Source organism: Caulobacter sp. FV2ps19 (genome assembly GCF_058681035.1).
On sequence record NZ_CM178729.1, the window covers coordinates 3,205,327 to 3,262,997 of the forward strand.

A 57,671-nucleotide genomic window follows, 5' to 3' on the forward strand; every position below is an offset into this window, starting at 1 on the left:
GCCTCGAACGCTGCGGCGCCGGCTTCTTCGAGAAGTTCAAGAATGGTCCGGCGCTCAAGATCTTTCCGAGAAAAACCTGCGGCAACCGCAGCGGGCACAAAGTTGACGATGTGCGAGAACGGCTCGCCCTCAATCTTGCGCATCCGGGTGATGCGCTGCACGCCCTCGCCCGGCTTCAGTCTGAGCCGCTCGGCCACATAGGGCGTGGCCGGCAGGTCGGTGACGTCCAACAACTGGACCTCGGTCTCCAGACCCAGTTGCTTGAGCGACTCCAGAAGCGTGTCGAATGACCCGCGCACCACGCGGGTCGGCGGCCTGCCGGTGACGATTGTGCCGCGTCCGCGATGCCGGCTGACCAGGCGGTCTTCCGCCAGCTCGTTCAAGGCGCGCTTGACCGTGATCCGCGAGACATTGAGCAGCTTGGCCAGTTCCTGCTCGCCCGGCAGCATGCTGTCGGTTGGAAAGTCGCCCTTCAGGATGCGCTCGCGCAGGATCAGATAGATCTGGTGGTAGAGCGGCGTTGGCAAGTTGTCGTCGAGAAGCGCGGCGTCAAGCGGGGAAGCGCTAGTCATGGTTGTCGGTCTCGTTGATGCGGCGCCGGGATTTCATCGCGACTCTGAAGTTTGAGACGCCTGATTTGTATTCTGCACGTTGCACGGTCGCGCTCAGATTTCAAAGGCCGCCAGGCCGCTGGCCCAGGCCGAAACAGAGGGCGGGGTCAAAATCGGCGCCTGAGCGAGAGATCGCAGACGCTCCGGATCGGACAGCGGAGCCCTTTGCGGCGCGAAAACGGTCAAGCGATCGCCCAGCGCCAGAGCCTTCCCGACCAGATCAAAACTCAATCGCCAGAGGTTGAAGGGTTGCAGCGCTTGCGCGGCGCGAAGCAGGCGAACCGCGCGCTGATGGACATCCGATACCTCAAGCCCCGCCGACAAGGGCAGAGCGTGGGCATGATCACGCTGGAACCACGGATGGAACAGCCGCTCATGGCGGGCCATCCTGAACGCCCTGATCAGATGAGCGCCGTCCCATTCAGGCTCCAGGCGCGGCGCGGCATTGGACAGCATGGCGGCGATCTCGGTGGGCGAATAGACGGCCGCTCCAAGCGTCGCGACCGGACCGGCGACGCCCGACACGCCCAAGGCGACGGCCAACTGGCCTCCCATCTCCTCCCCGACGACGCAGGGCCGTTGGAGACCCAGGGCGGCCAACGCGCTCGCCAACGCCGTCACGGGAGATACCTGCAGAGGCGCTGAGGCGCCATGCCCCGGAAGATCAAGGGCTATGACCGGCCGACGCCGCGCGATGCGAGCCAGGATCGGATCAAAGCGGCGATGATCGTCGCCCCAGGGGTGCAGCAGAACCAGTGGCTGGCCCGGCCCGCCCAAGGCGCCGCGCCAGGCCAGACCCGCCGAGAAGCCGCGCTGCAAGCCTTGCCCGTCAGGCGCACTGACCTGGGCAGCGTCGGGCGCGGGATCGCCGGGGTTCGCGGCCAGGAACGCGGCCGCCGCATCATGCAGCTCAGCCGGCATGTCGCGCACCAGGGCCTGCGTCTCGGACACGCCCAGGCGCTCCAGATGGCTCAGCAGCACATCGCTGCGGGCCGCCATCAGGCGGTGGGGCGACGTGACCTGAGACAGCCAGTCGCGCGCCCGGAAGGTGAAGGCCGCGCGATACACAGCCCGATAGCTGTCGCCGGCCTCCAGCAGGTCCATGGCGTTGGCGTGCAGATGCGCCGGCGCGGAAACATCATAGTTCAGGCGAGCGGCGGGCGTGGGATCGCTCCAGGGAAAGAACAGCACCTGCTCCTCCATCCGCGCCCAGACCCAGGCCATGTGGGACCCGTCCCATTGCGGCGCAAAGGGCGGCAGGTAATTGGCGAGGAAGTCGGCGCGTTCCTGGTCGCTCCAGGCCGGCAGGCCTTCAAATGTCGCGGCGGCGACCCGGTCCGGCGCGATCGCGGCGACGGCGCAGGTTGTGCAGGCGCCGGTGTGAAAACCATAGAGGCCAAAGCGACCCAACCCCAGGGCGTCGGCGAAGCTCAAGAGCGCCAGGGCGTAGTCGCCGGACTCCGGCGCGGTGTGGGGCAGCGGCGTCGACAGACCCGCGCCCGGCGTGTCGGGCGCAATGACGCACAGACCCGCGCTGGCCAGGGCCCGGGCCACGGCGGTCACGGCGCGGGACGACTGCGGAGAGCCATGCACCGCCAGGACGACCGGCCCACGCCCCCAGCGGCGATAGTGGACGGTCCGCCCGTCAACGACGACAAAGTGCCGTTCTTCAGTACATAATTGGGTCATACGGAGCGATCCACCTAAGCGACATCCCTTAAGGACGAGGCTGACTTGTCGCTCGGAACTTTACGTGATCAATTGATATATACATAGACCATATCGAGCGAGAACCGCACCGCTCGCGCGCCATGTCCGGAGAATGAAGATGGATGGATCCAACCCGGCCAGAAACACCGGCCCGGCCCAGGAATACGACGGTCCGCCGGACTACCGCGTGGTAGGACGCCACCCCCTGCTGCCGCAAACCGATCACGACGAAATCGAGCGCCTGAACTATCTGGCGCAGATGAACCGGCACCTTTCCACGCGGGTCATGCCGTTCGTGAAAGTGGCCTATGACGCGCGCGTCGCCCCGACCCTCGCGCCCAAGACGCGTCATGACGTACGCAAGGCCCTGCTGAAGGATCCGGCGTTCCAGACCTGGTCGGCCTTGCGCCGCGCCACCATGGAGCAAAGGCAACAGGCCGGCCGCTGGACCGCCTTGCGTCAGGCCGAAACCCTGGCCGAGAAGGCGCAAACCCTGCTGGCCGGCGAGGACATGCTGGAGCTTGATCCCACCGTGAAACAGCCGCGCTATGTCTCGGCCGTGGATCACCACTGCATGCCCGGTTCGTATTACACCGAACGCTTCCCGGGCGATGTTTCGGCTGCCGCGAACTATGACGGCGCCCTGTTCGCCACCACGGGCGGCATGCTGGGGAGGTTCACCGACGGCGGCGGCGTTGCGGTGGCCGACTGGGTCAAGAAGAACCTTCCTGACTTCAAGCCCAAGCGGATCCTGGATATCGGCGCCACCCTGGGCCACAACACCGTGCCGCTGGCCCTGGCCTTCCCCGACGCCGAGGTCGTCGCGGTGGACCTGGGCGCGCCGATGCTCCGCTATGGCGCCGCCCGCGCCAAGGCGATGGGCGCCAAGAACATCCGTTTCGTGCAGGCCGATGCCTCGGACCTCAGCCGCTACGCCGACGGAAGCTTCGACTGGGTGCAGACCACCATGTTCCTGCACGAGCTGTCCTTTGGCTCGATGCGGGCGATCCTGGGTGAAACCCATCGCCTGCTCGCGCCCGGTGGCATCGTTCTGCACGTCGAACAACCACAATACGACCCCCGCATGCCGCTGTTCGAGCAGGCCATGCGCGACTGGGACGCCTTCTACAATAACGAGCCGTTCTGGAGCGCGCTGCACGAGATCGATCTGGACGCCTACATGGTCGCCGCCGGCTTCAAGGCCGAGGAATTGATCCATGGCGCCGTCACCGCCGTCGTGGATCGCGATGTCTTCCCCGACGCCGCCGATGATGACTCGGAAGACTACGGCCGCAAGGCCGCCTGGCACGTGATCGGAGCCCGTAAAGCACAATGAGCGTCACCGAAGCCCTCCTCGCCTCGTCCGCCAAGCCGGCAGGCAAACGTCCCTACTTCCTCAATCCCGAGGTCGAACGGGTGATGGCGATCACCCTGGCCGTCAGCCAGGAACTGGCGGTCGCCCGCCAACGGATCGACACCCTGGAGCGCCTGCTCGAAAGCAAGGGGGTGATCGACCGCGAAGCGATCAACACCTTCAAGCCCGACGCCGACGCCGCCGCCGAACGCGGCCTGTGGACCCAGGAATATCTCACCCGTGTCCTGCGCATCGTTCAGCAGGAAGGCGAGGCGGCCGCTGCCAAGGGCGACATCACCTCAGAGTCCGTGGCCGACGAACTGAACCAGCAATAGCCGTCGTCCAAGACCGGTCGTTCAAAAGGGCAAGCGTCTCGCGCGCTTGCCCTTACGCCGCTTTGTCCCTCGAAAACCGCCCCATCCCCCAAGCCCTACCGGACATCGCCGATGAACCTGCTTCGCGCCGCCACCCTGACGGTGGCCGACCTGGACGCCGCCGTTGGCGTCTATGCCCAGTGGCTGGACTATGAGTGCGTCGAGCGGGGCGTGATCGATCCGGACCTCGCCGCCAGTTGGGCCGCGCCCGGCTCGGCGGGCAAGCGCTTGGCCGTCATGCGTCCAGCCTCGGGCGCGGACGCCTATCTTCGCCTGCTCGAGGACGCCCCTGTCGCCGACTATCGGCCTCTGCGCAGCTATGGCTGGGCCGCGATCGAGATCTGCAACCAGGACGTCCTGGCAGTGAATGAGCGCATGCTGCGCTCGCCCTTCGAGATCGTCGGACCGCCCAAGACCATCGACGGCATCCCCACCATCCATCCGATGCAGGTGAAGGGGCCGGATCAGGAGATCGTCTATCTGACCGAGATCAAGCCCGAGGCCCAGGGCCTGGGCCTGCCGCGCCCACAGGCCTTCATCGACCGGCTGTTCATCCTAGTGATGGCCTGCTCGGACATGGAGGCTTCGGCCGCCTGGTTCACCGACCAGCTGAAACTGACCCTCGGAGCCTCGACCTCAATTATCTATACGATGATCAACGGCGCCTTCGATCTGCCGGCCGAAACCCAGCACGCCTTCCGCATGGGCGGCCATGACGGCGACGTGTTCATCGAGTTCGACCAATATCCCGCCCAGGCCCGACCGCGACCGCGTCACGAAGGCCATCTGCCACCCGGCGTCTCGCTCTGCACGCTCAAGCACCCGGCCTTCGACACGATCCAGGCGCCGTGGATCACCCCGCCGGTTCGGCGCGAAGGGGCGATCTATGGCGGCGGCCGTGTCGGGACAATCGCGGGACCGGACGGCACGCTGATCGAGGTGGTCGAGATCTGATCCCTCCCCCCGCCAAGACAAAAGGCCCGGCGAACGATCGCCGGGCCTTTTTCAGATCAAGTCTGGCGGCGGACCAGGGGAGGCCCACCGCCACGCTTGCAGGCGTTAGAAGTGGCGCGTCACGGTGAAGGTCACGCGACGCGGATCGCCGTAGTAGTAGCCGTTGAACACCGAGTGGATATAGACCTTGTCGGTGCAGTTCTTGCAGGCCAGGGCCGCAGACCAGTCGCCGTTGTCGCTGTTATAGGCCAGCGAGACATTGAGCAGCGTATAGGCCTCAGACAACGAGTTCAGCGCCGTTGGCGTCCTGGTCGACGGAGCGGAATTGGAGGCCGTCGTCCAGAACTTGCCCGTGTAGTTGGCCTCGATATTGCCGGTGAACGACCCCGCGACAGCCGAAACCGGCAGGGTATAGGTCGCGCCCATCGCAACCGTCTGCTTGGGGAAGCGCGACAGTTCGTCGGACGGATCGATCGCGTTCACATAGACGCCCGTCACCGCGTTGGTGAACGACTGCGCCCGCGGGTTCACATAGGTGTACTTGCCTTCCTGCAGACCAGCTGTGGCGTACAGATCCAGGCCGCGCATCGGGCGAGCAAACAGTTCCAGCTCAACGCCCTTGACCTCGATATCGCCCGCATTGTCCTGGGTCGACAGGGTCGTGCCGGCGACAGATCCCGGCGTGGTGTAGGACAGCTGCAGGCCCTTGGTGGTGGCCAGGAACGCCGTGGCGTTGAAGCGCAGGCGCTTGTCGAGCCACTCGCTCTTCAGACCGCCCTCATAAGACCAGGTATATTCCGGATTGAAGTCCTGGAACGCCTGCGGGGTGTAGGCGGTGCGGGTGTTCCAGCCGCCGCTCTTGTAGCCGCGCGTGGCGCTGACATAGAGCATCTTGTCGTCGTCGATCTTATAGTTCAGGCCGAACTTTGGCGTGACCACATTGGCCTTCAGCTTGGTGTCGACACCGGCCGTGACCAGATCGGCCGTCGTCATGCCGCCGTACTGGGTGGCGCGCAGATCGACCTTCTTGGTTTCGTTGGTGAACCGCACGCCGACAATGCCGGTCAGCTTGTCGGTGAACTGATACTCGCCTTGAGCGTAGGCGGCGTAGCTGGTCGTCGTATTGACGATGTCGCGGACGCTCGAAAAGCCCCTGGCGGTTCCGCAGGTCATGTTTCCAGCGCCGTTCAGCCCGGCGCTGCAGGAGACGCTGGAGCCCAGAACCTGGCCGGCCAGCGTGTCATTGTCCTCGGTGAACAGATAGACGCCGGTGACGTACTTGGCCTTGTCGCCAATCGTGCCGTTGACCTTAAATTCCTGACTGAAGGACTTATAGGACCCGTCATTGGTCAGATAGAACGGCGTCGGCGTTGTGGCGGAGCCCTTCACCGGCAAGGAGAAGTCGACGACGAAGGTCTGGGTCGACCAGCGATAGCCCGTCAGCGAGGTGAAGGTGATGTTGTCGCCGCGCCATTCAACATTGGCGACCGCTGCGTTGGATTCCGCCTTCGTATGCAGGCCGCGATTGGCCAGGGCGTCGGAAATCAGGTCGCCCGTGCCGCCATAGGTGACGCCGCGCATCGTGGTGTGATCGCGATCGCCGGTATAGGCGCGCAGCGCGCCGCCCTTGCCCATCATGTGCTCAAGCGACAGGTCGATGGTCATGTCGTCGCTGGGCAAGAGCCGTACCGCACCGCGAACGCCGGCGTTCTTGCTGCCGTTCAGGGTCTGGCCGGTGGCGTCGTTGTGCAGATAGCCCTCATCCTTGACGTAATAGCCATTGAGGCGCGTCTGGATCTTGTCGGTGACAGGCAGGTTGATCGCGCCGCGGAACTGCGCGCCGTCAAACGTGCTGACGCCGCCCTGGACGAAGCCGCCAAGTTCAGGGCCCGGCTTCTTGGTGACGATGCTGATCGCACCGCCGGTCGAGTTGCGGCCAAACGTGGTGCCTTGCGGGCCACGCAGGACTTCAATGCGCTCGATATCGAAGAAGCCGTAGTTGTTGACGTTCTGACGCGGCACAATGATGTCGTCGACATAGGTCTGCACCGGCGGGTCGATCGTTGCGATCTGTTCGGTCGATCCGAGGCCGCGAAGGTAGTAGGTGTTGGCGGAACTGAAGCCGGTGTTGTTGCTGCCAAACAGGTTCGGAACCATCCGAACCAGATCCAGCGCCTGAGACACTTGGCGCGCTTCGAGCTGCTTGGAACTGAAGGCGGAGACGGAAATCGGCACGTCCTGCAGGTTCTGCTCGCGCCGCTGGGCCGTCACCACGATCTGGTCAAGCTGAAATTCGTCGCTCTTTCCCGACTGGGCTTGGGCCATGCCCGGGCCCATCAACGCCGCGACCGCAGACGCAGCAATCAGACAATGCTTGCTGATCATCCTATCCTCCTCTTCGCCCTCATCCACGTGGTGAGCACTTGTTATATTCTTATGCCATTAAATGTCCGGACAATGAGAAGTCGTCAAGTGGCAAACGATCCGTTCAAAGCGCCCATCCCTTAGGCGCCGAAGCGCACTGTCGCGCGCGACACGACCAAAGTCAGCGCAGTCAAAACTCGAAAAACGCTTCTAGGTTGAGCCAGGAACCGTCACTCGGCCTCAAGGGATTGGGGCGATGAATCGCGGATCGCTGCATCTCACGGCAAGCCCGCCTGAGACGTTCGACGAGCCCCTGAGCCAAGGGCAGAGCCGGACGTCGACGAGCGCCGACGTCCAGATCCTGATCCCAGTATCAGGCGCGTGAGGCGATCCGCACCAGGGCCTTGCCCTGGTTCTGACCCCGCATCAAGCGCTCGAAATGCGCGGGCGCGGCCACAAGCCCGTCGACCGCGTCCTCGACGATGCGCAGGCGGCCATCCAGCACCCAAGGCATGGCCGTTTCGATCCACTCCGACCAGCGGGGATAGAAGTCATAGACAACAAGGCCGAAGACGCTGGCGCGTTTGCCGATCAAGGTTCCGACGGGAAGCGTGGCGACCGTTCCGCTCTGATAGTGCTCGGACAGGCCGCACAGTACGATACGACCGCCAATCCGAAGGCTCTGAAGCATCGGCGCCAGGATCGACGCGCCGACATTCTCGAAATGCACAGTCTGGCCCTCGGGAACGACCTGAGCGAAACGCTCACCCCAGCCCTCGGCCCGATAGTCGAAGCAGTCATCGAAGCCATAGACGTCGCGAACCATAGCGCATTTCTCCGCGCCGCCCGCGACACCATAGGCCTTGGCGCCGAGCAAGCGCGCCAACTGCCCCGCGACGCCCCCCACAGGGCCGGCCGCCGCATCGACGGTGAACACATCGCCCTGCCCTACCTTGGCCAGTTGGGTAACGCCCGCCCAGGCGGTGAGCCCCGGCATCCCCAGAACCCCAAGATGCGCCGAGGGCGACGGACGCGGATCAAGCTTGCGCGCCTTCTCGGCCGCCATCAGGCCATATTGGCTCCAGCCTACTTCACCGGCCACCAGATCCCCCGGCGCGAAGTCCGCGCTTCTGGACTCCAGCACCTGGGCGACGCACTCGCCCGGCAGGCTATCGCCCACCCCAGGAGCCGAACCGCCAAGGTGGCGACCGCGCAGGCGCGACCCGATATAGGGATCCAGAGAAATATCCAGCACCCGCACCAACAGTTGGCCGTCCTGCGGCGCGGCGATCGTCCGCTCGGCCAGCTGGAAGTCCTCGGCGACCGGCATTTGGGTGATGGTCCGGGCCAGCACCACTTCTAGGCTCTTCATCGGGCAGGGGTCCTTCCTGAGTGATCCTCAGACGCGAGGAAATCCAGATACTGGCGAGCGCGCGCCGATACGGCGCCCTCTCGCAACTTGAGATGCGCGGCGGCTGCGCGCGCCTCGGCGATAGCCCAGCTGCTCTGCCGAGGATCGCCGTCATCGCTAGGAACCAGGATCGAGGCCGCGACGGCGCCCAGCGCCTCGATCGCATCCACATCCAGAGCGGCGTTGAAGGCGTCGGCCCAGTGCTCGGGTTGCCTCATCACATCCAGCGTCATCAGGCGCAGCCGAGCACCGTCAATATCCGGCGTGCGGTGACGAATGGCGTCCACGTCGTCCGACCACCAGGGAAACTGCGCTTCCCGGTCGCGCAGCACGCGCCAGGCCCGCAGCCAGTGAGCGCCGGAGCGCTCGGGCGACAGAGAGAGTTGAGCCTCGATCTTGAACCGTTCGCGCGTCGGGGCATCGAGCAGCAGAACGCCGTCCAGCACCAGCGCGCGAACAAGGTCTGGCCGGCGCGCGGCGAGCGCCAGGGCCAGCGGCGTTGAGAAACCTTCCGCGATCAGGTCGACACCACCGCGCGCCAGAGCCTCGATCGCCTGCGCCAAAACCTCGACATAGCCCTCTGCGCTGGGTCGCGGCAGCGGATCTGATCCTCCGCATCCCGGCAGGTCCATCCCATAGACAGGCCGCTCGGCGCCCAAGGCCTGCAGCATCTCATGCTCGGCCGCGGAACCACCGGGAACATCGTGCAGGATCAGGATTGGCCGCCCCGCCCCCCCCTGTCGCCGAACCAGGAGCTGGCCGTGCGGAAGATCGATATAGCGGCGGCCGCAACCGGCGGCGTTCATGATCGGAGAAGAGGCCCGAACCTCGCGCGCATGATCGCCAAAGAGACCGCCAAGGGCCTGCTCCCAGAGGTCGAGATCAGGGGAAAGCCGCTGGACCGACACTGTCTCCGAAGCGTCTTTCGGCAGGCGGTCCAGATGGGCAAACAGCACGTCGTCGGACCGCGCCATCACGACCACCGACGCGGTTACGCGACGAATATTGTCGGTGGGATCATGCCGCATGGCCGCTTCATAGGCGCCGGAATAGCTGGGGCCTGACAGGAAAAAGTCGAACCCATAGGCCTGCAGCAGCTCGATCGACGGCGTGGCGATCGGCATCCGCGCCGTCTCTTCGGGACTGAACCAGGGAAACCAGCGCCAGGTGTCGAGCACCCTCGTCCACTCGCGCACCAGCCAAGCGCCGTGCTCGTCGACCGTAAAGGGGCGCATGTAGCGGCTGATGAAGGTGTCGTCGGGCTCACCCAGCGGGATTGACAGCCCATCCAGCACCGCAACCGCCACGCGCTCGGGCGCCCGGGTGGCGAAATCGAGCAGAATCTTCGAGCTAGTGTGAAAGCCGTAGAACGCGGCGCGCTCAATGCCCAAGGCGTCCAGGGTCTGGGCCAGCGCCTGGGAGAAATCCCGGATGTTGGGCGCTGTGTCCGGCAAGGGATCAGAATCGCCATAGCCGGGCGTATCTAGCGCGATCACCTCGAACCGATCGGCCAGTGCGGCGATCAAGGCTTCGTACAGCACCGATGACCTTGGCGAGTCGTGCAACAGCACCACGGTGGGCCCGGTCCCCGCAGTACGATAGTGCGTGTCACGGGCGCCGACGCGAACAAATCCCCTGCTAATGATCAAGATCGCCAACTCCGTCGGATTTTAACGCGCCCAGGCTTGCGCGCCATCCGATGCAGGATGTTATATGGATATATCATTAGCGCAATCACGAGACCCTGTGGACTCGTGCGGCGCCTCGAATTTGATCGGTGGAGATACCCATGGATGCGGCGCTCTTGGATGCTGAAGCCCTGACACCGGTGATCCAGGCGCTGCGCCAGATCGTCGGCGCCGACCAGGTCAGCACGGACGACGCCCGCCGTGCCCTGTTCAGCCAGGACATCTACAAGGTCTCAGACCACACGGTGGTGGCGGTCGTCTCGCCCGCCAACACCGAGCAACTGGCTCAGGCCGTCGCCCTGGCCGCCCGCTATGATCTGCAGGTGGCGCCGCGCGGCGCCGGCATGAGCTACACCATGGGCTATGTGCCGACCACCGGCCGCACCCTGTCGCTCGACACCACACGCATGGACAAGGTGCTCAGCGTCAACGCCGAAGACATGACGGTTACGGTTCAGGCCGGCTGCACCTGGAAGACCCTGCACGACACCCTGACGCCTTTGGGCCTGCGCACGCCCTTCTGGGGGCCGCTTTCGGGCCTAACCTCCACGATCGGCGGCGGACTCTCGCAGCTCAACGCCTTCTTCGGCGCGGGCCTCTACGGCACCACCAGCGAAAGCGTCGTGGCGGTCACCATCGTTACCGGAACCGGCGAGATCCTGCGCACCGGCGTGGTACGGCCTGACGGAGCGCCGCCGCACTGGCGTCACTACGGTCCCGACCTGACCGGCCTTTTCGCCGGCGACTGCGGCGCTCTGGGCGTCAAGGCCGAGATCACCCTGCGCCTGATCCAGACCCCAGCGCACGAGGCCTACGCCTCGTTCGCCTTTGAAACCGGCGCCCAGATGCTGGACGCCATGAACAGCATGGCCCGCGCGGGCCTCGCGTCCGAGCTCTGTGGCTTCGACCCCGGCCTGACCCGCGTGCGGATGAAACGCGCCTCTCTGGCGACCGACATGTCGGCCCTCAAGAATGTGGTCGCCAAGCAGAAGTCCCTGTTTTCCGGGATGAAGGAAGCCGCCAAGATCGCCATGGCCGGCCGGAGTTTCATCGAGGAAGACACCTATCCGCTGCATGTCATCTGTGAAGGCCGCTCGAAAGCCGCCGTTGACGCCGACATGGCCGAGGCGCGCGCCATCGTCGCTCGGTTTGGCGGGGCGGAAATCGAGAACACCATCCCCAAGGTCATCCGGGCGATGCCGTTCGCGCCGCTCAACAGCATTCTGGGTCCGGAGGGCGAGCGCTGGGCGCCGGTGCATGGTGTTTTGCCGCTGTCTCAGGCGAAGGCGGCCTTCGCCGGCATCCACCAGGTCTTCGCCGACATGGCGCCCGAGTTCGAGAAGCACGGCGTCTATACCGGCTTTCTGTTCACCACCGTCTCGACCAACGCCTGCACCGTGGAGCCAACCTTCTATTGGCCCGATGCGCGCCATCAGCTGCATGAAGCGACGATCGAGGCCCCGCACTTGGCCAAACTACCTGCCCTGCCCGCCAATGCCGAGGCCGCCGCCGTGGTCGCCGAGGCCCGCAAGCGGGTGATCGCCGTCTTCCAGAGCTGCGGCGCAGGCCACTTCCAGATCGGCCGTTCCTATCCCTACAAGGACAGCCGCGATCCGGCCGCCTGGAGCCTGCTTGAGACCATCAAGGCCAAGCTGGATCCCGATGGCCGCCTGAACCCCGGCGTGCTGGGCCTTGGCGCATGAGCCAGACTTATCGCGCGCTGCAACTGCAGACGTTCGCGCCCACGCTGAGGGAAGCCGCCAAGGTCGTCGATCTGCCGATGGTCGCGCCGGGGCTGGGCGAGATTTCGGTCGTCAATCGCTGGTGCGGGATCAATGGCCTGTTCGACGTGCAGATCGCGCGCAACGCGGTCGCCTATGTGAAGCTGACCCCGCCCCTGGTGATGGGCGTGGAGGCCTCGGGTGTCATCGATGCGGTGGGGCCGGGCGTCGAAAGCCTGAAGGTGGGCGACGCGGTGGCCAGCACACGGTTTGGCGGCGGCTACCGCGAGCGCAATGTCGGTCCGGCCGAAGCCTTTGTGCGCCTGCCCAACGCCAGCGCTGAAATGCTGACCCTCGCCTCCACCGGCGTCTCGGCCCACGTCGCCATGCATGTGATCGGCCAGATCCAGCCCGGCGAACTGGTGGCCATCTCGGCGGCCGCCGGCGGCATGGGCCATATCCTGGTGCAGTTGGCCAAGATCCGGGGCTGCAAGGTGATCGCCATCTGTGGCGGCGCGCGCAAGGCTGCCTTCGTCAAGGACCTGGGGGCGGACGTCGTCATCGACTACCGCTCGGAGTCGATCGCTGAAGTCCTCAAGCGCGACTATCCCGACGCCTTGAACCTGGCGATCGACACCGTGGGGGGCGAGGTGTTCGACGCCTTCGCCGAAAACCTCGCCCCCCATGGCCGCCTGGTGGTCGCGGGCGTCGCCCAGGATCTGGACGCCGGACCCGAACTGGTTCTGGCCCCGCGCATCGGCCACAGGCTCTACTACAAGTCCGCGTCCATCCGGGGCTTCATGAACGGTCGCCTCACAGAACACTGGCCGGCGGCGCGCGCCGACCTGCTGGCGCTCTATGACGCCGGCAAGCTGGTCGTGCGCACCGACGAAACCCTCTTTGACGGGGTCGATCGGATCTATGACGCCGTCGATTGGCTGACCTCGGGCAAGTCGATGGGCAAGGTCGTCGCCCGCCTCTCGCAGGACTAATCAGCGTCGAGAAAGGCGTTGATCGCAGCGGCGGGGTCGGCGCCCCAGGGATCGCCCCCGCCCTGCGACATGTCGGCATAGGTCGCCTGCGGCATGAGGTTGGCCGCCGCGCGCGTATGCGGCTTCAGCGGATCGCCGGCCCGCGCCAGGGCCAGGGCCGGCTGGGTCACAAGGGGCAGCCGCTCAGCGCCGACATAGCGAAACGCCGCGCCATAGGCCAAAGGATAGGTCTCGACCGCCTTGAGCAGTTCCACCAGCCAGGCGTGCAAGGCTGCGGGCGGCGGCAGGGTTCCGCCGTGCAGATGCGCGGCGGAGCGGCCATACCAGGGCCAATAGACCAGCTGGTCGCGCAGGAACATGAAGGCATTCTGAAGATAGGCGCCGGTCAGGTCGGGCGTGAAGGTCGGCGCATAGCGGTCGAGATACTCATCACGCTCAGACGGCGAGAACAGGCCAAAGCCGTCCAGCACGATACGGCGGACGCGCCCCGGCGCCAGGATCGCCGCCTCCGCCGCGATCGCCGCGCCGGTGTGCGAGCCATAGAGATCCACCGTCTCGAGCTCCAGCGCGTCCAGCAGCTCGATGAGCCCCCGCGCGTAGTCGGCGATCTCCGGCGCCGCCACGGCCAGGGCGGGACTGTCGCCATTGCCGGGCGTATCCGGTGCGATCACCCGCCGGCTCCCGGCCAACGATAGGGCCAACGGCGCCAGCTGGGCGGAGGATCCGGGCGAGGCGTGCAGCATCACCAACGGCGCGCCCGCCCCGCCCTCACGCAGATGAACCTGCCGACCAGGCAGATCGACAAAGGCGCGGCGAAGTGTTCCGCTAGCTTGGCTCATCTCAATCCTCGCTAAAGTACGCGCATGCGGAACTCGCCGCCGGCTGAGCGACGGCGCTGACCGCTGATAACATTCTCGGCCCACAGCTCGACGCGGACTACCGCGCCCTTGTCTTCCGCGCCGACGACGCTGGCCTTGAGCTCAACGATGTCGCCGCCGTCTATGGGTTCCTGAAAGCTGATCTGCTGCGACGACGCCATCATGACCGGCGCGCGCAGGGCGCGGGTCGAGGCGACAAACGCCGCCTTGCCCATCATCGCCAGGGCTTCGCCGCCAAACAGCGTGCCGTAGTGATTGGTGCGCCCCGGAAAGACCATCTCGACCATCGTCAGATCATCGTCTTCGGCCTCCGGCGCGGCCTCCTCCAGCGGCGGGATGGCCCGCAAGGGCGCATTTTCGGCCGGCACAGCCACCATGTTGAAGACGCCGCGCGTGCATTCGCGGCGCTCGCCGGTCAGCAGGTTTTCGGCCATCAGCACGGCCTCGACCCCCATCGAGCGACGGCCCACACGGATCACGCGGCCCTCGGCCTCGACGATCTCGCCCAGCCGGGCCGGCGCGCCAAAGTCGATGCGCTCGCACGAGGCGGTGACGAACGCCATCCGCGCGTGACGGGTCGCCGCCACGAAGGCCACCTTGTCCAGATGAGACAGCCCCGTTCCGCCAAACAGGGTGCCATGATGATTGGTGTCGTTTGGAAAAACGATATCGACCAAACGGCTTGCAGGTCCAATCATGCGGCGGCGGCGCTCGGCGTGGCCGGGATGAAGCCCAGCGGCAGACTCGCGTCCGGTGTGAAGCCATAGAGCGGCTCGCCCGGCAGGGCTTCTGCCAGGATGCCGCGCACCGCCAGCAGGGCAGGCAGATCAATGCCCGTCGACAGGCCCATGGCCTCGAGCATGAACACCAGATCCTCGGTGACGATATTGCCGCTGGCGCCGGGCGCGAACGGACAGCCGCCCAGGCCGCCCAGGGAACTGTCCAGCGTGGTCAGACCCGAATCCAGCGCCGCCAGGGCGTTGGCCAGGCCCAGGCCGCGCGTGTTGTGCAGATGGATCCCAGTCAGGGCCTCGTCGCCGAAGGCGCCGCGCACCATCCGGATCAGGCGCTTGACCTCGGCCGGATTGGCGTAGCCGGTCGTGTCCGACAGACCGACCTCATCGCAACCGGCCTGCATCAGACCCTCGCCCAGGCGCATGATCTGAGCATCGTCGATGCGGCCTTCCAGCGTGCAGCCGAACACGGTCGACAGGCTGCCCTCGAATTTCGGACGCGAGTCGAGCGGCTGGGCGGCGATCAGTTGGGCGATCGCGCGCGCCTCTTCCAGCATCTGGACATGGGTGCGGCGCACATTGCGCAGGCTGTGGGTTTCGCTGACCGACAAAGGCAGGGTGATCTTGTGCGCGCCCGCCTCGATGGCGGCCTGAGCCCCGCGCAGATTCGGCACGAGAACCGCTACGGTCAGATCGGGCAGCGTGCGGGCGAAGCTGACGACTTCGGCGGTATCGGCCAGCTGCGGCAGGACCTTGGCCGGCACGAACGAGCCGACCTCGATCTCGCGCACACCGGCGCGATATTCGGCTTCGATCCAGGCCTTTTTGGCTTCCAGCGGCATGATCGCGCTGATGCTCTGCAGTCCGTCGCGCGGACCGACTTCACTGATGAGAATGGCGGGCTGCAAGAGACTCCCCCTGATAGGACCAAAACGAAGATTGATATATTTATAGACCATATTGTAGGGTCACACCAACGCCTCCCGCACAGGGGACGATCAGGAGTTGCGAATGACCGCGAATGGCCCTCTTTCAGGTCTGAAGGTGGTGGAATTCACCCACATGGTCATGGGCCCGACCATGGGGCTGATCCTGGCCGACCTGGGCGCCGATGTGACTCGCGTCGAGCCGCTGGGCGGCGATCCCACCCGTCGCCTGATCGGCTCGGGTTCGGGCTATTTCCCGATGTACAACCGCAACAAGCGCGCGGTGTTCCTGGATCTGAAGTCCCCCGAGGACTTGGCCAAGGCCAAGGCCATGGCGCTTGAGGCTGACATCCTGCTCGAAAACTTCCGCCCCGGGGCGCTGGATCGCCTGGGCCTGTCCTATGACGCCCTGTCCCAGGAAAATCCGCGGCTGATCTACTGCTCGGCCAAGGGCTTCCTGGCTGGCCCCTACGAGAATCGCACCGCCCTGGACGAGGTGGCCCAGATGATGGGCGGCCTGGCCTATATGACCGGCCCGCCTGGCCGGCCGCTGCGCGCGGGCGCGTCGGTGATCGACGTGACCGGCGGGATGTTCGGCGTCATCGGCGTTTTGGCCGCCATGGCCGAGCGCGAAAAGACCGGCCGGGGTCAGATGGTCAAGTGCTCGTTGTTTGAGACCACGGTCTTCCTGGTCGGCCAGCACATGGCCCAGAAGGCCGTCACCGGCCAGGCCGCCAACCCCATGCCCGCCCGCATCTCGGCCTGGGCGATCTATGACGTGTTCGAAACCGGCGATGATCAACAGATCTTCGTCGGCGTGGTCAGCGACAGTCAATGGAAAGCCTTCACCCAGGCGTTCGATCTAGGCGAGATCGGCGACGACGCCAGCCTGGCCGCCAACAATGTCCGTGTCGCCCAGCGCGACCGCATCCTGCCGGTGGTGCGCGCGGCGTTCAAGGCCTTCTCCCTGGCCGATCTTGCCGAAAAGCTGGAAACCATCGCCCTGCCCTTCGCACCGATCACGCGCCCCGAAGACCTGTTCGAGGATCGCCACCTCCTGGCCGGCGGCGGTCTGGTCGAGGTGGAGCTGCCCAATGGCGCGCGCACCCTGCTGCCGGCCCTGCCGCTGGAGATGGGCGGCCGCCGCATGAGCGTCTATCTTGATCCCGCGCCCGTCGAAGCCGCCAGCGAGGGCGTCGCCTGATGGGCGGCAAGACCCTGCTCGACAAGATCTGGGACGCTCACGACATCGCCCCGCTTCCGGGCGGCGGCGCCCTGATCCTGATCGACCGCGTGCTGCTGCATGAACGCACCGGCGGCGTGGCGCTGAAAAGCCTCAAGGCCGCCGGCCGGGCCGTGCTCTCGCCCACCCAGGTGTTCTGCACCATGGACCATGTGGTCGACACCTTCCCGGGGCGCGGCGACAAGACCACCATGCCGACCGGCACGGCCTTCATCGTTGAAACCCGGGACGCGGCGCGCGAGGCCGGGATCACGGTTTTCGACATCGACGATGCGCGTCAGGGCATCGTCCATGTGATCTCGCCTGAACAGGCCCTGGTGCTGCCGGGCGCGACCCTGGTCTGTCCCGACAGCCACACCTGCACACAAGGGGCCATGGGCGCCCTGGCCTGGGGCATCGGCTCGACCGAGGCCGAGCACGCTCTGGCCACCGGCGCGCTGCGCATGAAGAAGCCCCGGGCCATGCGGATCACGGTCGATGGCCGCCTGTCTGAAAGCGTGACCGCCAAGGACCTGGCGCTACATGTTGTGGCCAAGATCTCCTCGTCCGGCGCCAAGGGCTGCATCGTCGAATATGCGGGATCGGCCATCTCGGCCCTGCCGCTCGAGGGGCGCCTGACGCTGTGTAACATGGCCACCGAACTGGCCGCGTTCAGCGCGATCATCGCCCCCGACCAGGTAGTGTTCGACTATCTGGACGGTCGCCCCTACGCGCCCAAGGGCGCGGAATGGGTCCATGCCCTGAAAAGCTGGCAGGATCTGAAGAGCGATCCCGACGCCCGCTTCGACGTCGAGGTTCACATCGACGCGGCGGACGTAGCCCCGATGATCACCTGGGGCGCCAGTCCCCAGCAGGGCGGACCGCTGGACGGCGCCGTCCCCAGCTTCGAAAGCGTCGCCCAGCGCGACAGCCGGGAAGCCTATGACCGCGCCCTGGATTATATGGACCTCGCGCCGGGCCAGCCGCTTCTGGGCCTGCCCATCCAGGGCGCCTTCATCGGCTCCTGCACCAACAGCCGCATCTCGGACCTGCGCCGCGCCGCCGCCCTGCTGGCCGGCCGCAAGGTCGCCCCAGGCGTTCGGGCCATCTGCGTGCCGGGCTCTACCCAGGTGAAAGCCCAGGCCGAGGCCGAGGGCCTGGACCAGATCTTCCTGGAGGCGGGCTTTGAATGGCGCGAATCCGGCTGCTCGATGTGCTTCTTCGCCGGCGGTGAGAGCTTTGGCGAGCGCGAGCGCGTCGTCACCTCGACCAACCGCAATTTCGAGAGCCGACAAGGCCCCAAGACCCGCTCGCACCTGGCTTCGCCCGAGACCGTGGCGGCCTCCGCCATCGCCGGGGCGATCGCTGACCCCCGCCTTCTGAGCCGGTGACATCATGCTGCCCCTGACCCGCCTCACCGGCGTCGCCGCCCCGCTCATCCGGGCCAATATCGACACCGACGCCATCATTCCCTCGCGCGAGATGAAGGGTGTCTCCAAGACTGGCCTTTCGGACGGCCTATTCGCCGGGTGGCGCTATACGACGGTGGGCGGACGCGACCTCGATCCGAAGTTCGTGCTCAACCAGCCGGCCTATGCCGGCGCCCAGTTTCTGCTCAGCGACGAGAATTTCGGCTGCGGCTCAAGCCGTGAGCACGCCGCCTGGGCCCTGGCCGAATATGGCTTTCGCGGCGTTCTGGCCCCGTCGTTCAACCCGATCTTTTTCAACAACTGCATTCGCAACGGCATCGCGCCGATCATCCTTTCCCCCGAAATGATCGCCACCTTTGCGGCGGATATCGCAGCGGATCCGCAAGGCCGTCCGCTGACCCTGGACATGGAAGGTTTGACGATGGCCGCGGCTTCGGGCCTTACGGCTTCGTTCGAATTGTCTCCTGAAGCCAAGACGATGTTGATGCTGGGCCTGGACGAGATCGACCTGACGCTTGGCGCCCGCGAAACGATCCTGGCGTTTCGCGACGCCGACAGGGCCCAGCGGCCCTGGATCTATCTGTAAGCTTGCCACGAGGAGGCCGTAGGGACCGACATGCACGCCACGCCCAATCTCTACGACTATTGGCCCTATCAGGACCGCCCCAAGATCACCTGGCCCGGCGACAAGAAGCTGGCTTTCTGGATCGCCCCCAATATCGAGTTCTACGAGTTCGATCCGCCGAAAAACCCCTCGCGCGGCGGCTGGCCCAAGCCCGCCCCCGATGTGGTCGGCTATTCGCAGCGGGACTGGGGCAACCGCGTCGGCCATTGGCGGCTGATGGAGTTGATGGATCGCTACGGCATGCGCGGCTCGATCTCGCTGTCGACCGCCCTGATCGACCACCATCCCGAGATCATCGAGGCCTGTGTGGCGCGCAACTGGGAGTTCTTCTCCCATGGCATCTATAACACCCGCTACTCCTACAACATGACCGAGGCCCAGGAGCGGGCGGTGATCGAGGACTCGATCCGCACCATCCAGAACGCCACCGGCCAGCGCATCCGCGGCTATCTGGCCCCGGCCCTGACCCATACCGAGCGCACCTTCGATCTGCTGGGCGAATATGACTTCTGGTACACCTGCGACCTCTTCCAGGACGACCAGCCCCAGCCGATCAAGACCCGCGAGGGCCGCATGGTCTCGATGCCTTATTCGCTCGAGGTCAATGACGTGATCACCTATGGCCAACAAGCCATGGATCCATGGCGTTACGCCGATATCCTCAAGCGCCACTTCGACCAGCTTCTGGTCGAGGCGGACGACAGCGGCACGGTGATGTGCATCCCGCTGCACGCCTATCTGGTCGGCCAGCCGCATCGGATCGGTCCATTCGAAGCCGCCCTGAAACATATCGCCGCCAACGCCGACGACGTCTGGATCACGACCGCTGCCGAGATCGCCGACCACTACCGTCAGACCTATTGGAACCAGACCCTGAGCGATGTCGCCCGTCGCGGGCTGGCTACCAGCGGGTTCGGCTTTGCTCCCTCGGAGGCGCAAGCATGAGCCTGCCCGAGGACTATCTCGTCTATCCACACCGCCGCTATGGCATGGACCAGACTCTCTACCCCTGGCGCCCAGCGGACGCGCGCGCTCCGATCGCCTGGCCGGGTCAAGAGCTCGTGGCCGCGATGGTGGTCGTGCCGATCGAGTTTCACATGCTCAATCCGGACGGCAAACCGTTCAAGCATCCTGGCGCCATGGTCACGCCCTATCCCGACCTTCGTCACTACACGACGCGCGACTATGGCAACCGGGTGGGCGTGTTCCGGATTCTCAAGGCGCTGAAGGCGGCCGGCGCCAAAGCGACCTTCCCGATCAACGCCGTGCTGCTCGACACGGTTCGTCCGCTGGTCGACGCCATCCTGGCCGACGGCCACGAGATCGCCGCCTATGGCCTGGACACCGACCACATTCACCATGGCGGGCTGGATCGCGAGACCGAGCAGGCCTGGATCGCTGAAGTGAAGGCGCGGTTCGCCAAGGCCGGCCTCTCACCGCGCGCCTGGATGAGCCCGGCGCGCCAGCAGTCGTTCAACACCCTGGAGCTCCTGGCCGAGGCCGGCTTTGAGATCTGCCTAGACTGGGAACAGGACAATGTTCCCGTGACGATGGCGACCGCCGCCGGCCATATCATCGCCGCGCCGCTGTCCAACGAACTCGACGACCGCCTTCTGCTGATTGATCGTCGGCAGGATGAAGACAGCTGGAGCCGTCAGATCCTGGAAGCCGTCTCCTGCCTGAAGGGCGAAGGTCCTCGCCATGGCGGCCAGATGCTGGGCTTCACCCTGACGCCCTATGTCAGCGGCCAGCCGTTCCGCACAGCGATCATGGCCGCGACCCTGAAGACCCTGGGCGAGGATCCGGCCGTCCGGACCGCGACCGTTTCCGAGATCGTCGACGCCTGGGCCCTGGCCCAGACCGCCGCCTGAACGCCGCGAGGAGCGCGATGACCCAAGACCTCAAGTTCGAACCCACCATGGTTCGCGAAGACAAGACCGCCCGGCAGCTCTATGAGGCAGTCAAGGCCAATCCGGCCCGCACCCGCTTCGGGTTCGGCGAGAAGCTGGCGATCATCAATATCGATTTCCAGCAGGCCTATACCCGGCCGGACCTGTTTCCCAAGTCGGCCTATGTGACCGATCCTAATCAGGTCGCCTATTCCAACCAGATCTCGCGCCTGGCGCGCGGGGCCGGCATGCCGGTGGTCTGGACACGGGTGGCCTACAAGGCCGACGGCGGCGACGCCGGTGTCTGGGGCACCCGCACCGACACGCCCGACAGCCTGCAGAACATCAAGTACGACAGCCCCCGCCACCAGTTCGATCCCCGGGTCGAGATCGATGAGGCGGTTGACCTCGTCTACACCAAGCGCATGCCCAGCGCGTTCTTCGAAAGCCAGCTACAGAGCTATCTGGTCTGGCACAAGGTCGACACCGTGGTGATCACCGGCGGATCCACTTCGGGCTGCGTGCGGGCCACGGCGGTGGAGTCGCTGTCACGCGGCTATCGGACGATCGTTCCCGAGGAATGCGTCGCCGACAAGCACGAGAGCTATCACTTCGCCAACCTGACCGACCTGCAGCTAAAATATGCCGACGTGGTCGAGGTGGCCGAGGTGATCGCCTGGCTGACGGCGCGCCAGAAAGGCTGATCGGCGCCCGCATTTCGCACAGTGTCTTCGAAGCGTCGCTTTGGGCCTTGCCTTTGGACGGTCGAGCGCCAAAGAATGATATAATAATATACCCTTTAAAGCGTGGAGCGCCCGATGGCCCAGTCCGCCCAGGACAATGAATTTTCGAAGGGCTGGCCCCTCGTCCTCTGCGCCCTGCTCGGGGTCGGGCTGGGTCTAGGTCCGGTGCCCTTCTACACGATCGGCATGGTCGCGCCGCAGCTGGCCAAGAGCTTTGGCTGGTCGTTCTCGGAGATCATGGGCGGCATTCCGCTGATGACCCTCGGCGCCTTGCTGGCCAGCCCGCTGGCCGGCCTGCTGGCCGACCGTTTCGGGGTGCGGAAGGTGACACTGGTCTCGCTGGTCGTCTTCAGCTTGGCTTTCATGTCGTTCGGCTTCTCGAACGGCTCGTTGGCCCTCTATTATCTGACATGGCTGGTCATGGCGTTTGGCGGTGTAGGCACCTTGCCGATCACCTGGACCCGGCCGATCAGCGCCCACTTCAACCGCCGTCGCGGCCTGGCCCTTGGCATCGGCCTGCTGGGCACCGGGCTGTTCGGCTTCCTGATCAAGCCGTTCGCGGCGTGGCTGATCGCCAGCTACGGCTGGCGCTCGGTGTACTTCGTCATCGGCGCCCTGCCGCTGCTGATCGCCTTGCCCGTGGCCTTGAAGTTCTTCCATGACAAGGACGCTCCGACCGCCGCAAAGACGGAGGACAAGCCGCCGGTCCCCGTGGACGGGCTGACCCTGAAGCAGGCTGTCCGCAAATGGTCGTTCTGGGCCATCTGGCTGGGCTTCCTGCCGATCGCCGCCGCGACCGGCGGGCCGATCCCGAACATGGAAAACCTGCTCAAGAGCCAGGGCTTCGGGCTGGAACAGGTCGTCACATTGGCCCCGCTGATCGGTCTTTCGGTGATCTTCGGGCGCCTGCTAGGCGGCTGGCTGATCGACCATTTCTGGGCGCCGGCCGTGGCCTTGGTCCTGCTGTCCACCTCGGCCCTGGGCTGCGTCGCCCTGGCCCTGCCCGGCGCGAACTATCTTCACGCCTTCCTGGCCATCTGCCTATTGGGCTTCTCGGCCGGCATGGAATACGACCTGCTGGCCTATCTGACCGCGCGCTATTTCGGAATGCGCGGTTACGCCTCGATCTATGGCGCGCTCTACGGCGCCTACGCCCTGGGCGCGGGCTTCGCCCCGGTCGCCTATGGCATGGCGTTCGACAAGACCGGAAACTACCAAATGGCGCTTTGGGTCTCGGCCGGCCTGTTCATCGGCGGCGCCCTGCTGTTGCTGACGGCGGGTCGATACCGAAAGAGCGAGACGCCGCCGGACTCCGTCGCCGACGATGTCGCAAGAAGCGCCGACCACGCACCGGCCGCCTGAACGCGCGAGGCGAAAAAAGGGCGGCGCCGACGGCGCCGCCCTTTTTTCGATACGACCGCAACTCGGATTATTTGAGGGTCTTCATATAGGCGATCAGGTCAGCGCGACGCTTGGGATCGGGAATGCCGGCGAAGGCCATCTTGGTGCCTTTCGCCATGGCGTTGGGGCGCACCAGCCAATGATCGAGGGATGCGTCATCCCACTTCACGTTCAAGCCCTTCAAGGCCGCTGAATAGGCATAGCCCGGCTTGGCGCCGGCCTTGGCGCCATAGACGCCCGCCAGGGTAGGCCCCATGCGCGAGGGCGCTTTGGCGTCGACCGTGTGACAGGCCTGGCATTGAATGAACGCCTTCTTGCCCAGGGCCGGATCGCCGGGAGGCGACGCAGCCAAGACAGGGAACGCCGCCGAGGCGAACCCTATGACCAGCAGCTTCTGGATAGACTTCATCACGTCCTCAACTCACCTTCTGAATGTATCATTCGTCGTCGTTCAAGGGGCCTGTGCAAGGCCGCTCATGACACAAAGCTATCGCCAAGCCGCCTCCACCACGCCACTGGCGCACAGAAACACTCGCCTGGCGGACACCGGGCTCAAGCCTCATCTGCCCAACTCTGTCGTGAGCTTGGCTGCACGATCCTATCGTTGATCCGCCCCGGCTCAAGCCTGCTTGCGAATTTAAAGATATAATCTTAGTTCTTTTGCACCTTCCAATGTGTGTAAGCCCGTGCGGTGACGCGAGTTTACGCGATCGCTCCGTGCAGAGCTCAATCCAGGACCAGTCATGACCCAGAGCTTCGCTGACGGCGCCCTTCTGCTGGATCTGCATGACGACCATGCGGTGCTCACGCTTTGGCAGCCCGGTAAGAAGAACGCCCTGAGCCGGGCGATGTGGCGCGCCCTGCCCGAAGCGATCGCCGCCGTCGCTACGGCGCCAGCCAAGGTTCTGATCGTAACCGGGGCCGATGAAGCCTTCTCGGCCGGCGCGGATATCTCGGAGTTCGAAACAGTCTGGGCCACGCCGGAATCGGCCAAGGCCTACGCCACGGAGATCGCCGCCGGCGTCTCGGCGCTTGATGATCTGGCCAAGCCCACCCTGGCGGCCATCCGAGGTCCCTGCGTCGGCGGCGGCATGGGCCTTGCCCTGGCCTGCGACCTGCGAATTGCCGAAGAGGGCTCAAGGTTCGGCATTACGCCCGGTAAGCTGGGCCTGATCTACTCCCTGGAAGACACCAAGCGGCTGATGGACGTGGTCGGCCCCGCCGCCGCCAAGGACATTCTGTTCACCGGCCGGCTGCTCGATTGCGAGGAAGCCTTGGGCCTGGGCCTGATCAACGCCGCCGCGCCGCCGCACGCGTTCGCCCAGGCCGTCGAAGCCAAGATGGCCCAGATCGCCTCGGCGTCGCAGTGGAGCGCGCGCGGCGCCAAGGCGATGGTAAAGCTGATCCTCTCGGGACAGGTGCGTGACGACGACATCACCAAGGCCTGGTTTCAGCAAGCCACGCAGGAACCCGACTTCCAGGAGGGCCGCGCCGCCTTTCTGGAAAAGCGCAAGCCCCAGTTCCCCTTCCGCTAGCCCCGCCGCTGCGCGGACTGACCCCACGAGGACGCCCCATGTCTCAAGCTCCCAGAACCTGGCCGGACGGCCACCGCCTTGCGCTGTCGCTGGTCGTCAATGTCGAGGAAGGCTCCGAACGCTCTATCGCCCGTGGCGACAAGGGTATGGAAGCCGTCGACGAGCTTGGCATGTTCGTCAAGGATCCGATCCGCAACTATCCCAACGAGAGCAACTATCAGTTCGGCCTGAAGGTCGGGGCGCGGCGCGTTCTGGACATCCTGGCCAAGCATGAGGCGCGTTCGACCTGGACCATCTGCGCCCAGTCGCTGGAGAACGAGCTGGATCTGGCCAAGGCGATTGTCGCCGCAGGCCACGAGCCTTGCAGCCACGGCTATCGCTGGCAGTTCCAGTACCGGATGGACGAGTCCGCAGAGCGCGCCTTCATCCGCAAGGCGGCCGACTCGATCCAGGCGACGACGGGCCAACGGCCCGTCGGCTGGCTCAGCCGTTACCTGACGACCGACAACACCCGGCGGCTGCTGAGCGAGGAAGGCTTCCTCTACAGCATGGACGACTTCTCGGACGAGTACCCCTTTTGGGACGCCAATGACGGCAAGCCGATCGTGGTCATCCCCTACCAGATCGACACCAACGACATGAAGATGTGGAGCGACCCGGCCTATACGGCGCGCGCCTGGCTGGACTATGCGATCGACAGCTTCGACACGCTGTACGCCGAGGGCGATACCCGCCCCGCCATGCTCTCGGTGGGTCTGCATCTGCGGATCATCGGCCGCCCTGGCCGCTCGTGGGCCCTGGATCAACTGCTGCAACACGCCCGCTCAAAGCCCGGCGTGTGGATCGCGACGCGCAGGGAGATTTGCCAGCACTTCATGGCGACCTGCCCCTTCGGCGGCTAAACCGCTCTCAACGCGAAAAAACGCCCGATCCGGATCGACCGGATCGGGCGTTTTCTGTCTGGCGCGGCCTTCAGACCGGGATCAGAACGGCTTGGTTGCGCCCAGGAAGCACACGCCGGCGATCGTGATCCAATAGACATAGGCCATGACGCGGGCGAGCACGATCTCGCGTTGCAGCGCGGCCTCCTCGGCCGGGTTTGGCCCCTCCGCCAGACGACGGAAGCGCACGGTCCAGGCCCGCATGACGAACCGCAGACCCAGGCCGATGCACAGGGTGAAACCATAGAGGGTCAGCTTGGCGGGATACCACAGCGTGCCGGGCCCCGCCGTCAGCGGACCATGGCCCAGCATCGACGAGATGCCGACGATGAAGATGGTCGGGATCAGGATGTAGCGCAGGGCTTCGTCGATCTTGGTCAGGCGGATGCCCAGGTCGCTCTCTCGAGCAAAGAAGGCGCTCCAGGTCAGCGACAGCCAAAGCGCAAAGCCGATCCACATGCCGATCAGCCAGCCGCCCCCAAGCGGCTGCAGGCCGTAGATATGTCCCATGTGCAGGCCCAGCGGCAGCAGAAGGATGATCCCGGTGCGCGCCAGAATGTCGATCCGATAAGCGGTCTCGAGGTGACGGCGACGCTCCTCGAGCGACAGGTTACGATTGACGATGTTGTAGGACGTCTGAAAAACACCCCATTCGCCGCCCAGCCAATAGACCATGCTGAGGATGTGCACCCAGCGCAGAACGTCCAGTTCGTTGAGGTTCACGACCCCTCCACCGTATTAATGATATACTATTAAGTGTTTTAGGGTGTCGATGGGCCAAGCCGCAACCTCGTAGAACTACGGAGCCCCCCCCCCCTGCTGGCGAAAGATCACCCCTATCGCTTGAGCAGGACCGTATCAGGCGTCTCGCCGACCTTGGCGTCCAGGCTGCGGCGCGCATCCCTTGCGCCCAGACCATAGGCGGCCAGGAACAGATTGGACACGGCGACCGCCTGCTCCATCCCCATGGTTTGGGCCGGAACGTCGCGCTCCGGGCGGCAGATGAGATGGCCGAAATAGTGATCGACCCCGGTCAGAACCAAGCCGTATTTGTCGCCGGCCGGGGCGTTGTCAAACGCCGCCAGATGGGCGCGCCATTCACCGCCTGGCGGATTGTCCAGCGTGCCGGTCTGAATCAGGGCCGGAACGGCCAGAGTGCCGAAGCCCTCGGCAGTGACCAGGCCGGGCATGACGCCCGGCGGCGAGAAGGCCACCACGGCCTTGACGCGCGCATCGGCCATCGGGCCATCGAAACCCGCCGGCCGCTCGGCCGAGACGCCGCCCTGGGTCAGCGACAGCAGCGCCCCGTACGAGTGACCGGCGGCGATGTACGGATCCTTGCCGGCAAAAGTGTCAGCCAGGACCCGCATGTCCAGCAGCCGCGCCTTCCAGCTGTCACCCATGCCATAGCGGGCGTGGTCGGGGTGATCGGTGGAATCGACGTGCAGCGGCGCGGCGATGTCGAAGCCAGCCGCCTGCCAGGGCGCGAGCAGGTTCTCGTACTTGCCCGGCGCAGAAAGCGCGCCGTGCGAGAACAGGATCAGCCCCTTGCGACGCCCTTGCGCCTTCCAGATGCTGACCTCGACCTGGCGGCCGTCGGCGGCGGTCAGGCTGCGGCTTTCGGCCGCCATGGCGGGGGCCGCGGCCAAGGCGGCAACCCCGGCGAGAACGGCGCGACGGGCGATCATGGTTAGGCCTTGTTCCAGAGCGGTTCGATCAGCGCCCCGGGATTGGCCAGCACCTCGGGGTGACGGGCCTTGGTCGCCTCGAGCCAGCTCGCCGGCAGGTCAACCATCTTGACGCCCCAAGCGCCCGAGCCGTTGCCCATAAGATGGCCCGGCGCGTCGCCCATTTTCAGCCATGGCCGCCAATTGACCACCGAACTGTAGGCGTTGCGACACGTGACGCGGGGCGTTTTGGTCGCGGCCAGCTCAGCGATGCTGGTTTGCAGGGTGACGATCTCGCTGTAGCGCAGCGGGGCGGCCATGCCGGGGATCTGAGCCTCGGTGAAGACCTCCTCGGTCCACCACAGGTCGGGACCGATGATCAGCGGCGGACGCGTCGTGTGGCGCACCTGCAGACCCAGGATCGGCGGCTCGACCTTGATCGCCAAATCATCGCCGATCACCACGCGCGAGGCCTTGGTGAAGGTGTGGGCCACGTCCACCGTCTCGCCAGTATAGGGGTTGGCCCAACGGTCCATGACCTTGCCGGTCTCGTTGTCCGTGAAATAGGCCACCTCGTAGGTGAAGCACTCGAAACGGCCGTCGGCCAGGTTGCGATAGCGGGCGAAGGTCGTGGCGGTGACGCCGTACAGCGGCCGCACCTCTGCTCCGACCACGCCGTAGTAGGAGCCGTTGATGCAGCCGGTGACCAACGACTGGTCCAGCGAACCCCGCAGGCGGATGAAGGCCTTCAGCCGCGCCTTGGGGTCGGAAAGGTCCAAGCGGGCGGCGGCGGCTTGTGCCGGCGCGGCGGCGACGGCGGCGCCCGCGGCGGTCAGTCCGGCGACGGCGATCAGGCCGCGGCGGGTGCTGTCGATCATGGACGGTTTCCTTGCGAAGATGCGACCGGCAGACCGCGAAGAACAGTGTTGGGCAGGATGCTGTTGTCCCACTCGGGCTTCTGCGGCGGGTTCTCGCCCAGACGCAGCACGACCAAGCGCTTGGACGGGACCACGTAAACCACTTGGTCGGAATTGCCGTCGAACAGGAAGAGATCCTTGGCCAGATAGGGCTCGCTATGCAGCACGCGCGGCCCCTGGAGGTCGAGCGCGCCAAAGCCGCGACGTTCCGCGTAGGGCTCGCCCAGATAGACGCCCATGCCGACGTGGGGATTCTGCGGCGTGGCCGTGCGCATGGCGGCGACATAGCCAGGCGGCAGCAGGCGCTTTCCCTTCCAAACCCCGTCGTCCATCAGCAGGATCGCCAGCCGCAGCCAAGTCTGGGCCGGCGTCATCATACAGCAGCCCGCGTGGGCCGTTCCATCCGGGCGATTCAGCCAGACGCTGACGTCCGGCGCACCGATCGGCTTGAGCAATTGCTTGGACAGGAAAGCCGAGAACCGCTGCCCGGTCGCCCGTTCAAGCACGATGGCGACCAGCTCGGCGTTGGCGTTGCTGTAGTCGAAGCGCTCGCCCGGCTCGGCGACCAGCGGATACTCCGCGATCAGCACCTTCTCGTGGTGCGGGCTCAGATAGGCGCGGTTGAGGATGTGGTCGGCGGTGGGGGCTGCCCCCTGCGGCATCAGGCCGGTCCGCATGTCCAGCAGGTGCCGGGTCAGGATCTTGGAGCGCTTGTCGCCCTTCCATTCCGGGATGAAGTCGGCGACGGGCTGATCCAGGGACTTGATGTAGCCCAGCTGGATGGCTCGCCCGACCAGGGCCGCGCCCAGCGGCTTGGACAGCGACTTCGACACCAGCGGCGTGTCGGCGTGGGTCAGGCCGAAATAGGTCTCGCGCTCCAGGGCGCCGTCGCGCCAGACGATGAAGGCCGTGGAGCGATTGTCGCGGGCATAGGCCTCAGCCGAGTCAAGCGCCGCCTTGCCGATCTTCGGGGCCTTGGTGACCGGCGGCGGCTTGGACCCCGGCGCACCGGCGGCGATCTCGGCCGGCGCATAGGTGGTCATGATACCGCCCTTGAGCTGGGCGAAGCGCGCCTCCAGCACAGCGCGGTCGGCATCGGAGTCTTGCGCCTGGACGGCGCCGGCCAGGCCCAGAACCGCCAGACTCATCCAGGCGCCGGCCCATCGGCAACCTCGCTGCCCGTGTGGCGCGCGCGACATCATGCGACCCGGCTGCTTCATGAGACTTGGCCCTTATACTGATGTTCCAGCCTAGGCCGGATTCGCGCGGCATTGGGCGCCTGAGCGGCGGGTTTGTCCGTAGCGCGGATAGGAAGCGCTCACGGCTTGCGCCGGCGCCGTCGGCCGTCCGATCGTAACGTGAGCATTTGAGGAGGCGCGCCGCATGGCGACCAAACTGACCCGACGTGAAGGACTTGGACTGGCCGGCCTGGCCGCCGCGGCGCTTTCTGCGTCCGCGACCGGCGCCCTGGCAAAGCCCAAGATCGACCTGGTGACCAAGGTGGACTTCAAGGATCCCAAGTGGAACCGCGACACCTACATCCGCATGGACGCCGACGTGGACCCCACCAAGGAGAAGGTGGGTTGGATCCGGGGCACGGCGTTCGGCGTGCGCCCCAACGAGCCGGTTCGCCCGCTGTTCGAGGTCGAGGGCTTCAGCGTCGTGCGCACCAAGCGCCTGGAAGACGGCAGCTGGCGGCGGATGCTGCGCGAGATCGTGTTCTATCGCGACACGAAGACCGGCGAGATCCTCAAGACCTGGCTTAATCCCTATACGAACGAAGACGTTCGCGTGGTGCCGATCGCCAACGACCCGTTCAACTTCACGATCAGCGAATACCTGCCCGACCCGCCCTCCTACGGCGGCCTCCAGACGGCCAAGCCGCCCAAGCGCCCCTACCTGCTGGACTGGGAGACCGGGCCGGACGACACGCTGATCTGCCGCACCGGCATCGACATGATGTACCCGAACGCCCTGCAGCCCGACAAATGGGTGCGCGAGTCGTCGGGTCCGATGAACCGCGTTTCCGAGCACTTCATCTATACGATCAAGCGCAAGGACGTCGAAAACCCCAACCTGACCCACATCCCGCACGTCGGCGCCTGGTCGCGGATCACCCCGTGGCTGCCCTGGATGCTGATGGGCCAGGCGGAAGGTCACGTCAGCTACTTCACGACCTTCGGCACTCTGCCGGGCGGCATCAAGGAGCTGAAGCCGGAGATCGTCGCCGCCGCTCGCGCCATCGACCCGAAGTTCCTGAGCGCCCCGACCGAGGACTACGGTCCTTCGCTGTCGAGCCTTGAGAACTACGCGCGCCAGCAGACCCCGGCGCCGGTTCCGGCCGGCTGGGCGCCGCCCAAGCCGCCGCCCGCCCCCAGCTTCCCCAAGAAGCCGGCGTGAGGTCGTGATGGCTCTGGACCGACGCGCGATGCTGGCGACATCCCTGGCCGCCCTGGCCGCGGGGACGGTCTCGGCGGCCGAGCTGCCCGCCGAAGGCAAGCTCACCGTGGCGCAACTGCGCGCCCGCTACATGACCCCGGCCGACAAGCTGGTGGTGCTGGGCGGCGTCGAGGTGCGTTATCGCGACGAAGGCCGTGGGCAGCCGATCCTGCTGCTGCACGGCTCGCAAAGCACACTCGAAACCTGGGACGGCGTCGCCGCCGTACTCAAGCGCCAGTACCGGGTGATCCGCTTCGACATGCCGCCGATGGGCCTCTCGGGCTCGGTCAGCGAGGCCTCCAAGGCCACGCTGACCGGTCCAGACGACTTGATGATCGGTTTCCTTGAGCACTTGAACATCAAGGACGTCATCGCCGTCGGCGTCTCCAGCGGCGGCACCATGGCCTACTACCTGGCGGCCGGTCATCCCGAGCGGGTCAAGGCCATTGTGCTCTCCAACTGCCCGTCCCAGCCTCTGGACAATCTCGACGTCAAGCCGCCGCCCGAGATGCTCGCCGCCAACGCGCGGATCAAGGCCAGCGACTTCCCTGACAGGGCATGGTGGGGGACCTATCTGCAGTGGCTCTATGGTGATCCCGCGCGGATCACCGCCAAGAAGCTCCAGGTCAGCTACGACATGGGCCGTCGCGGCCTGGAGCCCAATCCGACCCATCTGCTGGCCCTGGCCGGCAATGGCGCCGAGACGGCCAAGCGCCTGAAGGCGGTGAAGACCCCGACCTTGATCATCTGGGGCGCACGCGATCCGGTTCTTCCGATATCCGAAGGTGTCGCGCTTCAAGGCCGTCTGACCGCCATCCATCCGTCGCTGGTGGTGCTGGACGACGTCGGCCACTACCCGCCGATCGAGGTCCCCGAGCGCTTCGCGGCGATCGTCGAGACGTTTGTGACCCAGGTCACCCCGCGCTGATGAAAGGCGCGCTCGCGATCGCGGGCGCGCCACTTTGTCGCACCACTTACCTGGCGCTCAAAACCTGAAAGCGAGTGACGATTTAGGCGTCCCGCTTAGGTTATCTCTGGTTGTAGGCGAGACACGCAACATGTTCCGCTGCGTTCAAGATTGGGCATAAAGGCCTACCAATAGGTCATTATTATCATTTGTGCCCCCAACCTTATTCGCAGGTCGGATAGAGTCCATCTACTACCCTCACCAAGAACGTGGGTTTCTGCAGCATACCCTCATCGCCACCAACAAGCGGCGCTCCGGATAAAACGGTCGGAGAACAATCAATTGGGGGAATTGGCTATGATGACCAATCGTATCGCACGAACCACCAAGGCGCTGCTGATCACCAGCGCTGCAATAGCTATCGGCGCTCCATCGATCGCCCTGGCTCGACAGACCGCCTCAGGCGGCGGCGTCGAGATCGGCGAGATCGTCGTCACCGCGCGTAAGCGGGCCGAAGACGTCCAGACGGTGCCGATCTCGATCAGCGCCCTCTCGGCCAAGGATCTGGAAGCCCGCAACATCAGCAACCTCGCCGACCTGTCGAACAGCACGCCTGGCGTGGCGATCACCTCGATCACCGGCGGCACCACAGTGCTGATCTACCTGCGTGGCCTAGCGCCAGCCAACACGGCCAATGACCTGAATGTCGACGGCAATGTCGGGGTCTTCATCGACGGCATCTACCAGACCAGCCGAAACACGCTCGACGTGATCTCCGTGCTCGACCTGGGCCAGATCGAAATCGCCAAGGGCCCGCAGAGCGCGCTCTATGGTCGTTCGACCTTCGCCGGCGCCATGGGCATCACAACCAAGGCTCCCAGCCACTACCTCTCGGGCGCGCTCTCGGCCACGGCGGGTGTCGACAAGGACTTCCGCGTGAAGGGCACCGTCTCAGGGCCGCTTGCGGAAAACCTCTATGGTCGCATTTCAGCCGGCTACGTGACCTATGACGGCTTTGGCAAGAACGCCGCCAGCAGCGACAACCTCGGCGGCTACGAAAAGCGCGCCGTCAGCGGTTCGCTGGAATGGGCGCCGACCGACAATTTCACCGCCAAGCTGACGGGCCTGTACTCCAAGTCGGCCGTCGAAGCCTCGCCTAGCTCGGCGCTGTCGCTCAGCAAGTTCAACTGCGGCACGACCAACGCCTCCACGGGCCTGCCAACCCTGTACTGCGGCGAGGCGACAACGCCCACGACGAGCGACATGTCGGCCAACATTCCCGATACGCGCTCCGAGAACGCCCAAATCGCCCTGGACATGAATTGGGACCTCGGCTGGGCGTCGCTGGTTAGCGTCAGCGGCCTGACCGCGTCGCAAAATGAGGCCTATTCGGACTACGACGTCACCAGCACTGGCGTGCAATTTGGTGTCTGCACCCTCGGCGCCGGCTGCATCACCAACCCGACCTATACCCGTCTGGCCAGATCCAATCTGTACGTCGCCTCGCGCGAGAAGGTCCGTACGGTCAGCCAGGAATTCCGCCTGCAGTCGCCCGACTCCGCGAAGCTGAAGTGGATGGTCGGGGGCTACTACTTCAACTCGATGATCCCGCTTTCGGCCGGTGGCCTGGGCGCGGACAGTTCCGGCCTCGCCGCCAACGAGCGCTATATCACGGTCAGCCAACTGACCACGCCGGCCTCCACGGGCGTCGGCGCCTATGACTTCACCGCCAACATCTTCCTGAGCGGCTTGGGTGCGCAGAACCAAGTGTTCGGCTCCTACACCAAGTCCGCGACCCGCACGAAGTCCCTCTTCGGCTCGGTCGGCTATGAGTTCGGCAAGCTGCGCGTCAACGCCGAAGCGCGCTACAACATCGACAGCAAGCGGGCGCAGACCTTCTCGGTCGTCAACGCCACTTCCCAGCCTTATATCTACAAGCAGATCGATGGCGTGAACGTGCCGGCCGCCGGCGTCTTCCCCGTCGCCAGCACGCCCTATCACAAGGTCTATAAGAACGTGACGCCGCGCTTTAGCGTCGACTATCAGTTCGCGCCGACGATCTTCGTCTATGCGACCGCCGCCAAGGGCATCCGTTCGGGCGGCTTCAACACGGCCAACGCGGTCAGCGCGACCGGCATCCTGGCCAGCGAAGTGTCGTACGACGAAGAAGAAAACTGGACCTATGAGGCCGGCTTCAAGAGCCGCCTGCTGGACCGCCGCCTGCTGCTGAACGGCTCGGTGTTCCACACCGACTGGAGCAACGCTCAGGTCACGTCCTATACGGACAATCCCACGGCGGTGAACCCGGTCCGCATCGTCCGCAACGCGGGCGATATCAAGGTCGGCGGCGTCGAACTCCAAAGCGACTTCCAGGCCACGGAGTCGATCCAGATCGGCGGCAGCCTCACCTACTCGGATCCAAAGTTCCAGGACGGCGCCTACGACGCCTCGATGATCGCTCAGTGCGTGACCTCGGCCGGCGCGGCGGCCACCGGGTGCAAGCTGACGACGATCACGCTGGCCAGCGGCGCCACGCGCCTCGTGCCGTCCATCGCCGGCAATCGCCCGACGCGGGCGGTCAAGACCCAGTGGAACCTGCACGCAGTGGGCCGTCACGACGCCTTCGACGGCTGGACCGCCGAAGGCCGCGTGGATGTCAACCATACCGGCTCAATGTACAACAATCTGCTGAACACGGTTAAGGTTGGCGAAAGGACGCTGACCAACGTCAGGCTCAGCCTGTCGAAGGACAACTACAACGTCGCCTTGTGGGCCAACAACCTGTTCGACAAAACCTACGTGGCCAACTCTATCAACCAGCCTCGAGCAGGCTATCCGAGCGCCTACAGCATCCCGGAAATCTATCTGGGTGAAGGCCGCCGCGTCGGCGTGACGGTGTCGGCGACCTACTAGTCACTCCCCGGACGTCTCGCTTCACCCTGGAGCCGGGCGATCACTACCTCCACGCCGTTCCCTTGCCGGAGCGGCGTGGTTCTTTTTTTGGCCTGGTTGTCCGACGAGCGGATAAAACCGATCGGGGTCTCGCCAAGCTCGACCGACTGTAATCTGCTCGTACTCTCCTGAATCGAGCGAGACGTCCCATGACCTTCACGCGCCGCCAAGCGATCCTCGGAGCCGCCATCGCGCAGCTGGGAGCCGCCACCCTGTCGCCGGCCGTCCACGCCGCGCCCAAGACGCCGAAGGCCACGCCCGCCGATGCCAAGCGCCCTGCCCGCTCGGGTGATCCCGATGTCATCGTCCTGGGTGCGGGCATTTCCGGGCTCGGCGCGGCGACCCTTCTCGAGGAACAGGGCGCCAAGATTCTGGTCCTGGAGGGCCGCCAACGGGTCGGCGGACGGATCCTCACCCTGCTGGATCAGCCCGGCTTGCCCGAGATGGGCTTCAACTCCATGGGCGCCGGCTATGGCCGCGGTATGGACATGGCCAATCGCGCCGGCGTCGATCTGTACGACGTCGCGCCGCGCTACATGAAGGATCCACGCCAGCAGCTGGTGCTCGGCGACACCTCGCTGACGCGCGAGGAATGGGCGGCCTCGCCGACCAACCCCTTCCCCGCAGCGCTCAAGACCATGATGCCCTGGGAGGTCGTGCCCGTACTGGTGGGCAAGAACAACCGCCTCAAGGACTGGGCCGACTGGATCGCGCCGGAGAGCGCACCGCTCGACGTATCGATGCACCAGTTCCTCAGCCAGCTAGGCCTGAACGACGCCGCCATCCGCCTAGCCTTTGACAAGTCCCCATACTACGGCATGAACGGTCACCAGTCCTCGGCGCTGGTCTATGAGTTCAACGACGGCTGGGGTAAGGCGCAGAGCGCCGCCGGCCCGGGCAGCTTCGCCGTCAAGGGCGGCAACCTGCTGCTGCCGCAAGGCCTGGCCGCCAAGCTCAAGGGCCAATTGCTGCTGGGCAAGGAAGTCGTCTCCATCACCAGCGGCCCCGACGCCGCGACCGTCACCTGCCGCGACGGCTCGACCTATCGCGCCAAGAAGGTCATCTGCTCGCTGCCGTTCTCAGTCCTGCGCAACATCGCCATCGAACCGGGCCTAACGGGCGCCCAGGCCCGGGCGGTCTCGACCCTGCCCTATCAGGCCATTTCGATCGCCTTCCTGACCGTCTCGGCCCCCTATTGGGAGAAGGATGGCCTGCCGCCGACCATGTGGACCGACGGCCTGCTGGGTCAGGTCCTGGCCCAGCGCTACGGCGCCTCGCCGGACGAGGTGACCGGCCTCAGCGTGTTCGCGCGCGGCGAGCTGGCCCTGGCCTGGGACCGCTTGGGCAAGGAGAACGCCCTGGCGATGATCGTATCGGAACTGGAGCGCCTGCGTCCCGCCGCCAAGGGACTGGTCAAGGGCGTACACTACCACGGCTGGGCTATGGAGCCGTTCAATGGCGGGGACTGGTCCTACTTCAACGCCGGCCAGGTCACGGCCTTCGCCCGTGACATGAGTACACCCGCCGGCCGCATCCACTTCTGCGGCGAGCACACGGGCGTCGCCAATCGCGGCCTGGAATCGGCGCTGGAGTCTTCCGAGCGCGTCGCGTTGGAAATCCTGACCTAACGCTGGCGACACCGACACGACAGCAAAAGGGGGCGGCCCATCAGGACCGTCCCTTTTCTTGGCAAAGGATCCGCCGCGCTCAGCCGACTTTGGCGATCAGCGCCAGGGCCTGAGCCTCGTCCACCACCTCGGCGTATTTGGCCTGCAGGTCGAAGAGGTTGGCCTGGTGCGGCCCGGGATGGCGGTCGCCGCAGGCGTCGCTGACGACGTACGGGATGAAGCCATGCTGCATGGCGTCCAGTCCCGTGGCCCGCACGCAGCCCGAGGTCGAGAAGCCCGTGATCAGCAGGCTGTCGATCCCCATGGCCGTCAGGCTCGCCGCCAGCGACGTGCCGAAGAAGGCCGAGGCGTACTGCTTGCTGACGATCAGCTCACCGGGCTTAGGCTGCAAGGTGTCCGGAAAGGCGCCGTCCGGCGATCCGGCCTGAAAGGCCTTCAGCGCCGGCACCTTGCGGTAGAAAATCCCGCCGTCGAGGCCGCCTTCCGCATAGACCACGTTGGTGAACACCACGGGCACGCCAGCCTTGCGGGCCGCTGCAACCAGTCGCTCGTTCGACTCCAGCGCCACCTCGAACGCCGGATCGTAGAGCGGCGAGCCGGGTCGCAGATAGGCGACCACAACATCGACAACCAGCAGGGCCGGACGCTGGCCGAACGGAAGCCGCCCGTCGAACGCCCCGGCATAGTTGGTTTTCAGGTCTTCCTGACTCATGCGCCGACTTAAGCTGCGGCCGGCGGGCGTACAGACACCGGCGGCCTCGGCGCCGGCAAGCCTGTCTCGGCCAGACAATTGGCGCGCAGGGTCTCGATGTCGGCGCCGAAGTTGAAAGGACCCGTAGCGGCCGGACGCTCGGCGCGGATCTTGGCGCGCAGGGCCTCGGTGGCGGCCGCGTCGACCTTGCCCTCGACCAGGACGACGCCGTAGCGACGCGCGCCCTCGACCGTGACCAGGCCTTGCTCGACTTCCAGGGCCACCAGGGCCGGATCGCGGTCCAAGGCGTCCCCCCAGCCGCCACCGCCCCATGTGATAAAGTGCAGGCGATCGCCGACCTGGACATCGATGTCCTCGACCTTGTTGCCGACCACGACCGAGGTCCCGTCGACCTTGTCCAGCACCTTGCGGGCTCGGGCTCCAGGCTCGCCGCCGTTGACGCCCCAGGGCGGGATGAACCAGCGGTCGTCGTGGATGGCGATCGTTCCGGCTTCCAGGAACTGATAGGTCATGTGGATGCCGTTGCCGCCGCGGTGCAGGCCGGGACCACCCGAGTCCGGCACGGTCTCGTAACGCTCGATGATCAGCGGGAAGTAACGCTCCAGGAACTCGTTGGGCACGTTGGTGAAGCCCGGCCACAGCGAGTGACCGTCCGGACCGTCGCCCATAGGCTTGCCGGGGATACCGCCGAAGCCGATCTGGAACAGCTGGAACCACTTACCCTTGGCGTCGAAGCCCGAATAGAACAGGTGGGGCGACGAAGAGAAGCCGGCGGCGCACAGGAATTCCGGCGTCTTCTGGCCCAGCAGGCCACCCAGGATGTCGAAGATCCGACCCAGGGCGTGCGTGCGGCCCGACAGGGCGGCGGGGAAGTGCGGCTTCAGCAGCGAACCTTCCGGAATATGCACCTCGATCAGGTCGTAGAACCCGTCGTTGAAAAGGATCTGCGGGTCGAAGACCATGATCATGTAGATTCCGAAGAACATGCGCAGCATGTTCTCGTTCAGGAAGAAGTTGATCGAGGCTTGGCTTTGCGGGTCGGTGCCGGTGAAGTCCAGGTGCACCTTGCCGCCTTCGCGCCACATGGTGCACTTGATCTTGTAGGGGCCGTAGCCCACGCCGTCGTCGCAGATATAGTCCTCGAAGGTGACCGGGGCCTCGCCGATCGAGGTGGAGATCAGGTGCTCCATGGCCCGGTGGTTACGGGCCAGAAGCTCTTCACACGCCGAGGTGTAGACGTCCTCGCCGAAGCGACCGGCCAGCTCGACCACGCGGCGGGCCGCCACACGGCAGGCGGCGATCAGGGCGTTGAGGTCGGCCGAGCACCAGTCCGGCTTGCGAGTCTGGTGCATGACAAGCTTGATCAGGTCCTCGTTGTACTCGCCCTTCTTCCAGATCTTGACGGGCGGGATCCGCACGCCTTCCTCGAAGATCGAGCGGGCGTCGATCGGCATGGAGCCGACGACCTTCCCGCCGATGTCCGACTGGTGGCCGAACATCGAGGTGTAGGCCAGCAGGCGGCCGTCCTTGAACACCGGCAGCAGCACCAGCCAGTCGTTGGAGTGGCTGATCGCCCCGCCGACCGAATAGGGGTCGGACAGGAAGATCATGTCGCCGTCCTCGACCGTGCCCTCGAAGCCTTCGAGGAAGGGGCCGATGTACGAGCCGAACTGGCCGACGATCATGCGGCCCTTGTGGTCGGCGATCAGCGGAAAGGCGTCGCCCTGCTCGCGGATACCCGGCGACATGGCGGTGCGCACCAGGGTGGCGTCCATCTCTATGCGGGCGTTACGCAGGGCGTTCTCGATCACCTCTAGGGTGACGGGATCGACGGTGACGCGGTTGAAGGGCGTCTCGTTGGACTGGATGATCCGTGCGGGCATGGTTGTCCCTCCCCGTTAGGCCAGGTTGATCAGGATATTGCCGACCGCATCGACCTTACCGACGCAACCGGTTTCGATGAGCGTGGTCGAGTCCATCTCGATCACGACGGCCGGGCCAGGAATGACGTCGCCCTGCTTAAGCCTGGCGCGGTCGTAGATGACCGCCGCGTGCAGCTTGCCGCCCATCCACAGCTCGTGGTCGCGTAGCTTGGCCTCGATCGGGTCGCCGTTGCCGACCGGCAGCTGGGCTGCCGGCAGGTCCAGGGCCGCACCCATGGCCACCGCGCGCAGGTTCACCAGCTCGTGCGGGGTATCCATGTTGAACGTGAACAGGCGCTTGTGCTCGGCGTCGAAGCGGTCGGTGACGCCCTTCAGACCGTCCGCGAGCAGCGTCGCTTCGTCGATAGACAGCGGCACTTCGAAGGCCTGGCCCTCATAGCGGACGTCGATCTCAAACTGGCTCACCAGCTGGGCTTCCGGCACGCCGTCGGCCAGCAGTTCTCCGCGGGTCTGGGCGGCCATCTCGGCCAGGATGCCGATGACATCTTCCTGCGAAGTGTCCTCGACACGCTTGGAGAACGAACGGGCCGTCTCCGTGCGCATGCGGGTGGTGGCGTCGCCCAGGGCGCACAGCACACCGGGCGACACCGGCGAGATCGCCGGCCAGCTGCCCATCAGGCGCGCCACGGCGTTGACATGCAGGGGACCAGCGCCGCCGAAGCCCATCACAGCGAAGTCGCGAGGGTCGTAGCCCTGCTGCACCGAGATCATGCGCAGCGCGCCGAACATGTTCTCGTTGACGATGTCGATGATGCCGCGAGCGGCTTCGAACAGGCCGATGCCTAGCGAGTCGGCGATGGTCTGAACGGCCTTCTTGGCGCCGTCGCGATCCAGCTTGAACGTGCCGCCCAGCAGGGCCTCGGGCAGGTAGCCCAGCACGACGTTGGCGTCGGTCACGGTCGGCAGCTCGCCGCCCTTCCCGTAGGCGACAGGACCGGGTACGGCGCCGGCCGACTGCGGCCCCACGCGCAGGGCCTTGGTCAGTTCGGGGACATAGGCGATCGAGCCGCCGCCGGCGCCGACCGTCTTCACGTCCAGGGCCGAGGCGCGCACCGACAGGTGACCGACCTCCGTGGTGCGCACGCGGCGCGCCTCCAGGTTCTCGATCAGAGCCACGTCGGTCGAGGTGCCGCCGACGTCCAGGGTCAGGATGTTCTTGATGCCGGCATTCTTGCCGACCCACAGGGCACCCGTGACGCCGCCGGCGGGACCCGACATCAGCAGGGCCACGGGGTGCTCCTCCGACTTCTCCGACGACATCAGGCCGCCGTCCGAGCGAAGGAGCGACAGCTTGCCGGCCATGCCCGCCGTACGCAGCTTGCCGCGCAGGTTGCTGACATAACGGCTGACGATCGGACGCACGGCGGCGTTCGCCACGGTGGTCAGGGTGCGCTCGTATTCCTGCATTTCCGGCAGGACCTCATGGCTCAGCGAGACGGGCGCGCCGGGCAGGATCTCGGCCACTAGCTCGCCGATGCGCTTTTCGTGCGCGCCGTTCAGATAGGCGTTCATCAGCGAGACAGTGACCGCCTCAACGCCCTGGGCCTTCAGCTTCTCGAGAGCCACGCGGACCTCAGCCTCGTCCAGCGGGGCGATCTCATGGCCCTGGGCGTCCATGCGGCCGCCGACCTCGAAGGTGTCCAGCAGAGCGGCCAGCGGCGTGGGCTTGGGCCACACTATCCAGCCGGCCAGGCCGCCGGGCACGAAGCTGCGAGCGATCTGCATGATCTGGCGATATCCCTGGGTGACGACCAGGCCAACCCGTGCGCCCTTGCCTTCCAGCACTGCGTTGGTGGCCACGGTCGTACCGTGCAGGAACACCTCGACGTCCGACGGCTTGATGCCGGCCTTGTCGCAGATGGCCTCGACGCCGCTCAGGATGCCGACCGAGCTGTCGGCCGGCGTGGACGGTGTCTTGTGGCGCCAAAACGCGCCCGTCTTCTCTTCGAGCAGCAGCAGGTCCGTGAACGTACCGCCGACATCGACACCCAACCTGTAGGTCATACTCGGACCACTCCAGCAAAGTCATGGCGCGCGGACGGCACGCGCCGCGCGATCTTGGTCGCTAGAAAGGTCCGCCTCCCGGGGCAGGACAACGGGGGAACTGGAGTTATCCACCCAGCGGAATAACCGGCCCGCCGTCGCCGCCAGACGAGCAGAATGAATGCGAAAACGCCCGCGTCCTGGCGGGAACGCGGGCGCTTCGGAGATCAGATCCCGAGTATGCCGGGCGCCAGCCGCCGGTCTGGATCTAGCGTCGCCTTCAGGCTGCGCAGCAGCGCCAGTGGCTCGGGCTTCAGCGCCGCGCCGAACGGATAGGCCCGGCCCAACTGGAAGAACACCGCGCCATGCCGATCGAAGAGGTCGATCAGCTCGCCCTTAAACCGATGGACATAGGCGCGCGCCTCCAGGTTTTCCGGATGGCGCGGCAGGCTGGCCAGGTAGTCCGGCGGGACATGGGCCTCGTGATACGGGGTGATGGCGTCGGGCCAGTACAGCGCCAACTCGTACAGCAGCCCGCCCGCCCCAACGGTCGAGAACATCTCGCCCGTCCAGACGCCTAGCCGTTTCATCTCGGCCTCGCGCTCGGCGAAAAAGGCGCGCAAGGCGGCGTGGACCGCCTTGACCCTGGAGTGTGGGACGATGCCGTGGACCGGGACCCAGCGCTCGCCGGCCGGACCCAGTACGTTGTAGAACGGCGCGAACGGCATGCCGCGCACCACCGCCGGCACGGTGGCCGGGATCTCGCGGCCCAGGGGCGAGCAGATCTGGCGGATACGATGCAGCCGCGCCTTGACCTCGGCGTCGTCCACACCCTCGACGATGTAGTGGGCCATGTAGGCCGAGCTAGCGATCGCCTTGCGCGCGCTGACCGCGGCTAGGACCAGCTGGCTCAGCCCCGCGCTGAGCGAGGGCGACGATTTCAGGATCGACCACGCCATCTGCAGCGACGCGCCGGCGCGGTCCTGGCGCGCGATCTGGCCTTGGGACAGCGCCGCATCGAGGAAGAGGCTGGTGTCCTCCAACCGCTCGGCCGCGACCGCGCGCATGGCGTCGTGCAGGCTGGCGAAGTCGGCGAAGGCGAACGAGACCGGGCGGTGGGCCGGCCGAGCTTTCTGCAGCGGCAGGGTGATCCGCGCCTTGACGCCGAACGCGCCGCAGTCGCCTGTGAACAAACCCGTCAGGTCGGGACCGTAGTTTCGCGAAAACGGCGACCCCGCCCCCTGCCCCGCATCCACGGCCGAGCCCGTGCTGAGCAGGTCGCCGGCGGCGGTGACCACGTCCATCGACAGGACCGAGGCGGCCGAGATGCCATAGGCGCCCGAACCGTGGCTGATGGCGTTCTGCGACATCGCCCCGCCGACCGTCGACACCAGGCCGGAGAACGGTCCCCAGAACGGCGTGCGCAGACCCTTGGCGTCGAGCGCGGCCTTCAAGGCGGCCCAGGTGGTTCCGGCCTCGACCGTGACATAGGCGTCGGTCTCGTTGATCTCGACGATGCGGTCCAGGCGGCCAAGGTCGACCAGCAGTTGGCCGTCGTCGGACGGGGTGTAGCCATCGGTGTAGGAAGCCCCACCGCCACGGGTGTTCAGCACCACGCCGGCCTGGGCGGCGGCCCGGATGATCGCCTGCAGCTCGCCGACCGTCCCCGGACGCACGACAGCCATCGGTTCGGCCTGGCGGCGATAGACGTCGGTGGCGAACGGTGCGGCGGCTTGGCCGGACAGGACATTGGCGGCCCCGACCACGTCCTGGAGCCGCCCGATCAGCGACTGCGCGGTCAGCGTGCTCATCCGACGGCGATGGCCTGGATCGTCGCGGCGTAGCCGTCCGGGGTTTCCTGCGCGGCGGCCTCGACGGCTTCCTTGCGCATCAGGTAGAACAGCCGCGTTAGGAAGGCCTGACGGCGGGCCTCGCGCGCCTCCAGCGCCTCCTGGTCAAGCTTCAGGGTCCTAATGCCCTCGGCCAGATCCAGGCCCTTGTCCTTGGCCGCCCGCTCCAGGGAATCGACATGGTCGTTCAGCACCGAGACCTCCTCGGCCAGGACCATGATCATCGACATCATCTGGTCCAGCGCCGGGGTCTCGTAGAACGCCGGACGCTTGCCCTGGGCGTTACGGATCATCTTGTCGGTCATCTTCGTACTCGGTTATTCGCAGCGTCGGGTATTCGGCGTCTTCGGGTCTCAGAGCTTCTGGGCGATCAGCACTTCCCAGCCGCCGCCGGGCGCGAATTCGCCCGCAGTGAACTCGCGGTCATTGACGGCCTCGGCCGCCTCCTGGCTGTAGCCCTCGGCCGCGGCGGCGAACTCCATCACCGCCATGGGCGCGGTGTCGAAGCGGATCGTCTCGGCCGGGAAGCCGGCGTCCTTGGCTAGCTGGACCTGGTCCAGCTCGCGCATCGCGCCCCAGAAGGGCTCGTTGTTGTAGTAGGTCTCGTTGTCCAGGATGAACTGGGTGAACGGGTCCATCAGGTCGAACGGCGGCAGGTCGGCGTGGATCATGAATCCGTCCTGCGCCAGCACCCTGTGGCACTCTTTGAAGATCTTCGGCATGGCCTTGCCAGACGTTTCGTGCAGCAGGATGTGGCTGACCACCAGGTCGAAATGGCCGTCCGGGAAGTCGATCGCCTCGGCATTGCCCTGCACGAAGTTGACGTCGAAGCCCATGGCTCCGGCGCGGGCGTGGCCATAGCGGACCTGGGCCTCGGCGACGTCCATGGCCCAGACCTCGGCGTCCGGGAAGAGCTCCTTGTACGGCAGGGTCGAGTGGCCGACCGTGCAGCCCAGATCGAGGATCCGCTTGGGCGAGAAGCCGTTCAGGCGGCGCTTGACGTAGTTGCAGACCGACCGGCCCATGTCGTCGTTGTCGGGACCGGTGTAGCCCATGGCGTACAGGAACACGCCGCGATCGTAGAGCACGCCCAGGCCAATCGAGTCGCCGTCAGCGCGGCCGGCATAACCGCCCGGCATGCAGTGGATATCAAGCGCGCTGACGTAGCGCGGCACCTGGAAGTCGGCCGGGATCACCAGTTCGCCGGCGTTCTTGGCCGAGTAGGCTTCGGCCTTGGCCTTCAGGTCCGGCAGCTGAGCGTCGATGCAGTCGATCACCGAATCCCACAGCAGCTCCTGGCTGATGCGATTCACGGCGGCGTAGTGCTGGAAATAGGGGTCTGGGACCATCGCCTTACGGATGTCGTGGCGATCGGCCGGGGCCCGCCCGGTCTCGGCCTCGAACTTCTTGGCGGCGCGGGCGCGGTACATCGGACCGAGGCCCGGCAGGATGCCCCCCTGGATGAACTGTTTGAGACTCTTGGTGAATTCCTGGCGCGAGGCCTCGTCCGGCGTCGCCGTGGGCAGCATGCCGTGATGCGCCTGCTGGAAGGTGTTCAGCATGTGTGGTCTGCGCTCCGTCGCCAAGGCCCGTGCTCCGGAGACTGGACAGGGGACCGATACGAACAACGACTATGTCTCGACTATCCACTAGGCGAGCGGTGAGGCAAGGCTGCGCGACAGCTTTGAGTGGGCGCCGAATCTAAAAGCGGCCTTCGACGCATCGACTCGCGCCACTAAGGCCAAGCTTGCGCCGTATTCGCGCTGCGAACATTGCACGGGCGGCGGCATACGCGCCGCGCCCGCTTGTCCAAAGCTCGGTGCCGCAGTTTTGAGAGGATCGCCCGCGTGACGACGACCGCCCCGTTTCAGCCCCAGCCCCAGCCGTTCGGCGGTCACCGTCCCGCGCCGGCCACGCTGGCCTTCCTGGACGAGCGCCACGGCCTGCTGATCGACGGCGACTGGGTGGATAGCCAGCAGGGAGAGCGGATCGAGACGATCGATCCGGCCACGGGTCTTGTCCTGACCTCCGTCGCAGCCGGCGGCGCCGCGGACATCGAATTGGCGGTCGCCGCCGCACGGCGCGCCTTCGAAGGCGCCTGGGGCCGCACCACCAACGCCGAGCGCTCCCGCCTGCTGAACCGCCTAGCCCAGCTGATCGCACGCGACGCGGGCCTGTTCTTCGAGCTGGAAATCCTGGATAACGGCATGCCCGGCGCGCTGTCGCGCATGATCGTCGACGGCGCCGTGGACCTGATCGACTACTACGCCGGCGCCGCCCGTCGCATCGAGGGGACCACCACGGCCCCGCCCGAACACTTGGCCGGCTTCGGCGGCGAGGCGCTGACCTACACGACCCGCGAAGCGGTGGGCGTGGTGGGCCAGATCGTGCCCTGGAACGTGCCGCTGTCGATGGCGTGCCTGAAACTGGCGCCTGCCATGGCCGCCGGCTGCACAGTCGTGCTCAAGCCCGCCGAGGAGACGCCGTTGTCGGCGCTGCACCTGGGCAAGCTGATCCTGGAAGCCGGCTTCCCGGCCGGCGTGGTCAATATCGTTAACGGCCTGGGCGAGATCGCCGGCGCGGCCCTGGTCGCCCATCCCGACGTCGACAAGATCGCCTTCACCGGCTCGACCGAGGTCGGCCGCCTGATCGTGCGCGAAGCGGCAAACACCATGAAGAAGGTGTCGCTGGAACTGGGCGGCAAATCGCCGGTCGTGGTCTTCGCCGACGCCGACTTGGATCTGGCCGGCCCGGGCGTCGCCATGGCGACCTTCTTCCTGCAGGGCCAGAACTGTATGGCCGGCACGCGCATCTTCGTGCACGAGAAGATCCACGACGCCCTGGTCGAGCGCGTTACGGCCTTCGCCGCCGCGATGAAGGTCGGCCACGGCCTGGACCCGTCCAATCAATTCGGTCCGCTGATCTCGGTCGCCCACCGCGCCCGCGTGTTGGCGCGCATCGAGGAGGCTAAGGCCTCGGGCGCCGAACTTGTTCTAGGCGGCGCGCCGCTGGACGGCCCCGGCCTGTTCGTGCCGCCGACCATCTTCACGCGCACGCGCCCCGACATGAAGGTCTGGCGCGAGGAGATCTTCGGGCCAGTGATGTCCATCCAGACCTTCGGCGACGAAGATCTGGACGGCCTGGCCAGGCGCGTCAACGACAGTCCCTTTGGCCTGTCGGGCAGCGTCTGGACTCGCGACCTGTCGACCGCCCACAAGATGGCCGCCCGCATCCGATCGGGCCATGTCTCGATAAACTGCCACGGCGCCGTGGCCTCGAACATCCCGTTCGGCGGCTACAAGGAGTCGGGTTGGGGCCGCGAGTTTGGCCGCGAGGGCTTGGACCTCTATCTCGAAACTAAGGCCGTCACGGCCCGTCTCTGACCCTTTCCTCACGCACGGAGATCCTGCGTTGACCGCGATTCTTGAAGCCGTCCGCCCCGCCAGCGCCCGGGCTCAGGCCCTGCTGGATTCCCCGCAGGCCTTCGGCCTGCTGATCGACGGTCAGTGGGTGCAGGCCAAGGCCGGCACCACCCTGCCGACGCTGGACCCTGCCACCGGCCAGGTGCTGGCCAACATCGCCGACGCCGGCCCCGAGGACGTCGACGCCGCCGTGGCCGCCGCCCGGCGCGCCTTCGACGGCTGGGCCAACACCGTTCCGGCCCAGCGCGCCGCCATCCTGTGGCGCATCGCCGACGTACTCGAGGCGAATATCGACGAGTTGGCCGAGCTCGAGACCCTGGACCAGGGCAAAGCGCTGTACGTCGGCCGCTGGGCCGAGATCCCCGGCGCCATCGCCCAGTTCCGCTTCTACGCGGGCCAGGCCATGGCGATCGAGGGCCGCACAATCACGACCTCGATCACCTATCAGCCGCAGGGCAAGGAGATCTCGGCCTGGACCCTGCGCGAGCCGGTCGGGGTAGTGGCCGCCATCGTGCCGTGGAACTCACCACTGGTCCTGACCGCCATGAAGCTGGCTCCGGCCCTGGCCGCCGGCTGCACCGTGGTGCTCAAGCCCGCCGAGGACACCTCGCTAACCGCGCTTCGCCTGGGCGAGTTGATGCTGGAAGCCGGTCTGCCGCCGGGCGTGTTGAACATCTTAACCGGCCGCGGCGCGACCTGCGGCTCTGTCCTGGCCGCGCACAAGGACGTCGACAAGGTGGCCTTCACCGGCTCGACCGCCACGGGCCGTGCGATTCTCGACGCCTCGAAGGGCAATCTCAAGCGCGTGACCCTGGAGCTGGGCGGCAAGTCGCCGGTCATCGTCCTGAGCGACGCCGACCTCGACCTGGCGATCCCCGGCGTGGCCAACGCCATCTTCTTCAACGGCGGCCAAGTCTGCATCGCCGGCTCGCGCGCCTACGTCCACAGTTCGATCTACGACAAGGTCTTAGAAGGCCTAGTCGCCCAGGCCAGCGGTATCCAGCTAGGCCACGGCCTGAATCCAGGCACCCACATGGGCCCGCTGGTCTCACTGAAGCAGGCCGAGCGCGTCGAAGGCTTCGTGCAGCGCGCGCGCGCCGACGGAGCCTCGGTCATGGCCGGCGGCGAGCGCCTGGGCGCCTATGGCACCTTCATGGCCCCGACCGTCGTCGCCCAGGTCAAACCGTCGTCGGAAATCGTCCGCGAGGAGGTGTTCGGCCCAGTGCTGGCCGTGCAGCGCTTCGACGACGTCGACGACGTGATCGCCCAGGCCAACGATAGCGACTACGGCCTGGCCTCCAGCCTATGGACCAGTTCGCTGTCGAGCGCCCATCGCCTATCGCGCCGCATCCAGGCCGGCACGGTATGGATCAACAGCCACGCGATGTACGACGCCAGCCTGCCAATCGGCGGAGTCAAGCAGTCGGGCTACGGCCGCGATAGCGGCCTGGCGGCGCTGGACAACTATCTGGAATGGAAGACGGTCTGCGCGGTCGTCTGATCGCGCCTTCCCTCTCGTTCGTACAAGAAGACGGCCAAGCTCCTCGCGGAGCTTGGCCGTCTTGGTTTGGGCCCGCGCCCAGGCCTTAGTGTTTCGTTGGCTCCAGGTCGGCCGGCGTCAGCTTGTAGGCCCGGATCACGAGCAGGCTCAGCAGCACGAACACCGCCGGAACCAGCGAGTAGTTGACCAGAATGCCGCGCAGGGCCGAAGCCCCCTGAGCCACCGCCCCCCCGTGCGAGGCGTGGAAGCCCGCCGCGGACAGCACGACCCCGCCCAGGAACGGGCCAAGGGCGTAAGCCAACTTCTCCGAGGCGGAGAACATGCCGGTCAAGGCGCCCTCGCTGGAGCGGCCGTTGCGCACCCGATCATAGACCACCGCGTCGGTCAGCATCGACTGGACCATCAGGAAGAAACCGGCGTTCAGGACACCGATCAGAGGCGCGCGCACCAGCGCCAGGCCCTGCTCGGCTGTCAGGTCGCCGGCTATCGGCAGATGCATGACAATCGGGCCACCGGGCTCGGCCAGGAACCAGGTGAAGGTCAGCAACGCCCAGACGAAGGCCGACACGGTAAAGGTCTGGCGCTTGCCGATCTTGCGCGACAGCCACACCCAGAACGGCTGGCTCGCCACCGAACCGACGCTCATCAGCAGGATGAACGGGATCAGAAGGGTGACATTGCCCAGCACGAACAGGAACATCAGGGCCACGGCGCCATAGCTGGCGGCCTGGCCGACACTCTGGATGAAGAAGGCCGCCAACAGGGCGCGGAACGGCGGGTTGGACCAGGCGGTGGCCATCTGGGCCAGGAACGGCTGGGGCTCACCGCTGACCGGGGCGACGATGCGGCGGGCGACCACAACGGGGGCCAGCATCGAGATCAGGCAGAGCACCGCGAACAGGCCGCCCATGGTCGTCCAGCCCTTTGCGCCGCCACCGGCCCAGCCGATCAGGGGCTGGGCGAAGCCGACGCCGGCGATGACGCCGACCATGGTGAACACCACGCGCCAGGCCAGGATCTTGGTCCGCTCGTGGGTGTCGGTGGTCATCTCCGAGGCCAAGGCCATGTACGGCACCAGATAGGCGCTGAAGGCCGTCGAGGTCAGGGTATAGATCAGCGACACCCAGACAGCCGTCTTGATCTCGCTGTCCAGCGTGACCGGCAGGAACAGGATGAAGAAGCCCACGGCCGTCAGCGGTCCGCCGACCAGCAGGAACGGGGCCCGGCCCCAACTCGCCTTCTTGCGATCCGAGAGCGAGCCCACCAGCGGGTCGCACAGGATGATCCACAGCTTGGGGATCAGGATCGCCAACCCAGCCAGCCAAGGCGAGACGCCCAGCATGGTGGTCATGAACAGCGGCAACAGAACGGTCGGGCTGTCGCGGACGATCTGCGCGCCGGTCTGGCCGAAGCCATAGAGCAACATGCGGCCCAGCGGCGTCGAGGTATGCGAAGAGGTCACGCCAGTCTCCCTAAAGGACGAAAACGGAGTCGCGCCCAGGAGTCAAAACTCCCGAGCGCGAAGAAAAAGGCCAAGCCAAGGTCGCCGCCGAAGCGACGACTCAGGTGCTGATCAATACTGATAGCGGACGCGCACGCTCCATTTGGCGGGATCGACCGCCTGACACCAGTTGGCGACGCCTGCGATGAAGACCGCGCAGGAGATGTAGTACTTCTCGTTATTCACGTTCTTGCCCTCCAGCCCGACCGACCAATGCTCGTCTGGAGAGGTCAGGGTCAAGGACGCGTTGGCTTGGCCGACACCGTCGATCAGACCGATCGCGCCGTTCGTCGCCTCCGAGTACCAACGGCTGCGATAGGCGTAGTCGCCGGCCAGCGTCAGCGTCCAGCCGTCGAACGCGGCCGGCTCCACCTTCCACGAACCGCCCAATTGCGCCTGCCATTTCGAGATCAGCGGCAGATGGGTCGCGCCGGCCTGCGCCGCGGAGGTATTGGCGCCCAGCTCGTCGTACTGCGCATCGGTATAGGCGAGGTTGGCGAACAGATTGACGCCCCGCGCCGGCGTGACGGCGAACTCGGCCTCGACGCCCGAGATCGTCGCCTTGGCGGCGTTCTCCGTGATGTTGGAGCCGGCCCGCAGCGCGCTCTGCTGCAGGTCGCTGACCTTCTGGGTGTAGGCGGCCAGGTTCAGCTTGGCTCGGCGATCCCAGAACTCGGTCTTGGCCCCGGCCTCGTAGGACCAGTTGTATTCGGGATTATACGGTGCGCCATACTGAGCAGGGTTGGCGATCAGAAGGCCGTTGAAGCTGCCGGAGCGATAGCCGCGCGAGATCGTCGCGTACAGCATCACGTCGTCGGAGGCCTGGTACTGCACGCCGACCTTCGGCGTCGCCACCTTCACATTCTGACTGGTGTTGACCCGCGCCAGGGCCAGCGGGAAGACGAAGCCGTTCTGGATCGAGCCCGTGAAGCTCTTGTCGTCCTGGCCGTAGCGCAGGCCAGCGGTCAGGCTGAGGTCATCGGTCAGCTTGTAATCGGCCTGGCCATAGAGCGCGTAGCTCTTGCTGTCGATCGACATCGAGGTCGGCAGCAGGGCGAACGCCGTCGGCCCGGACAGACCGGGCCCGAAGACATCGTTCAGCACCTGCTTGGCGTCTTCCTGGAAGTAGAAGGCGCCGACAATCCAGTTCAGGCGATCGGTCTCGCCCTGCGCCTGGAATTCCTGGGTGAATTGCTGGGACGTCGCGTTGGTGCGGCGTAGGAAGCCCGCCAGCGGCGTGGTCGGCGCGAACAGAAACGCCCCGCCTGTGAAGTCTAGCGTCCAGTCGTCGTCCAGCGCGTTGTAGGCGGTGATCGACTTCACCTTGAAGGCGCCGAAATCGTAGCCGACATGCGCCGACACCGAACCGCGCTTGTTGTCGCCGTTGCCGTCGACCGGGCTGAAATGCGCGCCGTAGCCGCCCCCCGCCAGTTCCTTGCCGCTGTCGTCCACCGGCGTGAAGTGCTGGCCGTCGGAGCCGGTGGTCTCGTAGGTCGCCGAGAGTTTGACCTCCCACGGTCCCGCGCCAATCAGGCCCAGGGCGCCATGGACGCCCCAGTTATAGCTGTTGCCGATCCGCGCGCCGGTGACACTGTGCTTCTGCCAGCCGCCCTGCGAGCCGTACATGGCCGAGAAGGCGCCGGCCCAGTGTTCCGAGATCGGCCCGCCGGCAGTGATCTTGGCCTGTTCCTTCTTGTAGCTGCCGACGGCGCCTTCGGCCGTGAACCAGGTCTTGCCGTTGGGTTGGCGCGTGACGAACTTCACCGCGCCGGTCATCGAGTTGCGGCCGTACAGAGTGCCTTGGGGGCCGCGCAGAACCTCGATCCGCTCGATGTCGGCGAGGCTGAAGTTCGCCGCCGAGAGACGCGACTGATAGACGTCATCGACATAGAGGCCGACCGGCGACTCAGAGGTCACGATCCCGCCGGTCAGATCCTGGGCACCCCGCAGGGCGATGGCCAGGGCCGAAGGCGAAGCTGTCACCTGCTTGATAAACAGGCTGGGCACCGCCCGCGACAGGTTCTCGACTTGGGCGATCTGTTGCTGAGCCAGCTGTTCGGCGCCGAGCGCGCTGACGGCCACGGGCGTCTTCTGGAGGGTCTGCTCGCGCCGCTGAGCGGTGATGACCAGATCCGGCAGCGCCCAGGCCTCTTCCGCCTTGGCGTCCGCGCCCGGAGCGGCCTTTGGAGCTTCCTGCGCCCAGGCGGCCGAAGCACAAAGAGCAAACGCGGATGCAATGGGAATTACGCGACGCATGGGAGTTCTCCAGCGCGATCGATGAATGATCGCGGCACTCTTCGCGACGGTGAGACGACCGTGTGACAGTCACTAAGGGCTATCCGATAGGCGATAAGCCAAGCCGTAGGACGGGCCCCAAAGCCCTCGCCGAACCGGGTTTTCCGGCGCTGCTGGGCGCCTCGCGTCAATATGGTGCGCTATGCTTCCAGACCCACTCGCCAGCCGGATAGACGGCGCCGATCTCTTGATATTTCTCAATGGCTAGATCGCCGACGGGCAGCTCACCCAGGAGATGTCCGCGCCCTCGGCGGCGCCCGCTCCGCGAGAGACGGATCGAAATTTTATCCACCAGGCGGATAGTCGTGAGCTGGTGTTTCAGGCGCCGGCGCCGATGTCTTGCACAAGTCCGGCCAAATGATCACGGTGTGGATAAGAAGCGGCCAAAAGGCCGCCACGCGGACATAGGCTCGCGGACATCATTTAGGAGGTGACGCATGGAACGTGGTGTTCCCATTCGTTCGATCAGCCGTTGCATGCAGGTGATCCAGGCGATCAACCGCCATGGCTCCCTGTCGCTGATGGAGATCGCTCAAGCGGCCAAGGTGCCATATCCAACGGCCTGTCGGATCGTTCAGACCTTGCTGTACGAGGGCTTCATCGAGCGCGAGCCCGACCGCAAGCGCTACCGGCCTACGGTGCTGGTGCTGTCCCTCGCCAATGGCTTTCAGGTCCATGACCGGCTGATCCAGGCGTCGCGGCGCTACATCGTCGAGTTGACCTACAAGCATAACTGGCCCCTGTCGGTGGTCACGCGGGTCGGCCAATCGATGGTGGTTCGCGACTCCACCCACGCCCTGACCTCCCGAACCTTTTCGAACTACTATCCGGGTTTCACCCTGCCGATCCTGGAGTGCGCTTCGGGTCGCGCCTACATCGCTCACGCCACGCCGGACGAACGCGAGACGGTCCTAGCCGGCGTGCGCACCCTGCCAGGCTCGACCGATCCCCACACCCTGACGCTGTTCGAGAGCGACGTGGTCATCAACGAGATCCGTCACGACGGCTACGCTACCAAAGGGCGAAACTTCCACAACGCCACGCCCGGCCGTACGGCCTCGATCGCCGTGCCGCTGTTCGACGAGGACCAGCTGATCGGGGCCCTCACCATGGTGTTCTTCGCCTCAGCCATGAAGATGACTGAAGCCGTCGAGCGCTATGTGCCCGACATGAAGATGGCGGCCGAGCGCATCGGTTTGGACCTCGCCTCGGGCATGCACCGCATCGCCGCCTGAAGGTGACACTTGAGACGAGAAAAGCCCCGGACGATCGTCCGGGGCTTTTGCTTTACGGCCAACCGTCAAGTCAACGGATCTGGCCGGGGATGTGGCTTTCGTGGTTCTGCAGGTACCAATCGGCGATCTCTTCGCGCGTGGCCCACCATACACCCGGCAGCGACTGGGCATGGGCGATGAACTCGCGCAGAGCGCGGATGCGATGGGCGCGACCCGAGACGTGCGGGTGCAGGCCGACATTCATGATCCGCGCGGTCTTGGCCCCTTCGGCGTACAGCACGTCCAGTTCCTCGATCAGCGCATCGCGGAACTGGTCGGTCGTGTAGTTCTTGCGGGTCACAAAGGTGAAGTCATTGATTTCGTTAGAATAGGGCACCGAAACGATCGGCCCCTTGTCGGTGCGGATCATGAACGGCTGGTCGTCGTTCATGATGTCGCAGTAGAATTTGCAGCCGTACTCGGCCAGCAGCGCCGGCGTGTTCAGCGTGCCTCGCAGGCTGGACGATAGCCAACCGGCCGACTTGCGTCCGACGTACTTCTCGAACTGGTCCAGGGTCCGCAGGACCACCTCGCGCTCCTTGTTGGGATCCTTGGCGAAGTTGGTCAGAAGCTCGCCCTGCTCCCAGTTGTGGGCGATTAGCTCCCAGCCGCGCTCCAACACCGCATCCGTCATCGCCTTGCGGCGTTCGAAGGTCACCGCGTTGGTGGTGCATGAAGCCTTGGCGCCCATCTCGTCGAACAGGTCGAGCAGCCGCCAGATGCCGACCCGCTGGCCGTATTCGCGCCAGGTGAAGTTCGGATAGTCGGGGGTGTCGCCCGGCAGCACGTCAGGCAGGATCGCCGGACCGCCCGCGTAGTAGGGCTTGTCCGTCGGCTTGGTCAGGTCCCAGGTCTCGAGGTTGAACGTCAGGACCAGGGCCACACGCGCGTCGTTGGGCCAGGTCAGACGACCACGCTGCGGAAGCGGTACGTAATCATATTCCATGTTTTCGACTTCCCCGAACGGGCGCGCGCCCGCGATTTAAACCTACGCTCGAAAGACGTGGCCGGCCTCTAGTGGTCCAGAAGCAGCGAGCCGAAACCGTCGATCTGGTCCTTGATCCCAGAACTGCGCAGCGCATACCAGTAGGTGGCGGTGTTGATGGCGATCACCGGCTTCTCCAGCCAGAACTCAGCCATCGCCGCGACCTTCGCAAAGGCCAGGTTGGTGCCGCATTGGACAACCGCGTCGGCGCCTTGCGACACTTCCTCGGCCGCGCGCTTCAGCGTCAGCGGCGTTTCGTGGGCGATCTGCATCGGCGAGGGCGACTTTAGGCCCTTCACGGCCGTGACCTCGTAGCCCATGTCCTCGAAGAACTTCTTCACCTGGGCGTCCGCCACCGGCGTGTAGGGCGTGACAATCCCGATCTTCTTGATGCCGCCATAGGCCTTCAGCGCCTCATCCACGGCGACCGAACCCATATAGACCGGACGCCCGCCGACGCGCTCGCGCACATTGGCCATCATGCGCTCTGCCCCGTCGGCGCCGTCCCAGAACGTCTCGGCGGACATGCCCAGGATCACGGCGCCCGGATCCATGCTCATCGAAACGTCGACCGCGTCCATGGTGCCCGCGCGGATGTTGTTGAGCATCACCATGAAGCTCTCGTCGTCGGTGACCTTGGTGTCCGGGATGATGATCCGCGAGAAGTGGTTGGTCACCCCGCGCGGACGCATGTCGTCATACTCGGGCTGCACGCTGGTGTTGGTCGACGGCGCGATCACAGCGAACTTCATCCGCCATCCCAGAGAGTCGGTCATTTCTCCACTCCTTCCGTGGTGAGGTCGGCCGTGGCCGGCGCTGGATAGCTAGCGATTGCGGGCCGGTGCGCAGCGCTCGCCCTGATGCATGACCGCCCTGCGATCAGACCCCCAAATCCTCTGCCCCCGCCGCGTTCGCCACGGTCTTTTAGGATCCTGAACATGGCTGGGAGCAGGGTCTTGAGCGCCTACATCGTCGCGACTGTCGATATCACCGACGGCGAACGCTTCGCCCTCTACGCCAAGGGGATCGCGGGGCTGGCCGAAAGGTTTGGCGGCGAGTCGGTGGTCAAGGGCGCGGTCAGCGAAGTGCTCGAAGGCGACGTCGCGGTCGGCCAGCGCGTAGTCGTCACCCGCTTCCCGACCGTCGAGGACGCCAAGGCCTACATCGCCAGTCCCGAATACGTCACGGCCTGCGCGCACCGCCAAGGCGCCGCGACCGTCGCCATCCGCCTGCTGAGCGCCTGACCGCAAAGCCCCGCGAATTTCCGAAGAGCGATTATTCTATGAAGCGGACCAAGATCCTTGTTGTCGGCGCTGGCCCTGTCGGTGTGATCGCAGCCTATCGTCTGGCGCAGGCCGGCATTGATGTGGCGTTGATGGAGGCCGACTCCTATCCCCGTGAGGATATGCGCGCCTCCACCCTGCATCCACCGACCCTGGCCATGCTGGACGAACTGGGCGTTCTGGCCCCGCTGGAGGCCCAGGGCCTGCGGGCGCCGATCTATCACTACCGCAACCGCAAGACCGGCAACACGCTGGCCTTCGACATGGGCGAGCTCAGCGACCTGACGCCCTATCCGTACCGACTGCAGTGCGAACAGTTCAAGATCACCCGGCTGCTGACAAAGCTGATCGCCGAAAGCCCGCACGGCCAGATGCTGTTCCAGCGTCGCCTGCTCGGCTTCGAGCAGGACGCCGAAGGGGTGACGGCCCGCTTCGAGGCGCCGTTCGAGATCGAGACCTGGCGCGCCGATTATCTGATCGGCGCCGACGGGGCCAATTCGATCGTCCGCAAGTGGCTGGACATCCCGTTCGAGGGCTTCACCTACCCTGAGAAGTTCCTGACGCTGTCGACCGAATACCCGTTGGAGCGGCACATTCCCGACCTGGCCACGGTCAACTACGTGGCGGATCCGGAGGAGTGGTGCGTGCTGCTGAAGGTGCCGCAGTTCTGGCGCGTGCTGGTGCCGGTCACCGACGACCGCAGCGACGAGGACATCGTCAGCGACGCCAACAAGACCGCAGTCTTCTCGCGCCTGGTCGGTCCCGAGATCGCCGCGACGCTTCAGACTCAGCACCGCACGATCTACCGCGTCCACCAGCGCGTGGCTGAACGCTATCGCGACGGGCGGGTGATGCTGGCCGGCGACGCGGCCCACCTGAACAATCCCCTTGGCGGCTTCGGCATGAATTCGGGCGTACACGACGCCTGGAACCTGTGTAGCAAACTGATCGAAATCTGCCGGGGCGGCCCAGAGGTCGACGCCGACGCCCTGCTGGACCGCTACGAGCGCCAGCGCCGCACGGTGATGATGGAGTTCGTCCAAGCCCAGACGATCAAGAACAAGCAGGCCATGGAATCCTCCTCCGGCGACGTGACCGCCATGGAGCAGGAACTGGCGGGTCTGCTGAACGACGACGAAGGCCGTCGCATCTACCTCAAGCGTCAGGCCATGCTGTCGAGCCTCGAGCGCGAGGCAGCGATCCCATGAGCCGAGGCCAGACGCCCGGCTCGTCGGCCGACGAGCCGGCGAGGCCGCTCCCCACGACCCTCTACGACAAGCTCTGGGCCAGCCACGCGGTCGCGGAGGCCGAGGACGGCCAGACACTGGTCTATGTCGACCGCCACCTGCTGCACGAAGTCAGCACGCCCCAGTCGTTCGAGACCCTGCGCCGCACGGGCTCCAGCGTCTGGCGGCCCGAGGCCAATCTCGCGGTCGTCGATCACGCGGTGCCGACCAGCCCTCGCACCGGCGGCCCGATCGCCGATCCCCAGGCCCGCGCCCAGGTCGCCCTGCTGGAGCGCAACTGCGCCGAGTTCGGCATCGAATTCCTGCCGTTGGAGAGCGACCGCCAGGGCATCGTCCACGTGATCGGCCCCGAACAGGGCTTCACCCTGCCAGGCATGAGCCTCGTCTGCGGCGACAGCCACACCGCCACCCATGGCGCCTTCGGGGCGCTAGCCTTCGGCATCGGCGCCACCGAGTGCGGCGTGGTCATGGCCACCCAGACCCTGTGGCAGACCAAGGCCAGGACTCTCCGTATCACCTTCACTGGTCAACGCCCCGCGCACCTGGGCGCCAAGGACATGGCCCTGGCCCTAATCGCCCGCATCGGAACCGGCGGCGGCGGCGGCTACGCCATCGAATATGCTGGCGAGGCCGTCCGTGCCCTGTCGATGGAGGGCCGCATGACGCTCTGCAACCTGACTATCGAGGCCGGGGCCCGCGTCGGCCTGATCGCTCCCGACGAGACGACCTTCAGCTACCTGGAAGGCCGCCCGCGTGCGCCGCAGGGCGCCAACTGGGACGCGGCCGTCGCCTATTGGAAGACGCTGGCCGGCGATCCGGACGCCCGCTTCGACCGCGAAATCGAGATCGACCTGACCCAACTGGCCCCGCAGGTCAGCTATGGCACCAGCCCCGACCAGACCCTGCCGATCGATGGCGAGATCCCCGATCCGAAGACCCTGCCCGAGGGCACGGCGCGCGACACCCTGGCCAGCGCCCTGGCCTATATGGGCCTGACGCCGGGTCAGCGCCTGACGGATCTGGCCATCGACACCGTGTTCATCGGCAGTTGCACCAACAGCCGCATAGAAGACCTGCGCGCCGCCGCGAATGTCGCCTTGCGCGGCAAGGCCGCCGCGGGCGTCCGCGCGCTGGTCGTACCCGGCTCGACGGCCGTCAAACGGCAGGCCGAGGCAGAGGGCTTGGACCAGGTGTTCATGAACGCCGGCTTCGAGTGGCGCGAGTCGGGATGCTCGCTGTGCGTGGCCATGAACGACGACCGCCTAGTCGCCGGCGCCCGCTGCGCCTCGACCAGCAACCGTAATTTCGAGGGCCGCCAGGGCGCGGGCGCGCGCACCCATCTTGTCGGCCCCGCCATGGCCGCCGCCGCCGCCCTGCACGGCCGGCTGTTCGACATCCGGAAGCTCTGACCATGGAAAAGCTTGAAGTCGTTTCGGGGCCGGCCGCCCGACTCTCTCTGGCCAATGTGGACACAGACGTCATCTATCCGGCCCGCTTCCTGCTGATCACCGACCGGGGCGGCCTGGGCAAGCTGGCCTTCCACGACAAGCACGGTGCGCCCGACTACGACGCCGCCCTAGCCGCCCTGGAGGCCGGTGCCCCGATCCTGGTGGCAGGCGAGAACTTCGGCTGCGGCTCCAGCCGCGAGCACGCCGTGTGGGC

48 protein-coding genes (2 of these 48 only partly in view) are annotated in these 57,671 nt (G+C 65.9%); 25 read left to right on the forward strand and 23 right to left on the reverse strand.

Annotated features, from left to right (window positions below; genetic code table 11):
- Together ACW18B_RS15170 and ACW18B_RS15175 are read right to left on the reverse strand one after the other, a co-directional pair.
- Positions 1-572, reverse strand: partial view of a GntR family transcriptional regulator gene (locus ACW18B_RS15170; RefSeq protein WP_492047857.1) — the 5' portion only. It extends 232 nt beyond the left edge of the window; 572 of the gene's 804 nt are visible here — the first part of the coding sequence; it begins with the start codon at positions 570-572; its stop codon lies off the left edge, out of view.
- 93 nt (positions 573-665) lie between these two features.
- The gene (locus tag ACW18B_RS15175) at positions 666-2,300 is read right to left on the reverse strand and encodes an alpha/beta fold hydrolase (RefSeq protein ID WP_492047858.1); all 1,635 of its coding nucleotides are present in this window, start codon (positions 2,298-2,300) and stop codon (positions 666-668) included.
- 139 nt (positions 2,301-2,439) lie between these two features.
- On the opposite strand from ACW18B_RS15175, the gene ACW18B_RS15180 reads away from it, so the two are divergent.
- The 3 genes from ACW18B_RS15180 to ACW18B_RS15190 all read left to right on the forward strand — a co-directional run bounded on the left by ACW18B_RS15180 (position 2,440) and on the right by ACW18B_RS15190 (position 5,003).
- Positions 2,440-3,657 carry a class I SAM-dependent methyltransferase gene (locus ACW18B_RS15180; RefSeq protein WP_492047859.1) on the forward strand — a complete coding sequence of 406 codons (1,218 nt, stop codon included), beginning with the start codon at positions 2,440-2,442 and terminating at the stop codon, positions 3,655-3,657.
- Positions 3,654-4,010: a hypothetical protein gene (locus ACW18B_RS15185; protein ID WP_492047860.1), complete on the forward strand. Its 357-nt coding sequence runs from the start codon at positions 3,654-3,656 to the stop codon at positions 4,008-4,010. Before ACW18B_RS15180 ends, ACW18B_RS15185 begins: the two co-directional genes overlap by 4 nt.
- A gap of 111 nt (positions 4,011-4,121) precedes the next feature.
- Complete coding sequence (locus ACW18B_RS15190; protein ID WP_492047861.1) at positions 4,122-5,003, forward strand: VOC family protein; 882 nt, start codon at positions 4,122-4,124, stop codon at positions 5,001-5,003.
- A 105-nt stretch (positions 5,004-5,108) separates the two neighbouring features.
- On the opposite strand, the gene ACW18B_RS15195 is transcribed toward ACW18B_RS15190, so the two are convergent.
- The 3 genes from ACW18B_RS15195 to ACW18B_RS15205 form a co-directional block, all read right to left on the reverse strand.
- Complete coding sequence (locus tag ACW18B_RS15195) at positions 5,109-7,388, reverse strand: TonB-dependent receptor (protein WP_492047862.1); 2,280 nt, start codon at positions 7,386-7,388, stop codon at positions 5,109-5,111.
- Between the two features lie 352 nt (positions 7,389-7,740).
- Positions 7,741-8,739 (reverse strand): zinc-binding dehydrogenase, encoded by a 999-nt coding sequence (locus ACW18B_RS15200; protein ID WP_492047863.1) that lies wholly within the window; start codon positions 8,737-8,739, stop codon positions 7,741-7,743.
- The gene (locus ACW18B_RS15205) at positions 8,736-10,427 is read right to left on the reverse strand and encodes an alpha/beta fold hydrolase (protein ID WP_492047864.1); all 1,692 of its coding nucleotides are present in this window, start codon (positions 10,425-10,427) and stop codon (positions 8,736-8,738) included. Before ACW18B_RS15205 ends, ACW18B_RS15200 begins: the two co-directional genes overlap by 4 nt.
- A gap of 140 nt (positions 10,428-10,567) precedes the next feature.
- Here ACW18B_RS15205 and ACW18B_RS15210 point away from each other — a divergent pair, with 140 nt between their 5' ends.
- Both ACW18B_RS15210 and ACW18B_RS15215 read left to right on the forward strand, forming a co-directional pair.
- Positions 10,568-12,169: an FAD-binding oxidoreductase gene (locus ACW18B_RS15210; protein ID WP_492047865.1), complete on the forward strand. Its 1,602-nt coding sequence runs from the start codon at positions 10,568-10,570 to the stop codon at positions 12,167-12,169.
- Positions 12,166-13,179 (forward strand): zinc-binding dehydrogenase, encoded by a 1,014-nt coding sequence (locus ACW18B_RS15215; RefSeq protein ID WP_492047866.1) that lies wholly within the window; start codon positions 12,166-12,168, stop codon positions 13,177-13,179. Before ACW18B_RS15210 ends, ACW18B_RS15215 begins: the two co-directional genes overlap by 4 nt.
- Here ACW18B_RS15215 and ACW18B_RS15220 read toward each other — a convergent pair.
- From ACW18B_RS15220 to ACW18B_RS15230, 3 genes are read right to left on the reverse strand one after another with little or no spacing between them, the layout of a single operon-like run.
- Positions 13,176-14,018, reverse strand: coding sequence for an alpha/beta fold hydrolase (locus ACW18B_RS15220; protein WP_492047867.1), 843 nt, complete (start codon positions 14,016-14,018; stop codon positions 13,176-13,178). The genes ACW18B_RS15215 and ACW18B_RS15220 overlap by 4 nt on opposite strands.
- Positions 14,019-14,029: 11 nt before the next feature.
- Entirely contained in the window at positions 14,030-14,734 is a 705-nt protein-coding gene (locus ACW18B_RS15225) for an acyl-CoA thioesterase (protein WP_492047868.1), read from the reverse strand.
- 17 nt (positions 14,735-14,751) lie between these two features.
- The gene (locus ACW18B_RS15230) at positions 14,752-15,699 is read right to left on the reverse strand and encodes a hydroxymethylglutaryl-CoA lyase (protein ID WP_492047869.1); all 948 of its coding nucleotides are present in this window, start codon (positions 15,697-15,699) and stop codon (positions 14,752-14,754) included.
- Between the two features lie 103 nt (positions 15,700-15,802).
- Between ACW18B_RS15230 and ACW18B_RS15235 the strand changes: the two genes are divergently transcribed.
- From ACW18B_RS15235 to ACW18B_RS15265, 7 genes are all read left to right on the forward strand, one after another.
- The gene (locus ACW18B_RS15235; RefSeq protein WP_492047870.1) at positions 15,803-16,921 is read left to right on the forward strand and encodes a CaiB/BaiF CoA transferase family protein; all 1,119 of its coding nucleotides are present in this window, start codon (positions 15,803-15,805) and stop codon (positions 16,919-16,921) included.
- Positions 16,921-18,330: a 3-isopropylmalate dehydratase large subunit gene (locus ACW18B_RS15240; RefSeq protein ID WP_492047871.1), complete on the forward strand. Its 1,410-nt coding sequence runs from the start codon at positions 16,921-16,923 to the stop codon at positions 18,328-18,330. The genes ACW18B_RS15235 and ACW18B_RS15240 overlap by 1 nt, the downstream gene beginning before the upstream one ends.
- A gap of 4 nt (positions 18,331-18,334) precedes the next feature.
- Positions 18,335-18,955 carry a 3-isopropylmalate dehydratase small subunit gene (gene leuD, locus ACW18B_RS15245; RefSeq protein ID WP_492047872.1) on the forward strand — a complete coding sequence of 207 codons (621 nt, stop codon included), beginning with the start codon at positions 18,335-18,337 and terminating at the stop codon, positions 18,953-18,955.
- A gap of 30 nt (positions 18,956-18,985) precedes the next feature.
- Complete coding sequence (locus ACW18B_RS15250; RefSeq protein WP_492047873.1) at positions 18,986-19,939, forward strand: polysaccharide deacetylase family protein; 954 nt, start codon at positions 18,986-18,988, stop codon at positions 19,937-19,939.
- Positions 19,936-20,865, forward strand: a complete 930-nt coding sequence (locus ACW18B_RS15255; protein ID WP_492047874.1) for a polysaccharide deacetylase family protein — start codon at positions 19,936-19,938, stop codon at positions 20,863-20,865. Before ACW18B_RS15250 ends, ACW18B_RS15255 begins: the two co-directional genes overlap by 4 nt.
- A gap of 17 nt (positions 20,866-20,882) precedes the next feature.
- A complete protein-coding gene (locus ACW18B_RS15260) occupies positions 20,883-21,587 on the forward strand; it encodes an isochorismatase family protein (RefSeq protein ID WP_492047875.1) in 705 nt (234 codons plus the stop codon).
- A 114-nt stretch (positions 21,588-21,701) separates the two neighbouring features.
- Positions 21,702-22,988, forward strand: coding sequence for an MFS transporter (locus ACW18B_RS15265; protein ID WP_492047876.1), 1,287 nt, complete (start codon positions 21,702-21,704; stop codon positions 22,986-22,988).
- Between the two features lie 67 nt (positions 22,989-23,055).
- Here the strand turns inward: ACW18B_RS15265 and ACW18B_RS15270 are convergent, their stop codons facing one another.
- Positions 23,056-23,436 (reverse strand): c-type cytochrome, encoded by a 381-nt coding sequence (locus ACW18B_RS15270; RefSeq protein ID WP_492051741.1) that lies wholly within the window; start codon positions 23,434-23,436, stop codon positions 23,056-23,058.
- Positions 23,437-23,770: 334 nt separating this feature from the next.
- On the opposite strand from ACW18B_RS15270, the gene ACW18B_RS15275 reads away from it, so the two are divergent.
- Positions 23,771-24,562: an enoyl-CoA hydratase-related protein gene (locus ACW18B_RS15275; RefSeq protein WP_492047877.1), complete on the forward strand. Its 792-nt coding sequence runs from the start codon at positions 23,771-23,773 to the stop codon at positions 24,560-24,562.
- 38 nt (positions 24,563-24,600) lie between these two features.
- A complete protein-coding gene (locus ACW18B_RS15280) occupies positions 24,601-25,464 on the forward strand; it encodes a polysaccharide deacetylase family protein (protein ID WP_492047878.1) in 864 nt (287 codons plus the stop codon).
- Positions 25,465-25,545: 81 nt separating this feature from the next.
- Here ACW18B_RS15280 and ACW18B_RS15285 read toward each other — a convergent pair whose 3' ends face one another.
- The 4 genes from ACW18B_RS15285 to ACW18B_RS15300 form a co-directional block, all read right to left on the reverse strand.
- Complete coding sequence (locus ACW18B_RS15285; protein ID WP_492047879.1) at positions 25,546-26,226, reverse strand: hypothetical protein; 681 nt, start codon at positions 26,224-26,226, stop codon at positions 25,546-25,548.
- A 113-nt stretch (positions 26,227-26,339) separates the two neighbouring features.
- Positions 26,340-27,191: an alpha/beta hydrolase family protein gene (locus ACW18B_RS15290; RefSeq protein ID WP_492047880.1), complete on the reverse strand. Its 852-nt coding sequence runs from the start codon at positions 27,189-27,191 to the stop codon at positions 26,340-26,342.
- A gap of 2 nt (positions 27,192-27,193) precedes the next feature.
- Positions 27,194-28,048 carry a DUF1838 family protein gene (locus ACW18B_RS15295; protein WP_492047881.1) on the reverse strand — a complete coding sequence of 285 codons (855 nt, stop codon included), beginning with the start codon at positions 28,046-28,048 and terminating at the stop codon, positions 27,194-27,196.
- Positions 28,045-29,235: a serine hydrolase domain-containing protein gene (locus ACW18B_RS15300; RefSeq protein WP_492047882.1), complete on the reverse strand. Its 1,191-nt coding sequence runs from the start codon at positions 29,233-29,235 to the stop codon at positions 28,045-28,047. The genes ACW18B_RS15295 and ACW18B_RS15300 overlap by 4 nt, the downstream gene beginning before the upstream one ends.
- Positions 29,236-29,470: 235 nt before the next feature.
- Here ACW18B_RS15300 and ACW18B_RS15305 point away from each other — a divergent pair, with 235 nt between their 5' ends.
- The 4 genes from ACW18B_RS15305 (at position 29,471) to ACW18B_RS15320 (ending at position 36,013) form a co-directional block, all read left to right on the forward strand.
- Positions 29,471-30,487: a DUF1838 family protein gene (locus tag ACW18B_RS15305; RefSeq protein ID WP_492047883.1), complete on the forward strand. Its 1,017-nt coding sequence runs from the start codon at positions 29,471-29,473 to the stop codon at positions 30,485-30,487.
- 7 nt (positions 30,488-30,494) lie between these two features.
- A complete protein-coding gene (locus tag ACW18B_RS15310) occupies positions 30,495-31,454 on the forward strand; it encodes an alpha/beta fold hydrolase (RefSeq protein WP_492047884.1) in 960 nt (319 codons plus the stop codon).
- A gap of 339 nt (positions 31,455-31,793) precedes the next feature.
- Positions 31,794-34,346: a TonB-dependent receptor gene (locus ACW18B_RS15315; protein ID WP_492051742.1), complete on the forward strand. Its 2,553-nt coding sequence runs from the start codon at positions 31,794-31,796 to the stop codon at positions 34,344-34,346.
- Between the two features lie 188 nt (positions 34,347-34,534).
- Positions 34,535-36,013 carry a flavin monoamine oxidase family protein gene (locus ACW18B_RS15320; RefSeq protein WP_492047885.1) on the forward strand — a complete coding sequence of 493 codons (1,479 nt, stop codon included), beginning with the start codon at positions 34,535-34,537 and terminating at the stop codon, positions 36,011-36,013.
- Between the two features lie 79 nt (positions 36,014-36,092).
- On the opposite strand, the gene ACW18B_RS15325 is transcribed toward ACW18B_RS15320, so the two are convergent.
- The 6 genes from ACW18B_RS15325 to ACW18B_RS15350 all read right to left on the reverse strand — a co-directional run bounded on the left by ACW18B_RS15325 (position 36,093) and on the right by ACW18B_RS15350 (position 44,063).
- Complete coding sequence (locus tag ACW18B_RS15325; RefSeq protein WP_492047886.1) at positions 36,093-36,725, reverse strand: isochorismatase family protein; 633 nt, start codon at positions 36,723-36,725, stop codon at positions 36,093-36,095.
- An 8-nt stretch (positions 36,726-36,733) separates the two neighbouring features.
- The gene (locus tag ACW18B_RS15330; protein WP_492047887.1) at positions 36,734-38,608 is read right to left on the reverse strand and encodes a hydantoinase B/oxoprolinase family protein; all 1,875 of its coding nucleotides are present in this window, start codon (positions 38,606-38,608) and stop codon (positions 36,734-36,736) included.
- Positions 38,609-38,623: 15 nt separating this feature from the next.
- A complete protein-coding gene (locus ACW18B_RS15335; protein WP_492047888.1) occupies positions 38,624-40,672 on the reverse strand; it encodes a hydantoinase/oxoprolinase family protein in 2,049 nt (682 codons plus the stop codon).
- A gap of 206 nt (positions 40,673-40,878) precedes the next feature.
- On the reverse strand, positions 40,879-42,462 hold the full coding sequence (locus ACW18B_RS15340; RefSeq protein WP_492047889.1) for an FAD-binding oxidoreductase: 1,584 nt from the start codon (positions 42,460-42,462) through the stop codon (positions 40,879-40,881).
- Entirely contained in the window at positions 42,459-42,806 is a 348-nt protein-coding gene (locus tag ACW18B_RS15345; RefSeq protein ID WP_492047890.1) for a hypothetical protein, read from the reverse strand. Before ACW18B_RS15345 ends, ACW18B_RS15340 begins: the two co-directional genes overlap by 4 nt.
- A 48-nt stretch (positions 42,807-42,854) precedes the next feature.
- Positions 42,855-44,063, reverse strand: coding sequence for a class I SAM-dependent methyltransferase (locus ACW18B_RS15350; RefSeq protein WP_492047891.1), 1,209 nt, complete (start codon positions 44,061-44,063; stop codon positions 42,855-42,857).
- Between the two features lie 285 nt (positions 44,064-44,348).
- Between ACW18B_RS15350 and ACW18B_RS15355 the strand changes: the two genes are divergently transcribed.
- Together ACW18B_RS15355 and ACW18B_RS15360 are read left to right on the forward strand one after the other, a co-directional pair.
- Positions 44,349-45,884: an aldehyde dehydrogenase family protein gene (locus ACW18B_RS15355; RefSeq protein ID WP_492047892.1), complete on the forward strand. Its 1,536-nt coding sequence runs from the start codon at positions 44,349-44,351 to the stop codon at positions 45,882-45,884.
- A 28-nt stretch (positions 45,885-45,912) separates the two neighbouring features.
- A complete protein-coding gene (locus tag ACW18B_RS15360; protein WP_492047893.1) occupies positions 45,913-47,424 on the forward strand; it encodes an aldehyde dehydrogenase family protein in 1,512 nt (503 codons plus the stop codon).
- Positions 47,425-47,509: 85 nt separating this feature from the next.
- On the opposite strand, the gene ACW18B_RS15365 is transcribed toward ACW18B_RS15360, so the two are convergent.
- On the reverse strand, positions 47,510-48,886 hold the full coding sequence (locus ACW18B_RS15365) for an MFS transporter (RefSeq protein WP_492047894.1): 1,377 nt from the start codon (positions 48,884-48,886) through the stop codon (positions 47,510-47,512).
- Positions 48,887-48,997: 111 nt separating this feature from the next.
- Complete coding sequence (locus ACW18B_RS15370) at positions 48,998-51,181, reverse strand: TonB-dependent receptor (RefSeq protein WP_492047895.1); 2,184 nt, start codon at positions 51,179-51,181, stop codon at positions 48,998-49,000.
- Positions 51,182-51,657: 476 nt separating this feature from the next.
- On the opposite strand from ACW18B_RS15370, the gene ACW18B_RS15375 reads away from it, so the two are divergent.
- Complete coding sequence (locus ACW18B_RS15375; protein ID WP_492047896.1) at positions 51,658-52,455, forward strand: IclR family transcriptional regulator domain-containing protein; 798 nt, start codon at positions 51,658-51,660, stop codon at positions 52,453-52,455.
- 70 nt (positions 52,456-52,525) lie between these two features.
- Here the strand turns inward: ACW18B_RS15375 and ACW18B_RS15380 are convergent, their stop codons facing one another.
- Both ACW18B_RS15380 and ACW18B_RS15385 read right to left on the reverse strand, forming a co-directional pair.
- The gene (locus ACW18B_RS15380) at positions 52,526-53,440 is read right to left on the reverse strand and encodes a polysaccharide deacetylase family protein (protein ID WP_492047897.1); all 915 of its coding nucleotides are present in this window, start codon (positions 53,438-53,440) and stop codon (positions 52,526-52,528) included.
- Positions 53,441-53,508: 68 nt separating this feature from the next.
- The gene (locus ACW18B_RS15385) at positions 53,509-54,255 is read right to left on the reverse strand and encodes a maleate cis-trans isomerase family protein (RefSeq protein WP_492047898.1); all 747 of its coding nucleotides are present in this window, start codon (positions 54,253-54,255) and stop codon (positions 53,509-53,511) included.
- Positions 54,256-54,435: 180 nt separating this feature from the next.
- On the opposite strand from ACW18B_RS15385, the gene ACW18B_RS15390 reads away from it, so the two are divergent.
- The 4 genes in view from ACW18B_RS15390 to leuD (ACW18B_RS15405) are tightly spaced (at most 38 nt apart) and all read left to right on the forward strand, a layout consistent with a single transcriptional unit that may run on beyond the window.
- Positions 54,436-54,723 carry a DUF1330 domain-containing protein gene (locus ACW18B_RS15390; protein WP_492047899.1) on the forward strand — a complete coding sequence of 96 codons (288 nt, stop codon included), beginning with the start codon at positions 54,436-54,438 and terminating at the stop codon, positions 54,721-54,723.
- 38 nt (positions 54,724-54,761) lie between these two features.
- Positions 54,762-55,970 carry an FAD-dependent oxidoreductase gene (locus ACW18B_RS15395; RefSeq protein WP_492047900.1) on the forward strand — a complete coding sequence of 403 codons (1,209 nt, stop codon included), beginning with the start codon at positions 54,762-54,764 and terminating at the stop codon, positions 55,968-55,970.
- A complete protein-coding gene (gene leuC, locus ACW18B_RS15400) occupies positions 55,967-57,418 on the forward strand; it encodes a 3-isopropylmalate dehydratase large subunit (RefSeq protein WP_492047901.1) in 1,452 nt (483 codons plus the stop codon). The genes ACW18B_RS15395 and leuC overlap by 4 nt, the downstream gene beginning before the upstream one ends.
- Before the next feature lie 2 nt (positions 57,419-57,420).
- A protein-coding gene (gene leuD, locus ACW18B_RS15405; RefSeq protein WP_492047902.1) for a 3-isopropylmalate dehydratase small subunit crosses the window boundary here: on the forward strand, positions 57,421-57,671 show its beginning. 346 nt of this gene lie beyond the right edge of the window; the window shows 251 of its 597 coding nt (coding positions 1-251); its start codon is at positions 57,421-57,423; its stop codon lies beyond the right edge, outside the window.

Excerpts from the sequence above, each read along its gene's own strand:
- ACW18B_RS15395 (WP_492047900.1), top strand. The coding sequence starts at position 54,762 with ATGAAGCGGACCAAGATCCTTGTTGTCGGCGCTGGCCCTGTCGGTGTG.
- leuD (WP_492047872.1), top strand. The coding sequence starts at position 18,335 with ATGCTGCCCCTGACCCGCCTCACCGGCGTCGCCGCCCCGCTCATCCGG.
- ACW18B_RS15200 (WP_492047863.1), bottom strand. The coding sequence starts at position 8,739 with ATGAAGAGCCTAGAAGTGGTGCTGGCCCGGACCATCACCCAAATGCCG.
- ACW18B_RS15345 (WP_492047890.1), bottom strand. The coding sequence starts at position 42,806 with ATGACCGACAAGATGATCCGTAACGCCCAGGGCAAGCGTCCGGCGTTC.
- ACW18B_RS15175 (WP_492047858.1), bottom strand. The coding sequence starts at position 2,300 with ATGACCCAATTATGTACTGAAGAACGGCACTTTGTCGTCGTTGACGGG.
- ACW18B_RS15180 (WP_492047859.1), top strand. The coding sequence starts at position 2,440 with ATGGATGGATCCAACCCGGCCAGAAACACCGGCCCGGCCCAGGAATAC.
- leuC (WP_492047901.1), top strand. The coding sequence starts at position 55,967 with ATGAGCCGAGGCCAGACGCCCGGCTCGTCGGCCGACGAGCCGGCGAGG.
- ACW18B_RS15240 (WP_492047871.1), top strand. The coding sequence starts at position 16,921 with ATGGGCGGCAAGACCCTGCTCGACAAGATCTGGGACGCTCACGACATC.
- ACW18B_RS15370 (WP_492047895.1), bottom strand. The coding sequence starts at position 51,181 with ATGCGTCGCGTAATTCCCATTGCATCCGCGTTTGCTCTTTGTGCTTCG.
- ACW18B_RS15190 (WP_492047861.1), top strand. The coding sequence starts at position 4,122 with ATGAACCTGCTTCGCGCCGCCACCCTGACGGTGGCCGACCTGGACGCC.
- ACW18B_RS15340 (WP_492047889.1), bottom strand. The coding sequence starts at position 42,462 with ATGAGCACGCTGACCGCGCAGTCGCTGATCGGGCGGCTCCAGGACGTG.
- ACW18B_RS15250 (WP_492047873.1), top strand. The coding sequence starts at position 18,986 with ATGCACGCCACGCCCAATCTCTACGACTATTGGCCCTATCAGGACCGC.
- ACW18B_RS15305 (WP_492047883.1), top strand. The coding sequence starts at position 29,471 with ATGGCGACCAAACTGACCCGACGTGAAGGACTTGGACTGGCCGGCCTG.
- ACW18B_RS15260 (WP_492047875.1), top strand. The coding sequence starts at position 20,883 with ATGACCCAAGACCTCAAGTTCGAACCCACCATGGTTCGCGAAGACAAG.
- ACW18B_RS15290 (WP_492047880.1), bottom strand. The coding sequence starts at position 27,191 with ATGATCGCCCGTCGCGCCGTTCTCGCCGGGGTTGCCGCCTTGGCCGCG.
- ACW18B_RS15385 (WP_492047898.1), bottom strand. The coding sequence starts at position 54,255 with ATGACCGACTCTCTGGGATGGCGGATGAAGTTCGCTGTGATCGCGCCG.
- ACW18B_RS15215 (WP_492047866.1), top strand. The coding sequence starts at position 12,166 with ATGAGCCAGACTTATCGCGCGCTGCAACTGCAGACGTTCGCGCCCACG.
- ACW18B_RS15185 (WP_492047860.1), top strand. The coding sequence starts at position 3,654 with ATGAGCGTCACCGAAGCCCTCCTCGCCTCGTCCGCCAAGCCGGCAGGC.
- ACW18B_RS15275 (WP_492047877.1), top strand. The coding sequence starts at position 23,771 with ATGACCCAGAGCTTCGCTGACGGCGCCCTTCTGCTGGATCTGCATGAC.
- ACW18B_RS15210 (WP_492047865.1), top strand. The coding sequence starts at position 10,568 with ATGGATGCGGCGCTCTTGGATGCTGAAGCCCTGACACCGGTGATCCAG.
- ACW18B_RS15310 (WP_492047884.1), top strand. The coding sequence starts at position 30,495 with ATGGCTCTGGACCGACGCGCGATGCTGGCGACATCCCTGGCCGCCCTG.
- ACW18B_RS15315 (WP_492051742.1), top strand. The coding sequence starts at position 31,794 with ATGACCAATCGTATCGCACGAACCACCAAGGCGCTGCTGATCACCAGC.
- ACW18B_RS15325 (WP_492047886.1), bottom strand. The coding sequence starts at position 36,725 with ATGAGTCAGGAAGACCTGAAAACCAACTATGCCGGGGCGTTCGACGGG.
- ACW18B_RS15295 (WP_492047881.1), bottom strand. The coding sequence starts at position 28,048 with ATGATCGACAGCACCCGCCGCGGCCTGATCGCCGTCGCCGGACTGACC.
- ACW18B_RS15380 (WP_492047897.1), bottom strand. The coding sequence starts at position 53,440 with ATGGAATATGATTACGTACCGCTTCCGCAGCGTGGTCGTCTGACCTGG.
- ACW18B_RS15280 (WP_492047878.1), top strand. The coding sequence starts at position 24,601 with ATGTCTCAAGCTCCCAGAACCTGGCCGGACGGCCACCGCCTTGCGCTG.
- ACW18B_RS15330 (WP_492047887.1), bottom strand. The coding sequence starts at position 38,608 with ATGCCCGCACGGATCATCCAGTCCAACGAGACGCCCTTCAACCGCGTC.
- ACW18B_RS15270 (WP_492051741.1), bottom strand. The coding sequence starts at position 23,436 with ATGAAGTCTATCCAGAAGCTGCTGGTCATAGGGTTCGCCTCGGCGGCG.
- ACW18B_RS15320 (WP_492047885.1), top strand. The coding sequence starts at position 34,535 with ATGACCTTCACGCGCCGCCAAGCGATCCTCGGAGCCGCCATCGCGCAG.
- ACW18B_RS15220 (WP_492047867.1), bottom strand. The coding sequence starts at position 14,018 with ATGAGCCAAGCTAGCGGAACACTTCGCCGCGCCTTTGTCGATCTGCCT.
- ACW18B_RS15335 (WP_492047888.1), bottom strand. The coding sequence starts at position 40,672 with ATGACCTACAGGTTGGGTGTCGATGTCGGCGGTACGTTCACGGACCTG.
- ACW18B_RS15300 (WP_492047882.1), bottom strand. The coding sequence starts at position 29,235 with ATGAGTCTGGCGGTTCTGGGCCTGGCCGGCGCCGTCCAGGCGCAAGAC.
- ACW18B_RS15350 (WP_492047891.1), bottom strand. The coding sequence starts at position 44,063 with ATGCTGAACACCTTCCAGCAGGCGCATCACGGCATGCTGCCCACGGCG.
- ACW18B_RS15375 (WP_492047896.1), top strand. The coding sequence starts at position 51,658 with ATGGAACGTGGTGTTCCCATTCGTTCGATCAGCCGTTGCATGCAGGTG.
- ACW18B_RS15195 (WP_492047862.1), bottom strand. The coding sequence starts at position 7,388 with ATGATCAGCAAGCATTGTCTGATTGCTGCGTCTGCGGTCGCGGCGTTG.
- ACW18B_RS15265 (WP_492047876.1), top strand. The coding sequence starts at position 21,702 with ATGGCCCAGTCCGCCCAGGACAATGAATTTTCGAAGGGCTGGCCCCTC.
- ACW18B_RS15235 (WP_492047870.1), top strand. The coding sequence starts at position 15,803 with ATGACCGCGAATGGCCCTCTTTCAGGTCTGAAGGTGGTGGAATTCACC.
- ACW18B_RS15255 (WP_492047874.1), top strand. The coding sequence starts at position 19,936 with ATGAGCCTGCCCGAGGACTATCTCGTCTATCCACACCGCCGCTATGGC.